Annotated in this window: 55 protein-coding genes and 1 pseudogene (1 of these 56 running past the window's edge); 28 read left to right on the top strand and 28 right to left on the bottom strand. The window is 65.5% G+C overall.

Features of this window, described 5'->3' with window-relative positions:
• Positions 1-1,295 carry the 5' portion of an NAD(P)/FAD-dependent oxidoreductase gene (locus tag PYV55_RS01160; RefSeq protein ID WP_275848493.1) on the bottom strand. The gene continues 43 nt to the left of window position 1, outside the view, so the window shows 1,295 of its 1,338 coding nt (coding positions 1-1,295); the start codon lies at positions 1,293-1,295; its stop codon lies off the left edge, out of view.
• A complete protein-coding gene (speB, locus tag PYV55_RS01155) occupies positions 1,292-2,260 on the bottom strand; it encodes an agmatinase (RefSeq protein WP_275848491.1) in 969 nt (322 codons plus the stop codon). The genes PYV55_RS01160 and speB overlap by 4 nt, the downstream gene beginning before the upstream one ends.
• A gap of 184 nt (positions 2,261-2,444) precedes the next feature.
• Here speB and PYV55_RS01150 point away from each other — a divergent pair, with 184 nt between their 5' ends.
• The gene (locus PYV55_RS01150; protein ID WP_275848489.1) at positions 2,445-3,995 is read left to right on the top strand and encodes an aspartate aminotransferase family protein; all 1,551 of its coding nucleotides are present in this window, start codon (positions 2,445-2,447) and stop codon (positions 3,993-3,995) included.
• Between the two features lie 116 nt (positions 3,996-4,111).
• On the opposite strand, the gene PYV55_RS01145 is transcribed toward PYV55_RS01150, so the two are convergent.
• From PYV55_RS01145 to PYV55_RS01110, 8 genes are all read right to left on the bottom strand, one after another.
• Positions 4,112-4,543, bottom strand: coding sequence for a hypothetical protein (locus PYV55_RS01145; protein ID WP_275848487.1), 432 nt, complete (start codon positions 4,541-4,543; stop codon positions 4,112-4,114).
• Between the two features lie 68 nt (positions 4,544-4,611).
• On the bottom strand, positions 4,612-5,373 hold the full coding sequence (locus PYV55_RS01140; RefSeq protein ID WP_275848485.1) for a toll/interleukin-1 receptor domain-containing protein: 762 nt from the start codon (positions 5,371-5,373) through the stop codon (positions 4,612-4,614).
• Between the two features lie 72 nt (positions 5,374-5,445).
• Positions 5,446-5,874, bottom strand: coding sequence for a hypothetical protein (locus tag PYV55_RS01135; RefSeq protein WP_275848483.1), 429 nt, complete (start codon positions 5,872-5,874; stop codon positions 5,446-5,448).
• A 603-nt stretch (positions 5,875-6,477) separates the two neighbouring features.
• Positions 6,478-7,101: a nucleotidyltransferase family protein gene (locus PYV55_RS01130; RefSeq protein WP_275848481.1), complete on the bottom strand. Its 624-nt coding sequence runs from the start codon at positions 7,099-7,101 to the stop codon at positions 6,478-6,480.
• Positions 7,102-7,169: 68 nt separating this feature from the next.
• Complete coding sequence (locus PYV55_RS01125; RefSeq protein WP_275848479.1) at positions 7,170-9,386, bottom strand: xanthine dehydrogenase family protein molybdopterin-binding subunit; 2,217 nt, start codon at positions 9,384-9,386, stop codon at positions 7,170-7,172.
• A gap of 17 nt (positions 9,387-9,403) precedes the next feature.
• The gene (locus tag PYV55_RS01120; RefSeq protein ID WP_114483454.1) at positions 9,404-9,862 is read right to left on the bottom strand and encodes a (2Fe-2S)-binding protein; all 459 of its coding nucleotides are present in this window, start codon (positions 9,860-9,862) and stop codon (positions 9,404-9,406) included.
• A gap of 179 nt (positions 9,863-10,041) precedes the next feature.
• Positions 10,042-10,338, bottom strand: coding sequence for a hypothetical protein (locus PYV55_RS01115; RefSeq protein ID WP_275848474.1), 297 nt, complete (start codon positions 10,336-10,338; stop codon positions 10,042-10,044).
• Positions 10,339-10,367: 29 nt separating this feature from the next.
• Positions 10,368-10,592 carry a hypothetical protein gene (locus tag PYV55_RS01110; RefSeq protein WP_275848472.1) on the bottom strand — a complete coding sequence of 75 codons (225 nt, stop codon included), beginning with the start codon at positions 10,590-10,592 and terminating at the stop codon, positions 10,368-10,370.
• 176 nt (positions 10,593-10,768) lie between these two features.
• On the opposite strand from PYV55_RS01110, the gene PYV55_RS01105 reads away from it, so the two are divergent.
• Entirely contained in the window at positions 10,769-11,530 is a 762-nt protein-coding gene (locus tag PYV55_RS01105; RefSeq protein WP_275848471.1) for a cupin domain-containing protein, read from the top strand.
• Positions 11,527-12,663 carry a flavin monoamine oxidase family protein gene (locus PYV55_RS01100; protein ID WP_275848470.1) on the top strand — a complete coding sequence of 379 codons (1,137 nt, stop codon included), beginning with the start codon at positions 11,527-11,529 and terminating at the stop codon, positions 12,661-12,663. Before PYV55_RS01105 ends, PYV55_RS01100 begins: the two co-directional genes overlap by 4 nt.
• Before the next feature lie 254 nt (positions 12,664-12,917).
• Here PYV55_RS01100 and arsH read toward each other — a convergent pair whose 3' ends face one another.
• From arsH to dnaA, 8 genes are all read right to left on the bottom strand, one after another.
• Entirely contained in the window at positions 12,918-13,655 is a 738-nt protein-coding gene (gene arsH / locus PYV55_RS01095) for an arsenical resistance protein ArsH (RefSeq protein ID WP_275848469.1), read from the bottom strand.
• Complete coding sequence (gene arsC / locus PYV55_RS01090) at positions 13,648-14,070, bottom strand: arsenate reductase (glutaredoxin) (protein ID WP_275848468.1); 423 nt, start codon at positions 14,068-14,070, stop codon at positions 13,648-13,650. Before arsC ends, arsH begins: the two co-directional genes overlap by 8 nt.
• A gap of 19 nt (positions 14,071-14,089) precedes the next feature.
• On the bottom strand, positions 14,090-15,118 hold the full coding sequence (arsB, locus tag PYV55_RS01085) for an ACR3 family arsenite efflux transporter (protein WP_275848467.1): 1,029 nt from the start codon (positions 15,116-15,118) through the stop codon (positions 14,090-14,092).
• A gap of 79 nt (positions 15,119-15,197) precedes the next feature.
• Positions 15,198-15,539, bottom strand: a complete 342-nt coding sequence (locus PYV55_RS01080) for an ArsR/SmtB family transcription factor (RefSeq protein WP_275848465.1) — start codon at positions 15,537-15,539, stop codon at positions 15,198-15,200.
• Positions 15,540-15,821: 282 nt separating this feature from the next.
• Entirely contained in the window at positions 15,822-17,228 is a 1,407-nt protein-coding gene (locus PYV55_RS01075) for an SLC13 family permease (RefSeq protein WP_275848463.1), read from the bottom strand.
• 206 nt (positions 17,229-17,434) lie between these two features.
• Entirely contained in the window at positions 17,435-20,047 is a 2,613-nt protein-coding gene (gene gyrB / locus PYV55_RS01070; RefSeq protein WP_275848461.1) for a DNA topoisomerase (ATP-hydrolyzing) subunit B, read from the bottom strand.
• 139 nt (positions 20,048-20,186) lie between these two features.
• Positions 20,187-21,305, bottom strand: a complete 1,119-nt coding sequence (gene dnaN / locus PYV55_RS01065) for a DNA polymerase III subunit beta (RefSeq protein ID WP_275848458.1) — start codon at positions 21,303-21,305, stop codon at positions 20,187-20,189.
• 169 nt (positions 21,306-21,474) lie between these two features.
• Positions 21,475-23,007 (bottom strand): chromosomal replication initiator protein DnaA, encoded by a 1,533-nt coding sequence (gene dnaA / locus PYV55_RS01060; RefSeq protein WP_275848456.1) that lies wholly within the window; start codon positions 23,005-23,007, stop codon positions 21,475-21,477.
• 604 nt (positions 23,008-23,611) lie between these two features.
• Here dnaA and PYV55_RS01055 point away from each other — a divergent pair.
• The 8 genes and pseudogenes from PYV55_RS01055 to PYV55_RS01020 all read left to right on the top strand — a co-directional run.
• Positions 23,612-23,875, top strand: a pseudogene (locus tag PYV55_RS01055) (YchJ family protein); the annotation flags it as partial.
• A gap of 167 nt (positions 23,876-24,042) precedes the next feature.
• Positions 24,043-25,203, top strand: coding sequence for an acyl-CoA dehydrogenase family protein (locus tag PYV55_RS01050; protein ID WP_275848454.1), 1,161 nt, complete (start codon positions 24,043-24,045; stop codon positions 25,201-25,203).
• 179 nt (positions 25,204-25,382) lie between these two features.
• Positions 25,383-26,405, top strand: a complete 1,023-nt coding sequence (locus PYV55_RS01045) for an acyl-CoA dehydrogenase family protein (RefSeq protein WP_275848452.1) — start codon at positions 25,383-25,385, stop codon at positions 26,403-26,405.
• A gap of 231 nt (positions 26,406-26,636) precedes the next feature.
• Positions 26,637-27,434, top strand: a complete 798-nt coding sequence (locus PYV55_RS01040; protein ID WP_275848450.1) for a crotonase/enoyl-CoA hydratase family protein — start codon at positions 26,637-26,639, stop codon at positions 27,432-27,434.
• 200 nt (positions 27,435-27,634) lie between these two features.
• A complete protein-coding gene (locus tag PYV55_RS01035; RefSeq protein WP_275848448.1) occupies positions 27,635-28,039 on the top strand; it encodes a hypothetical protein in 405 nt (134 codons plus the stop codon).
• Positions 28,039-29,637 carry a phosphatase domain-containing putative toxin gene (locus tag PYV55_RS01030; RefSeq protein WP_275848446.1) on the top strand — a complete coding sequence of 533 codons (1,599 nt, stop codon included), beginning with the start codon at positions 28,039-28,041 and terminating at the stop codon, positions 29,635-29,637. Before PYV55_RS01035 ends, PYV55_RS01030 begins: the two co-directional genes overlap by 1 nt.
• Positions 29,638-29,854: 217 nt before the next feature.
• Entirely contained in the window at positions 29,855-31,483 is a 1,629-nt protein-coding gene (locus PYV55_RS01025; RefSeq protein WP_275848444.1) for a peptide chain release factor 3, read from the top strand.
• 57 nt (positions 31,484-31,540) lie between these two features.
• Positions 31,541-31,720, top strand: a complete 180-nt coding sequence (locus PYV55_RS01020) for a hypothetical protein (protein WP_275848443.1) — start codon at positions 31,541-31,543, stop codon at positions 31,718-31,720.
• A 10-nt stretch (positions 31,721-31,730) separates the two neighbouring features.
• Here the strand turns inward: PYV55_RS01020 and rsmI are convergent, their stop codons facing one another.
• A complete protein-coding gene (gene rsmI / locus PYV55_RS01015) occupies positions 31,731-32,657 on the bottom strand; it encodes a 16S rRNA (cytidine(1402)-2'-O)-methyltransferase (RefSeq protein ID WP_275848441.1) in 927 nt (308 codons plus the stop codon).
• Between rsmI and PYV55_RS01010 the strand changes: the two genes are divergently transcribed.
• Genes PYV55_RS01010 through PYV55_RS00990 form a run of 5 tightly spaced genes read left to right on the top strand, consistent with a single transcriptional unit; the run spans position 32,657 to position 35,584 of the window.
• Positions 32,657-33,073: a YraN family protein gene (locus PYV55_RS01010; RefSeq protein WP_275848439.1), complete on the top strand. Its 417-nt coding sequence runs from the start codon at positions 32,657-32,659 to the stop codon at positions 33,071-33,073. The genes rsmI and PYV55_RS01010 overlap by 1 nt on opposite strands.
• A gap of 6 nt (positions 33,074-33,079) precedes the next feature.
• Entirely contained in the window at positions 33,080-33,325 is a 246-nt protein-coding gene (locus PYV55_RS01005; protein WP_275848437.1) for a hypothetical protein, read from the top strand.
• 45 nt (positions 33,326-33,370) lie between these two features.
• Positions 33,371-34,294: a polyphosphate kinase 2 gene (ppk2, locus tag PYV55_RS01000; protein ID WP_275848435.1), complete on the top strand. Its 924-nt coding sequence runs from the start codon at positions 33,371-33,373 to the stop codon at positions 34,292-34,294.
• Between the two features lie 25 nt (positions 34,295-34,319).
• Positions 34,320-34,919: an SIS domain-containing protein gene (locus tag PYV55_RS00995; RefSeq protein ID WP_275848433.1), complete on the top strand. Its 600-nt coding sequence runs from the start codon at positions 34,320-34,322 to the stop codon at positions 34,917-34,919.
• Positions 34,916-35,584: a BON domain-containing protein gene (locus tag PYV55_RS00990; protein ID WP_407066746.1), complete on the top strand. Its 669-nt coding sequence runs from the start codon at positions 34,916-34,918 to the stop codon at positions 35,582-35,584. Before PYV55_RS00995 ends, PYV55_RS00990 begins: the two co-directional genes overlap by 4 nt.
• A gap of 33 nt (positions 35,585-35,617) precedes the next feature.
• On the opposite strand, the gene PYV55_RS00985 is transcribed toward PYV55_RS00990, so the two are convergent.
• From PYV55_RS00985 to PYV55_RS00970, 4 genes are all read right to left on the bottom strand, one after another.
• Positions 35,618-36,538, bottom strand: a complete 921-nt coding sequence (locus tag PYV55_RS00985; RefSeq protein WP_275848431.1) for an NAD(P)-dependent oxidoreductase — start codon at positions 36,536-36,538, stop codon at positions 35,618-35,620.
• A 61-nt stretch (positions 36,539-36,599) separates the two neighbouring features.
• The gene (locus tag PYV55_RS00980; RefSeq protein WP_275848429.1) at positions 36,600-37,736 is read right to left on the bottom strand and encodes a PilT/PilU family type 4a pilus ATPase; all 1,137 of its coding nucleotides are present in this window, start codon (positions 37,734-37,736) and stop codon (positions 36,600-36,602) included.
• Positions 37,737-37,769: 33 nt separating this feature from the next.
• The gene (locus tag PYV55_RS00975) at positions 37,770-38,405 is read right to left on the bottom strand and encodes a cyclic nucleotide-binding domain-containing protein (RefSeq protein WP_144730171.1); all 636 of its coding nucleotides are present in this window, start codon (positions 38,403-38,405) and stop codon (positions 37,770-37,772) included.
• A gap of 44 nt (positions 38,406-38,449) precedes the next feature.
• On the bottom strand, positions 38,450-39,493 hold the full coding sequence (locus tag PYV55_RS00970; RefSeq protein WP_275848425.1) for a type IV pilus twitching motility protein PilT: 1,044 nt from the start codon (positions 39,491-39,493) through the stop codon (positions 38,450-38,452).
• A gap of 48 nt (positions 39,494-39,541) precedes the next feature.
• On the opposite strand from PYV55_RS00970, the gene PYV55_RS00965 reads away from it, so the two are divergent.
• The 4 genes from PYV55_RS00965 to PYV55_RS00950 all read left to right on the top strand — a co-directional run bounded on the left by PYV55_RS00965 (position 39,542) and on the right by PYV55_RS00950 (position 43,315).
• Positions 39,542-40,258: a YggS family pyridoxal phosphate-dependent enzyme gene (locus PYV55_RS00965; RefSeq protein WP_275848423.1), complete on the top strand. Its 717-nt coding sequence runs from the start codon at positions 39,542-39,544 to the stop codon at positions 40,256-40,258.
• 71 nt (positions 40,259-40,329) lie between these two features.
• The gene (locus PYV55_RS00960) at positions 40,330-40,818 is read left to right on the top strand and encodes a tripartite tricarboxylate transporter TctB family protein (protein WP_275848421.1); all 489 of its coding nucleotides are present in this window, start codon (positions 40,330-40,332) and stop codon (positions 40,816-40,818) included.
• Positions 40,819-40,832: 14 nt separating this feature from the next.
• Positions 40,833-42,344, top strand: a complete 1,512-nt coding sequence (locus PYV55_RS00955) for a tripartite tricarboxylate transporter permease (protein ID WP_275848419.1) — start codon at positions 40,833-40,835, stop codon at positions 42,342-42,344.
• A 20-nt stretch (positions 42,345-42,364) separates the two neighbouring features.
• Positions 42,365-43,315, top strand: a complete 951-nt coding sequence (locus PYV55_RS00950; protein WP_275848417.1) for a DMT family transporter — start codon at positions 42,365-42,367, stop codon at positions 43,313-43,315.
• A gap of 10 nt (positions 43,316-43,325) precedes the next feature.
• On the opposite strand, the gene PYV55_RS00945 is transcribed toward PYV55_RS00950, so the two are convergent.
• The 3 genes from PYV55_RS00945 to PYV55_RS00935 all read right to left on the bottom strand — a co-directional run bounded on the left by PYV55_RS00945 (position 43,326) and on the right by PYV55_RS00935 (position 46,505).
• Positions 43,326-44,408: a TRAP transporter substrate-binding protein gene (locus PYV55_RS00945; RefSeq protein ID WP_275848415.1), complete on the bottom strand. Its 1,083-nt coding sequence runs from the start codon at positions 44,406-44,408 to the stop codon at positions 43,326-43,328.
• Between the two features lie 121 nt (positions 44,409-44,529).
• A complete protein-coding gene (locus PYV55_RS00940; RefSeq protein WP_275848413.1) occupies positions 44,530-45,756 on the bottom strand; it encodes an NAD(P)/FAD-dependent oxidoreductase in 1,227 nt (408 codons plus the stop codon).
• Positions 45,757-45,797: 41 nt separating this feature from the next.
• Entirely contained in the window at positions 45,798-46,505 is a 708-nt protein-coding gene (locus PYV55_RS00935; protein ID WP_275848410.1) for a GntR family transcriptional regulator, read from the bottom strand.
• A 217-nt stretch (positions 46,506-46,722) separates the two neighbouring features.
• Here PYV55_RS00935 and PYV55_RS00930 point away from each other — a divergent pair, with 217 nt between their 5' ends.
• The 8 genes from PYV55_RS00930 (at position 46,723) to PYV55_RS00895 (ending at position 53,093) form a co-directional block, all read left to right on the top strand.
• Positions 46,723-47,133, top strand: a complete 411-nt coding sequence (locus PYV55_RS00930; RefSeq protein WP_275848408.1) for a BphX family protein — start codon at positions 46,723-46,725, stop codon at positions 47,131-47,133.
• Positions 47,134-47,197: 64 nt separating this feature from the next.
• The gene (locus PYV55_RS00925; protein ID WP_275848406.1) at positions 47,198-48,574 is read left to right on the top strand and encodes an aromatic ring-hydroxylating dioxygenase subunit alpha; all 1,377 of its coding nucleotides are present in this window, start codon (positions 47,198-47,200) and stop codon (positions 48,572-48,574) included.
• 163 nt (positions 48,575-48,737) lie between these two features.
• Positions 48,738-49,319 carry an aromatic-ring-hydroxylating dioxygenase subunit beta gene (locus PYV55_RS00920; RefSeq protein ID WP_275848404.1) on the top strand — a complete coding sequence of 194 codons (582 nt, stop codon included), beginning with the start codon at positions 48,738-48,740 and terminating at the stop codon, positions 49,317-49,319.
• 17 nt (positions 49,320-49,336) lie between these two features.
• Positions 49,337-49,666, top strand: coding sequence for a non-heme iron oxygenase ferredoxin subunit (locus PYV55_RS00915; protein ID WP_114482035.1), 330 nt, complete (start codon positions 49,337-49,339; stop codon positions 49,664-49,666).
• Between the two features lie 18 nt (positions 49,667-49,684).
• The gene (gene bphB / locus PYV55_RS00910; protein WP_275848401.1) at positions 49,685-50,515 is read left to right on the top strand and encodes a cis-2,3-dihydrobiphenyl-2,3-diol dehydrogenase; all 831 of its coding nucleotides are present in this window, start codon (positions 49,685-49,687) and stop codon (positions 50,513-50,515) included.
• 13 nt (positions 50,516-50,528) lie between these two features.
• A complete protein-coding gene (gene bphC / locus PYV55_RS00905) occupies positions 50,529-51,410 on the top strand; it encodes a biphenyl-2,3-diol 1,2-dioxygenase (RefSeq protein ID WP_275848400.1) in 882 nt (293 codons plus the stop codon).
• A gap of 31 nt (positions 51,411-51,441) precedes the next feature.
• Positions 51,442-52,302, top strand: a complete 861-nt coding sequence (gene bphD, locus PYV55_RS00900) for a 2-hydroxy-6-oxo-6-phenylhexa-2,4-dienoate hydrolase (protein ID WP_275848398.1) — start codon at positions 51,442-51,444, stop codon at positions 52,300-52,302.
• 128 nt (positions 52,303-52,430) lie between these two features.
• Entirely contained in the window at positions 52,431-53,093 is a 663-nt protein-coding gene (locus PYV55_RS00895; RefSeq protein WP_275848396.1) for an OmpW/AlkL family protein, read from the top strand.
• An 83-nt stretch (positions 53,094-53,176) separates the two neighbouring features.
• Here PYV55_RS00895 and PYV55_RS00890 read toward each other — a convergent pair whose 3' ends face one another.
• Together PYV55_RS00890 and PYV55_RS00885 are read right to left on the bottom strand one after the other, a co-directional pair.
• Entirely contained in the window at positions 53,177-54,289 is a 1,113-nt protein-coding gene (locus PYV55_RS00890; protein ID WP_275848394.1) for a 3-deoxy-7-phosphoheptulonate synthase, read from the bottom strand.
• A gap of 85 nt (positions 54,290-54,374) precedes the next feature.
• Complete coding sequence (locus PYV55_RS00885) at positions 54,375-55,055, bottom strand: 3'-5' exonuclease (RefSeq protein WP_275848392.1); 681 nt, start codon at positions 55,053-55,055, stop codon at positions 54,375-54,377.
• Positions 55,056-55,598: the final 543 nt, after the last annotated feature.

Raw genomic sequence — 55,598 nt, 5'->3', positions numbered from 1 at the left:
AGCAAGGGTGTGCGCAGCCGGTCGCCGCCCGGAAACGGCCGGTGCCGCAGGCGCGCAAAGAGGTCGAAGCGCTGCGCCTGCCCGCGGATCGCCTCGGCCGCGAGCTGGCCCGCAAGCCCCGTGAGCGCCAGGCCGTGCCCCGAAAAGCCTTGCAGATAAAGCACGTCGGGCGCGAGCCGGCCGAAGTCGGGCGCGCGGTTCATGGTGATGTCCACGAAGCCGCCCCAGGCGTGCGTGACGCGCACGTCGTGCAGCTGCGGAAACACGCGCAGCATGCTGCGGCGCATGGTCGCGGGCAGGTCGGGCGGCGACACCGTGGAGTAGCTCACGCGCCCGCCGAACAGCAGCCGCTCGTCGGCGGACAGGCGGTAGTAGTCGAGCACGAACTGGCTGTCGCTCACACAGGCGCGGCTCGGGATCAGCGCGGCCGCGCGCTCGGCGCCCAAGGGCTCGGTGGCGATGATGTAGGTGCCCACGGGCATGATGCGGCGCGCGAGCGCGGGCGCCACGCGCCCCAGGTGCACGTTGCCTGCGAGCAGCACGAAGTGCGCGCGCACCTCGCCCTCTGCCGCACCCTGCACTTCCCTTTGCACGGTGCGCACCCGCGCCTTGCCCCCGCCCGCCGCCGCGGCCGTCTGCACCTGCACGGCCTCGGTGCCTTCGAAAATCTGCACCCCCGCCGCACGCGCAGCGCGCGCGATGCCCAAGGTGTAGTTGAGCGGATGCACGTGCCCGCCCAAAGGGTCGAACACGCCCGCCACGTAGCGCTCGCTCTGCACTTGCGCGCGCGTCTGAGCTTCGTCCAGCCAGCGCAGGTGCGCGGCGTCGTAGTGCGTCTGCATGTGCTCGTGCCACGCACGCAGGGCGCGCGCCTTGGCCGGGCGCACGGCCAGCGTCATTGCGCCGTCCGTCCAGTCGCAGGCGATGCGGTGTTCGCGGATGCGCGTGCGCATCAAGTCCAGCGCTTCGAGCGACATCGCCCAGGCCTGGCGCGCGGCCTCGTGCCCGAGCTGGCGCTCGAAAGGCTCCATCTCACTCGCATAACCCGCGAGCGCCTGCCCGCCGTTGCGCCCCGACGCGCCCCAGCCCACCTGCTGCGCCTCAAGCAGCACCGTCTTCATGCCGGCGCGGGCAAGCTCGAGCGCCGCCGACAGCCCCGCGAGCCCGCCGCCCACGATGCACACGTCGGCCCGCACCGTACTCGCGAGCGCCGGGCCGCGCTCCCAAGGCTGCGCGCTGTCCTGGTAGTACGAGCGCGCGAGCAAGGCCTGCGCTTGGCGCTCGAGCCGCATCATGGCCGGCCCCCCTGCGCCCGCTGCGCCCGCTGCGCCTGCATCGCCGCCAGCCGCGCGCACAGATACGTCCACACGAGCGTCGCGGCGGCGCTGGCCGTGAGCTCCGCATGGTCGTAGGCCGGCGCCACCTCCACGCAGTCCATACCCACGAAGGGCAGGTCGAGCGCGCACAAGCCTTCGAGCAGCGTCAGCGCCTGGCTGGTGGCAAGGCCGCCGGGCTCGGGCGTGCCCGTGCCGGGCGCAAAGGCCGGGTCCAGGCAATCGATATCGAAGCTCAGGTACACCGGCGCGCCGCTTGCACGCAGGCGCGCGGCGATTTCGGTAATGAGCGGATCGAGCGCCGCGCCGTCGCGCCCGCGCAGCTCGCGCGCCGTGCAGATGCGCCCGCCGCGCTGCGCGACGTATTCGCGCGCCGCGCGCTGCACCGCCGAGCGGATGCCAATCTGCACGAAGGCGCTGGGCACGACCAGCCCCTCCTCCATGGCCTCATAGACCCAGGTGCCGTGGCCCGAAGGCTCGCCGAAATGGTCGCTCCAGGTGTCGCAATGCGCGTCGAAGTGCAGCACCGCGAGCGGCCCGTGCACGGCGCGCGCGGCGCGCAGCAGCGAGAGCGTGATCGAGTGGTCGCCGCCAAGCCACACCATGTGCTGCGCGCGCAGCAGGGCCTCGGCACGCGGCTCGAGCGCCGCGCGCAGCGCCGCCAGGCTGGTGTTGGGCAGCGCCAGATTGCCGTGATCGACGATCTGCCCGGCCGGCGAAAGGTCGAACAGCGGGTGCGTGGCGTCGCACAACATCAGGCTGGCCTGGCGGATCGCCGCAGGGCCAAAGCGCGCGCCGGGGCGGTAGGTCACCGCGCCGTCCCAGGCGATGCCTGCTATGCCAAAAGGAGCTGCTTGCGCAGGTGGGACGTGCGCTGAGGCCAGAAAAGATGCTTGATCCAAAAAGGCGAAACCGTGCTGGGTCATGGCAAGGAGTGAAGAAAAAACAATGGCAGGCTGCTAGGTGCAGCGCAGCATATAGGCGCTGGCGCGCACGCCATGGTGCCAATTCGCCTGCGCCGTGCAAAACCACTTGCACGCCCGCACCGCACGCGCCCGGCGCGTGGCATGCTTGCTTGCACGACGACCGTGTTCTCGATGCCGTTTTGCCATGCCCACCAGCAGCTCTGACGCCCCTTGCGCCGATTTTTCCAGCGTCCAGATCGCGCGCTTTTTCGCGGCCGAAGCGCAACGCTTTCGCGCCGCGCACCCGCGCTGTGCGGCGCTGCACGCGCAGGCGCAGCGGCATTTTCTGTTCGGCGTGCCCATGCACTGGATGGCCGACACGCCCGCGCCGTTTCCGCTCTTCGTCGATGCCGCGCAGGGCGCGCGCCTGGTCGATGCCGACGGGCACGAAATCATCGACTTCTGCCTGGGCGACACAGGCGCGATGTTCGGCCACAGCCCCGCACCCATCGCGCGCACGCTGGCCGAGTTTGGCGCGCAGGGCGCCACCACCATGCTGCCCTCAGCGGTCGCGCTCGAAGTCGCGGCGCTGCTCGAAGAGCGCTTTGGCCTGCCGATGTGGCAGTTCACGGCCACGGCGAGCGACGCGAACCGCTTTTTGCTGCGCTGGGCGCGCGCCATCACGGGCCGCCCGCGCATCCTCGTGTTCCACGGCTGCTACCACGGCACCGTCGATGACTGCTTCGTCGATCTCGCCGAGGGCGGCGCCACGCGCATGCGCGCCAGCCTGCTGGGCCAGGTGCACGACCTGACGCCCACCACGCGCGTGGTCGAGTTCAACGACAGCGCCGCGCTGGAAGCCGCGCTCGCGCCCGGCGACGTGGCCTGCGTGCTCACCGAGCCCGTGCTCACCAACGTCGGCATGGTGCTGCCCGAGCCCGGCTTCTTGCAGACGCTGCGCACGCTCACGCGCCGGCACGGCACGCTGCTCGCCTTCGACGAGACGCACACCCTCTCCTGCGGGCCCGGCGGCTACGCGCGCGCCTTTGGGCTAGGAGCCTGTCGGACTTTGGGCGTCGATAGCGAGAATGCGCCCCAGCGAGGCCAGTTTTTGCCGGATTCGCCGCCCCATAGCGGGACTATGGGGCAAGAAGACGGTAAAAAATGGGCCGCTGCGGCGCATTCGCAGCCGATGATTCCAAAGTCCGACAGGCTCCTAGAACCCGACATGCTCGTGCTCGGCAAACCCATAGCGGGCGGCACGCCGGGCGCCGCGTATGGCTTCAGCGCCGAAGTCGGCGCGCGCATGCAGGCCGCCAAAGCCGCCGCCGCACCCGGCCACTCGGGCATAGGCACGACGCTGTCCGCGGGCCTGCTCACGCTGCGCCTGATGCGCACCATGCTCGCCGAAGTCATGGACGAGCCCGCCTACGCGCGCATGTTCGCCACCGCCACGCGCGTGGCCGAGGGCCTGCAGGCCCAGATCGCCGCGCGTGCACTGCCCTGGAGCGTCACACGCATAGGCGCACGCTGCGAAGTGCAGTTCCGCCCCACGCCACCATGCAACGCCAGCGAAGCCCGCGCCGCCTTCCGCGACGACCTCGAAGCCGCCTTGCAGCTAGCACTGCTCAACCGCGGCGTGCTGCTCACGCCCTTCCACAACATGGTGCTCGCCTGCCCCGCGCACACCGCGCAGGACGCCGACACGCTGGTGGCGGCGTTTGCGGATGCGCTGGATGGGCTGGCGGGGGCTTGAGATATAACGTTTGACATGAGGGGCGACTCGCAGATGGCGAAGCCAGCCGCAAGACGCCCTCTCGATAGAGAGGTTAAGCCGCATGGCGCACAGCGAATTGCCTTGGCGAAGCATGCTTAGAGGTTGTAGTTGAACAGACGCCAACGACGTTTGAACTTCTGCGTCTGTGTCCAGTAAAAGCGAGAGAGGACGCCGTCCTTCATCTCCGGGCTTTCTAAAACAGTCCCATCTGATCCACGAATTTCGCACTTCCAATTTTTGTCGTCGAATACTTCGCAAGTGGAGTCTGGAAAGTCACCATAAGTTCGTATTTGTCTGCTCGCGACTCCATTGGCATCTTCGGCGTCCTGCATCCAGGTTACGACCTTGTTCTTGACGTCGAGGCGGATTCGCACAGTGAAAGTTATCGGGGCCTTCATCGCAAGACCATCTTCCTGCTGAATATGCGTGTAGACCGTCTCCCCGCTGCACCCGCTGAGCGCGCTAGCCGAAACCAATACGAATGCGGAAGCGCGCAACAGGCTTTCAAACGTTGCTACGGGTTGCATGTGCCGCCTAACGTGGAGGTCACCGGCGCTGCGCGGCTTTATCGCGCAGCGTCCGGTGGACCGCATGGTTATGCTTGTTTAAGGCGCGGGAGAATTTCATTTAGGTACTTGTCAGTCAGCGTAATGTTTCCGCGCCTGAATAGGCCGTCAGCATTCATTGTCGTGCCATTGAACGAATAGCTCACCAAGCCAAAACCCTTGAGTTCATCAAGAGCCGGGGCCAGATGTACGAACAGGTAATCTTGAATTGCGACCGGGATGCTTTGGATCTTTCCCGAGAAGAAAAAATCTTTGAGTTGTTGATCAGCGTTGCACGCCTTGTATACGGCCTCGCGAACCTTGTTGAAATAGGTGTAGGTTTCGATGAACGCTTTGCATTTGGCTATGAGATTGCCGTAGTTAATTTCAGGTGTCTTTGCGGCGCCCAAGACCTTCGTGAGTTCTGCAAAGACAACCTTCAGGTCTTCAGCGCTATCTAGGTCGGCACCTTGCAGCATAACCAGCGGGATCGGTAATCCGCTTTTGGATAACCCTGAGTGGCACAAAGGCACGACAGGAATTCTCCTGATCCATGAGGCGCCTGCTTCAAAGTTGATCCATGGGCGTTTTATTGATTGCGGACTGCACAGTGATATCTGAATGGCGGAGTTTGTAAGCGCTGTATCAATTGAATCTAGCCACCTGCCGCCGGCAGGAAGACTTTCACCGTCGGACGAAACGAACGTATCGAGTAGGCCGAGAAATGAAGATTTGATTTCCTCGGACAAAATCTTGGCGAGTTCACTTTCCTCGGTTATATGGCTGATAAACACCAGTTTCTTATTTGGCATGCGGATATTCCTTTTTATAGGCATAACGTTTGAATTAAGGGGCGCCGCTAGGCGTCCCGCTTGAATGAAAGGTTAGAGACCATCAGCCGAGTCGATGGTCGGACCTGTACACAAACTCATGACGCCACCGCCAATCCAGAAGAGGGTGTTAAACCAACCATCGGTATCCCCGTACAGGTCGATTGCAAGGCCAGCAAGGCCAAACAGAAAGATTGTGCCGACCGTGACGATTGATAGCCAACGAAGAAGTCCATTTGGTTCGATGAAGCGCTCAGCTTTGCCATTCCAAAGGTGCACAAAGACCCAGCCAGCAAAGGCAGTTCCGAAACCCATGATGTAACCAGATAACACATTAGCCAGCATGAGATGACTTTCGGAGTGTGCCCACGTGGCAGCTTGGAAGGCACCGATCCAGAATATGAGGCCAAGGCCGCCGATCGGAGCTTGGAAGCCAGATAAGCGTTTAGATAAAGGTATGTTCGGAATCTTCTTGCGTGACATCTAGGTATCCATAAAAAATGGTCGGCTCTAACGTAATGTATCCCGCAGATACTGCCGGATAAGCTGGGCAGTGCGGGATATTCTTGGCACAGAATCTTTCTGAAAGTTGTTCTACATCAACGAGTTACGCACTTGATACTGTACGCATTTACAGGCATAAATCAGGCATGAAACCCGGCACACTCGCTTCTCGCCCATCCGCTTGCTCGACCAACTCCGTGAGCGCATCCGGCTGGGGTCAAACTTCAATTCTCTGCCAAGGCCAAACCCCAAAGGCCGAGCGCAGCGAAGGCCCGTATGGTGTCCCCCGCCCTTCTGCCTGCGCCGAGGAGCGCAGCGCCCGGCGGGAAAAGGGCGCGCGATTGTTTGAGCGCAGCGAGTTTCGCGCGACCCCGCCGGGCGTGAGCACCGCAGGTTGCCCTGACCGCCCCGAGGCGGGCAGGGACGCAGGCAGCAGGGTCGCCTTCTTTTGCCTTCTTTTCTTGGCGAGACAAGAAAAGAAGGTGCGCCGCCGGGCGCACATCCCGGCATCCTCCCCGCGCCCCATCACCTGCGCCCGAAATGGGAAGCTGCCCCCCATTTCACAATTTCAGGCGCATCCCACTACCGCCCCAAATCTGCCAAATCCTCAGGACGATCGACATCCTGCAACACCCCCGCGTCGTTCACCGGGCACAGCGTGATCGCGCCGCGCGCAGCAGCGAGCACGGCGCGTGCACCCTCGTCGCCTTGCAGGCGGCTCAGCGCCTCGAACCAATGGCGCCCGAAGCCCACCGGGTGCCCGCGCTGCCCCTGCCAGCTCGGTGCGGCGATGGTGCGTGCGTCGCCTTGCAGCAGCGCGTCGCGCACGGCGGCGTAGCTCGGGGGGGCGATGCGCGGCATGTCGGCGAGCGCGACGAGCCAGCCGCACGCCTGCGGCGTTGCGCGCACGCCGCAGGCCAGGCTGTGGCCCATGCCGTGCGCGGCCTCGGGGCATTCGACGAGGGTGCAGCCCGCTTCGGCCAGCAAATCCGCGAGCGCGCTCTGGCCGGGGCGCACCACGGCGACGCAGCTGCCGCCCACCGGCGCGAGCGCGGCGACCAGCGCGCGCGCCGCGGCCTGCGCGATCGGCTGGCCGTCAAGCAGGGGGTGCAGCAGCTTGTCGCCGCCAAAGCGCCGCCCCATGCCGGCCGCGAGCAGCACGCCGGCGATGGTGCCGCCTGCGGCCTGGGGCGCTGGCTCAGGCATGGTGCGCGCTGGGCGGAGCGACGCCGCCCGAGCCGCCAAGACACCGCATCCGCATCAACCGCGTCACATCAAGCCGCCAGCTCGCCCGTGCGCAGCGGCAGGCGCGTGAGCCACTTGCCTGTGGCTGCGGCGATGGCGTTGGCGAGGGCGGGCGCGAGCGGTGGCACAGGCGGCTCGCCCATGCCGGTGGGTGCTTCGGCCGAGGGCACGATGTAGGTTTCGACCTTGGGCATTTCGTTGATGCGCAAAATCGGGTACTGGTCGAAGTTGCCCTGCTCCACGCGCCCTTCCTTGAGCGTGATCTCGCCGTACAGCGCGGCCGACAAGGCAAAGCCTATGCCGCCCTCGACCTGCGAACGCACGTTGTCGGGGTTGATCGCCACGCCGCAATCGACCGCGCAGACCACGCGGTCGACCTTCACGCTGCCGTCCTTGGCCACCGTGACTTCGACCACCTGCGCCACGTAAGAGCGGAAGGACTCGTGCACGGCCACGCCACGTCCGCGGCGCGCGCCGTCCTTGCCCGGGGCAAGCGGCTGGCCCCAGCCGGCTTTGTCGGCGGCGAGCTTGAGCACGCCCGCGTGGCGCGGATGCGCGGAGAGCAGCTCCAGGCGCAGCGCCACCGGGTCTTTGCCCGCGGCCTTGGCCACCTGGTCGAGGAAGACCTCGGTCGAATACGCCGTGTGCGTGGAGCCCACCGAGCGCCACCACAGCACCGGCACGGGAATGTCCTCGGGCGTGTGCAGCTCTACCTGCAGGTTCGGGATCGCGTAGGGCAGGCTGGAGGCGCCCTCGACCGAGGTCGCGTCGATGCCGTTCTTGACCATCATGGGCTCCATGGCCGAGCCCTTCATGATGGACTGGCCCACGAGCCGGTGCCGCCAGCCCACGAGGCGCCCCTGCGCGTCGAGCGCCGCTTCGAGGCGGTGGTGGTTCAGCGGCCGGTAGTAGGCGGCGCGCATGTCGTCCTCACGCAGCCAGACCATTTTGACGGGCGCGCGCCCGCCCGTGGCCTTGACGATCTGCGCGGCCTCAAGCACGTAGTCGGCGCTCTTGCTCGCGCGCCGGCCAAAGCTGCCGCCCGCGTAGAGCATGTGGATGACGACCTTTTCGGGCGGGATGCCGAACAGCGCCGCGAGCGCGTACTGGTCGCCCGTGTGCATCTGCTCGCCGTTCCACACCTCGCATTGCTGGCCGTCGAACTGCACCACGCAGTTCATGGGCTCCATGGCCGCGTGCGCGAGGTAGGGAAAATCGAACTCGGCCGTCAGCACCTTGGCGGCCTGGGCGAGCGCGGGCTCGACCTGGCCTTCGCTGCGCGCCACGGCGCCGGGCTGCTTGGCGAGCTCGCGGTAGCGCGCCAGAATCTCCTCGCTGCCGAGCTTGAAGGCCGCGCTTTCGTCCCAGGTGACCGAGAGCGCGTCGCGCCCTTTCTTGGCGCTCCAGGTGTCGCGCGCGAGCACCGCCACGCCCTGCGGAATCTGCACCACATCGACCACGCCCTTGACGGCCTTGGCGCGGCTCGCGTCCAACGACTTCACGGTGGCGCCAAAGCGCGGCGGGTGCGCGACCACGGCCACGAGCATGCCGGGCAGGTGCACGTCCTGCGTGAAGCGCGCCTTGCCGTTGACTTTTTCGGCCGTGTCCTTGCGCGGCGCGACCTTGCCGATGAGCGTGAAATCTTTGGGGTCTTTGAGGCGCACATTGGCCGGCACGGCCTCGGCCGCTGCCGCCTGCGCGAGCTGGCCAAAGCGCGCCTTGCGGCCGCTCGCGGGGTGGCTCACCACGCCCTGGCGCACTTGAATCTGCTCGGCCGGCACTTGCCACTGGCGCGCGGCGGCGGCCACGAGCATGGCGCGCGCCGTGGCGCCGGCCTTGCGCATCTGCTCCCACGAGTTGGCCATGGCCGTGCTGCCGCCCGTGCCCTGCGCCGGGCCCCACAGCAGGTTGTTGTAGCGCTTGGCGTCGGCGGGCGCGCCCTCGACGCGCACCGTGGCCCAGTCGGCGTCGAGCTCGTCGGCCAGGATGGTCGCGAGCCCCGTGTAGGTGCCCTGGCCCATCTCCAGGTGTTTGGAGATCACGGTGACCGTGTCGTCGCTGCCAATGCGCACGAAGGCATTAGGCTCAAAAGTGGCTCCAGCGCTTGCTGCACCTGCGCTGGCAGCTATTGCCTTGGGAGCGCCTGCGGCGAGCGCGGCCGGCAGGCTGAAGCCCAGCGTGAGGCCCGCGGCGGCGCCCTGCACGAAGCGGCGGCGGCTCAGGTTGTGGATGGTGGTGTCGGGCATGGTGTCCTCCTGCTGCATTACGCGAGGCTTTTCGCGGCTTCGTGGATCGCGGCGCGGATGCGCTGGTAGGTCGCGCAGCGGCACAGGTTGCCGGCCATGGCGCTGTCGATGTCGGCATCGGTGGGCTTGCGGTTGGTGGCCAGCAGCGCCACGGCGCTCATCACCTGGCCCGACTGGCAGTAGCCGCACTGCACCACGTCGAGCTTGCGCCAGGCCGCCTGCACGGCGCGGCCGATGCGATCTTGCTCCATCGCCTCGATGGTGCTGACCTTGTGCCCCGCGGCGGCGGACACGGGCGTCATGCAGGCGCGCGAGGGCACGCCGTCGATGTGCACCGTGCAGGCACCACACAGCGCCTGGCCGCAGCCGTATTTGGTGCCGGTGAGCTGCAAGGTGTCGCGCAGCACCCACAGCAGCGGGGTATCGGGCGCGACATCGACCTGTTGCCGCTGACCGTTGACGGTGAGTTGGATCATGGTGAGGGACTCCGAGAGGGGGTAATCAAAGCAAAGACCAAAGCACAGCGCGGCACAGCCCGCGCAGCCGCACCGCATGGCGGGCGGCCTGCAAGGCCTGCCTGCCTGCCTGCCTGAGGGCGCCGCAGAATAGCGCAAGGCGCGCAGAATTTCAGCGCGGGGGCTGCATGCCCCTGCAGTCACGCGTCATCGTCCGTGCGGTAGATGCTCCAATCGCCGCCCACCTGCTCGCGCCAGGCGCTCCAGCCGGGGGGCAGGTCGGCGATGTCGTACAGCGTCGGGTCGAGCTCCACCATGCAGCCCATGCCGACCACCAAGCCATCGGCCGGATCGTCCGTCGTGCCGCAGGTGAACGCCCAGGAATGGTCGTCGTCGTAGTGCACCACCCTCAGTACCGGCAAGCCCTCACGCAGCACCTGGCGCGTGGTGATGGCTGCGGTGTCTTGGTTTTGGTCGAAAGGCCAGGGACTATTCATGGCAAAACCCTCCCATCCCGCCGTTGCGGTCAGTTTTCCAAAAACACAAACTTGCCGGCGGCTGCGGCAAATGCCAAGCATGCGCCCAGCACACACAGACAGCCCACGGCAACTGCGCGCCAACCGTACACCCAGTGGTTGGGCTCGTCGTGGTGATCCCAGTCGATAGAGATTTTTTGGCTGAAGATCGCCCTGAGCCCCACCAGCAGGGCCGCCAGACCTGCGAGCAGGGCGCTGACTTGGCTTGCGCTCATGTGCACGTCCTTTGTTGTGGGTTGCGGGGACCACCCCGGTGCAAAACCCGCCCCATGTTCGCACAGGGCCCGTGACGGCAATTTTTCAGCTTTCAGCCCGCGTTCGGGCGGTGGGCGTGGTCGGGTGCGCAGCGCCGCCGCATGGACAATCCGGGTTCACCCCGTTTGAGCAGAATATGTACGTCAACGCCGATTTTTCCCTTCCGGCCATCGTCACGCCCGCCACCTACCAGTGGCATCCTTCCCCCCAGGCCGGGGTCGAGCGCGTGATGCTCGACCGTGTGGGCGCAGAAGTGGCGCGGGCCACGAGCATCGTGCGATACGCGCCGCAGTCGAGCTTTCCTCGCCACCAGCACCCTGGCGGCGAGGAGATTCTGGTTCTGTCCGGCACGTTCTCGGACGAGACGCAGGACTACCCCGCAGGGTGGTACCTGCGCAATCCACCAGGTTCAGCGCATCGGCCTTCGAGCGCCGAAGGCGCGGTCATTTTCGTGAAGCTCTGCCAGATGCAGCCGTCCGAGACGACAGCGCTGCGCGTCGATACCAACGATCCAGCCCGCTGGTCGCAGGTACAGGGCGGCGCGATCTGCAGCTTATACAGCGACGAGTTCGAATCCGTCTGGCTCCAGCGGCTCCAGCACCGTCAACCGATGCCTGCCGCGAGGACGGCGAGCATGGAGCTGCTGGTGCTGCAGGGGGCGCTGCTCAACGCAGGCCAGCGCTACGACAGTGGCTCCTGGCTTCGGTTTCCGGCGGGGCTCTGCCCGTCGCTGCAAGCCGGTGACGAGGGCGCCACGGTGTACGTGAAGACCGTCCCAGCAGCCTGTCGGACTTTGGGCGTCGATAGCGAGAATGGGCCCCAGCGAGGCCCGTTTTTGCCGGATTCGCCGCCGATTCCAAAGTCCGACAGGCTGCCAGTGCAGGGGGCAGCGACATGACGGTTTGCAGCACGCGCGTCGCCATCGTCGGCGGCGGCCTGGCGGGCGTGTACGCGGCGTACCTCCTTGAGCAGCGCGGCATCACGGACTACGTGCTGCTCGAGGCAAGGCCTGCGCTGGGTGGGCGGATTCAATCGCTGAGCCCCAAAGGTCGAGACTTCGCCCTGGCCGCCCCGAGGATGGACCGCTTCGACCTGGGGCCGACGTGGTATTGGCCGGCGTTCCAGCCTGAGCTTGACCAGCTCGTGCGCGCGCTGGGGCTCGAGCGGTTCGAGCAGCACGAGAGCGGCGACATGGTGCTTGAGCGCTCGCCCAACGAGAAGCCGATACGGACTTTCGGGTACGGCTCCTCACCGCCCTCCATGCGGCTGCGCGGCGGGATGGCTACGCTCGTAGAGGCTCTGCATGGCAGCCTGAATGCTGGACGAACCGCCGTTGGCCAGAAAGTGCAGGCGGTGCGGCTGGCAGGTCGGCACGTCGATGTCGTGAGCCGTGATGCTGCAGGGGCGCTGTCCACGCTTCGCGCCGAGCAGGTGCTGCTGGCAGTGCCGCCCCGGCTCGCGCACGAGAGCATCGCCTTCTCGCCCCCGCTGCCCGCGCCCATAGCCCGCACATGGCAGCACACCGCGACGTGGATGGCGCCGCATGCGAAGTACGTGGCGGTCTATGACACGCCGTTCTGGCGCGAGGCGGGGCTTTCCGGCGAGGCCCGCAGTGCTCGCGGCCCTCTGGGGGAGATTCACGATGCCTCGATGCCTGGCGGCAGTGCGGCGCTGTTCGGCTTCTTCGCGGTGCCGGCGGTTGTCAGACGAGGCGTTGCGCAGGAGGCCCTCATCGGCCACTGCCGCGCGCAGTTCGCACGGCTGTTTGGGCCCCAAGCGGCTGCGCCCAGGGCGGAGTTCATCAAGGACTGGGCGCTCGACGAGCTGACCGCTACGGCGAGCGACCAAGAGGCTGTCGATGGCCACGCATCGCCACCGCCCGCCACCATTGCCGACGGCGACTGGCGCGCACGCCTTGTGGGCGTGGGCAGCGAGTGGTCTCCCCAATTCCCCGGCTATGTCGCCGGCGCCATCGAGGCCGCGCGGCTCGGTGTGCAGGCGATCCTGGCGGAGCAACCGGCGGCCCTCTGAACGACGCCATGAGGACGCGGGCTGATCGTTTCCCGTCATTGCGAGGGCCGAAGGCCTGTGGCAATCCATGGGGCCTGCGCAACAGCGCCTGCGCACGCCGCCATGGACAGGACTGGATTGCCGCGCCCCTGCGAGGCTCGCAATGACGGGTTGCTTTGCCGCGGCCCAAATGACCGGCAGACGGCCGCCGGCGCCCGCGTAGGCGCGCAGCGCCGCCTAATGGACAATCTGGGTTCAACCTACTCCCAAGTGCGTCATGTGGCCTTGGTCAAATTGACCCGTTTGGACAGCTCCTCGGCCGTTTCCTTGCGCTCACTGTAGCGGTCCACCAGGTACGGGGAGACATCGCGCGTCAGCCATGTGAATTTCACAAGCTCTTCCATCACGTCGACCACGCGGTCGTAGTAACTCGACGGCTTCATCCTGTCATCGGCACCAAATTCCTGAAAGGCTTTGGCGACCGAGGATTGGTTGGGGATGGTCAGCATCCGCATCCACCGCCCCAGCACCCGCATCTGGTTCACCGCGTTAAAAGATTGGCTGCCGCCACACACCTGCATCACCGCCAAGGTCTTGCCCTGCGTGGGGCGTACAGCGCCTGCTGAGAGCGGAATCCAGTCAATCTGCGCCTTCATGATGCCCGTCATCGCGCCGTGACGCTCTGGCGAACACCACACCATGCCTTCGGACCATTGCGCCAGGTTTCGCAGCTCTTGCACCTTGGGGTGGCTGTCAGGGGCATCGTCCGGCAGAGGCAAGCCGCTGGGGTTGAAGATTTTGGTCTCTGCACCCATGGCCTGGAGCAGGCGGGCTGCCTCTTCGACCAACAATCGGCTGAACGACCGCTCCCGCAGCGAACCGTACAGCAGGAGGATGCGTGGCGGATGGTTGGAGCGTACCGGGTTGGCAAACCGCTCTGGGTCTGGCACTCGAAAATGCTCAGGCGCAGCTGCGGGCAAATCCGGCAGGGGTTTTGTTGATGTCTTAGTCACGTTGACCGCCCTGCCCCACAACGACTTCCCCATCCTCCTTCGTGAATGGCCCCTGTTGGGGATTGGGCAGGATGTCCAGCACCCGCTCCGAAGGCCGGCACAGGCGCACGCCCATGGGCGTTTTGACGATGGGCCGTTGTATCAGGACAGGGTGCTGTGCAATGGCGTCGAGCAACTGCGCCTCGGTCAGTGCCGGGTTGCCCAGGCCCAACGCATCGTAAGGCGTGCCCTTTTGGCGCAGCACATCGCGCAGACTAAGACCCATGGCCGCCACCAAAGCCAACAGTTCTTCGCGGCTGGGCGGCGTCTTGAGGTACTCGATGACCTGTGGTTCCACCCCGCTGTTGCGAATCATGGCCAGGGTGTTGCGCGAGGTGCCGCAATTGGGGTTGTGATAAATCGTGATGTCGGTCATAGCTGCTTCAGGCGATGGATTAAATTTTGAGGTTGTGAGGGTCTGTGGGCCTCCAGGCATTGACGATGGCTACCAGCGACAACATCACTGGAACCTCCACCAATACCCCTACGACGGTGGCGAGCGCAGCGCCGGAGTTCAGACCGAACAGTGAAATGGCCACCGCCACGGCCAGTTCAAAGAAGTTGGACGTGCCAATCAGACACGCCGGTCCGGCCACGTCATGCGGCAGCTTCAGCAGCTTGGCACCCCACCAGGCAATGAAGAAGATGCCGTAGGACTGCAGGATGAGTGGCACCGCAATCAGTGCAATCACACCCGGCTGCTCCACGATGGTCTGTGCCTGGAAACCAAACAGCAGCACCACGGTGGCAATCAGCCCCACCATCGACCAGGGCTTGAGCGCGGTCACGTAGTTGGTGAGCGCATGTGCCGAACGCTTGAGCAACAGATGGCGCGTCAACATGCCGGCGCCCAAGGGGAGCACCACGTAGAGCACGGTGGACAGCACCAGGGTTTCCCACGGCACGGTCACATCGGTCACGCCCAACAGAAACGCGGCAATCGGCGCAAAGGCAACCACCATGATGAGGTCGTTCACCGACACCTGAACCAGCGTGTAGTTGGCATCGCCCTTGACCAGTTGGCTCCACACAAACACCATGGCGGTGCACGGTGCCACGCCCAGCAAAATCATGCCGGCGATGTATTCGCTAGCCGACTGCGGGTCTACCCACGGCGCGAAGAGGTGCTGGAAAAACAGTACGCCCAAGGCCGCCATGGTGAAGGGCTTGATGAGCCAGTTGACCACCAGCGTGAGCAGCAGGCCTTGCGGGCGCTTGCCCACGTCCTTGACCGCGTGCCAGTCAATCTGAATCATCATCGGGTAAATCATCACCCAGATAAACACGGCCACCACCAAATTGACCTGGGCGTACTCCAGAGCCGCAACCGCCTCAAACAAGCCAGGCAACCATAGGCCGAGTCCGACGCCAGCCCCGATTCCCAGCGCCACCCACACGGTCAAAAAACGCTCAAACAAACCCATGATTCAACTTTCGAGAAACGCGATGTGAAACAGACAAGGCCGCCGCCGTAAAACACGCAACGGCCTTGCAAGGAAACTTTCAGCAAAGCCTTTTCAGCACATTAGTGCAGGCCGTGGTGGGCGCATTTAGGCAAGGCTGCCCCTGACAACATTCGGCCGTCAGAAATGCCAGCAGGGCATCCATGGCTGCGAACTCCGCCCGGTAAATGATGCGTCGCCCCTCCCGCTCGGACGTCACCAGACCGGCATGGCTGAGCTCCTTCAGGTGAAAGGACAGCGCGGCTGGCGCGACCTCGAGTCTTTCGGCCATGTGACTCGGCGTCAGGCCGTCCTTGCCAGCCACCACCAGCAGGCGAAACAGCTTGAGCCGGGTCTCCTGCGCCAGCGCGCCCAGCGCCTTGACCACATCAGGTTCGTTCATCAAAGTGCTCCCAGGAGACGTGGTTGGTGCGGTCTGGCATCACAGTGGGCGGCAACGCATCAAGCCCGACAGAGAATGTCACTCCCACGGCTGCGGCAGTAGCTACCAATTTCCATCTCGACACTTTAGCATTTATTGAAATATTGAATATCGATAACCTTTGCCCAGGCCCGCGCCCAGGGCATCTCCCCTTGAGCGCCCTTCCATACCGAGAACGCTATTCCATTGGTGTCGGCCCCACCACGGTTGGCCACTCTGGGAAAGCCACATCCAGCCGCAGATTCAGCCCAACTTGAGTATTCCCCACGCCGTGAGGACGAGGATGCACACCACGTCCAGGGCCATGCCGGCGCGCAGCATCCTGCGCTGGGTCACCATCCCGGTACCGAACACCATGGCATTCGGCGGTGTGGCCACTGGCAAAGCAAAACCGAACGAGGCTGCCAGGCCCACCACCACCACAAGGAGCTCCGCAGACAGTCCCATCTGCCTGGCCATCGCGCCGAAGATGGGCACCATCAAGGCCGCCGCAGCGGTGTTGCTGGCGAACTCCGACAAGAGCACCATGAAAGTGGCTACCGCCAACACCACCAGGATTGGGTGGGTGCCCTGCAGGGCATTGGACGTGGCGTGCCCCATCGCCAGAGAAGCGCCAGACAGGTCCAGCACCTTGCCCAACGCGAGCCCCCCACCAAACAGCAGGAGCACACTCCAATCGGTGTGCTGGACCACGTCTTTCCAAGCCGCCAGACGCAAGGCCACCAAGGCCACGGCCGCAGCCATGGCGACGAAGGTGTCTGGACTCTGGATACCCGCGGCCTTGAGCGGGCTGGTGCCAAAGGTCCACCCCAAGACCGTCAGGCCAAACACCACAAGCGTCAGCACCATGTTCGGCGTCCAAGGTACTGGCACGACATCGGGCACAAACCGCCGGTTCAGCGTCGGCCGCAACACCCACCACAGGGTCACGAACATCAGCGGCAGCAGGACGGCCACCATCGGCAAGCCAATGCGCAGCCATTCGGCATAGTCGATGCCCGCCGCCCGCGCAGCGATGGCGTTGGGGGGCGAGCCCACCAAGGTGCCGATGCCCCCGATGCTGGCGGCATAGGCAACACCCAGGAGCACAAAGGCATGCGTTCGGCGGTCGGACGCATCATCCAGCGCACCGAGAATGCCCAAGCTCAGCGGCAGCATCATCGCGGCAGTGGCCGTGTTGCTGATGCCCATGGACAAGACCGCCGTCGCCAGAAACAGCAGCACCACCGCCCAGCCAAAGTGGCCACGTGACAGCAAGAGCAACAGGGCGGCCATCTTGCGGTCGAGCTTCTGCACCTGCAATGCCGTGGCCAGAGCGAAGCCGCCCAGAAAGAGAAACACAATCGGGTCGGCAAAGGGCGCCAGCGCCGAGGTGGTGGTCAGACCGGGGATACCCAGAACCAGCGCGCCCAGCGGAACGAGCAGCGCAGTCACCGCCAGGTCCAGCGCTTCGGTGAGCCAGAGCACGCCGATGAAAGCCAGCAGTGCCAGACCTTTGCGGGCGGCTTCGTCGAACGGGGGCAGGGTGTAGACCAGGCTAGCCAATACGACCGCACCAGCGATGCCCACACTGCGGCGAATGACACCGGGTGACCAGCTCTCACTCCCTTCATCCAATTCAGCCGTTTCTCGGGGTGTCTGCAAAGTCATACCTCAGTCATTCAAGGGTGCATTTCGTCATGCGCTCGGGCGCTGCACGAAGCTGGCAAATTCGCCTTCGCCAAATGCCCCCCGACGGGGGCAGACCAGGGCTTCTGGACATGGCGCGCACATGTGCCTGTCCCTCTCGGCTTTGGAGGTTCGCTTTCTCACCTGTAGAGAGACGCATCTGCGTCTCTCTACAAAGCAAAGGGGGCTCACACGTCGATATTCGCCGCCCGCAGCGCGTTCGTTTCGATGAAGTCGCGCCGCGGCTCGACCTCGTCGCCCATGAGCATGGTGAACACGCGGTCGGCTTCGATGGCATCGTCGATCTGCACGCGCAGCAGGCGGCGCACGGCCGGGTCCATGGTGGTTTCCCACAGTTGCTCGGGGTTCATCTCGCCCAGGCCCTTGTAGCGTTGGCGGCTGGTGGTGCGCTCGGCTTCGGCCAGCAGCCACTTCATGGCCTGGCGGAAGTCGCTGACTTTTTCTTCCTTCTGGCGCTCGCCCTCGCCGCGCAGGACCTTGGCGCCCTCGCCGAGCAGGTCGCGGAAGGTGTGCGCGGCTTCGGCCAGCGCAGCGTAGTCGGCGCCGTGCACGAAGTCCTGCGTGATCACGCTGCTCTTGACGTTGCCGTGGTGGCGGCGGCTGATGCGCAGCAGCGGTTTGTCGGTGCGCGGGTCGAACTCGGCCGTGACCTCTGCAGGCACGCCCGTGGGGTTGAGCGCGCGCAGCGCGGCCTGCAGCGTGGCGGCACTGTGCGCAGCGGCGTCCAGGTCGTCGAGGTTCAGCGCGACGCCGTCGGCCACGGCGCGCAGCGCTTCGGCGTCCATGAAGGCGCCCAGGCGCGCGATCACGCCCTCGGCGGCCTGGTGCTTGCGCGCGAGCGCGGCGAGCTCGTCACCCGCGAGCGTGCGCGCGCCGGCGCTGCCCGTGAACACGCTGGCCTGGTGCAGCGCGATGCGCAGCAAGAAGCCATCGAGCGCGGCGCCGTCCTTGAGGTAGAGCTCTTCCTTGCCGGCCTTGACTTTGTACAGCGGCGGCTGCGCGATGTAGATGTGGCCACGCTCGACCAGCTCGGGCATCTGGCGGTAGAAAAAGGTGAGCAGCAGCGTGCGGATGTGCGCGCCATCGACGTCGGCATCGGTCATGATGATGATGCGGTGGTAGCGCAGCTTGGCGACGTCGAAGTCGTCACTGCCGCCGCTGCCGCCGGCCTTGCCTATGCCCGTGCCCAGCGCGGTGATGAGGGTGAGGATTTCGTTGCTCGTGAGAAGCTTTTCGTAGCGCGCCTTTTCCACGTTCAGGATCTTGCCGCGCAGCGGCAAAATGGCCTGGAACTTGCGGTCGCGCCCCTGCTTGGCCGAGCCGCCGGCCGAGTCGCCCTCGACGATGTAGATCTCGCACAGCGCCGGGTCTTTTTCCTGGCAGTCGGCGAGCTTGCCGGGCAGGCCCATGCCGTCGAGCACGCCTTTGCGCCGCGTCATCTCGCGCGCCTTGCGCGCGGCCTCGCGCGCGCGTGCGGCTTCGACGATCTTGCCGCAGATCAGCTTGGCATCGGCCGGGTGCTCTTGCAGGTAGTCGCTGAGCAGCTTGCCGACGATGTCTTCGACGGGCGCGCGCACTTCGCTGGACACGAGTTTGTCTTTGGTCTGGCTGCTGAATTTGGGTTCGGGCACCTTGACCGAGAGCACGCAGCACAGGCCCTCGCGCATGTCGTCGCCCGTGACCTCGACCTTGGCTTTTTTGGCGAGTTCGGTTTCTTCGATGTATTTGTTGATGACGCGCGTCATCGCGGCGCGCAGGCCGGTCAGGTGCGTGCCGCCGTCGCGCTGCGGGATGTTGTTGGTAAAGCACAGCACCTGCTCGCTGTAGCTGTTGTTCCACTGCATCGCAACCTCGACGCCGATGTGCGTGCCGGGGATGCCGCCGTAGGCCTCGGCCGGGCGCTCGCCCGTGGCGTAGAACGGTGTGGGGTGCAAAGGGGTTTTGCCCTTGTTGATGAATTCGACGAAGCCGCGCACGCCGCCCACGCCGGAAAAGTCGTCCTCTTTGCCGGTGCGTTCGTCGCACAGGCGGATGCGCACGCCGTTGTTCAGAAAACTCAGCTCGCGCAGGCGCCGCGCAAGAATCTCATAGTGGAAGTCGAAGTTTTCCTTGAAGATTTCGGGGTCGGGCAGAAAGTGCACCTCGGTGCCGCGCTTGTCGGTGGGGCCCAGCTCGCGCATCTTGCGCACGGCCACGCCGTCGATGAGCTCTTCGACGGCATCGACGGGCACGCCGCGGCGGAACTCAATGAAGTGCTTTTTGCCGTCGCGGCGCACCGTGAGGCGCAGCCATTGGCTCAGCGCGTTGACGCAGCTCACGCCCACGCCGTGCAGCCCGCCCGAGACCTTGTAGCTGTTCTGGTTGAACTTGCCGCCCGCATGCAGCTCGGTCAGCGCGATCTCGGCGGCGCTGCGCTTGGGCTCGTGCTTGTCGTCCCACTTGACGCCGGTGGGGATGCCGCGCCCGTTGTCGATCACCGACACCGAGTTGTCGGTGTGGATGGTGACGACGATGTCGTCGCAGAAGCCGGCCAGGGCTTCGTCGATGGAGTTATCGACCACTTCAAACACCAGGTGGTGCAGGCCTGTGCCGTCCGAGGTGTCGCCGATGTACATGCCGGGGCGCTTGCGCACGGCTTCGAGACCCTCGAGGATGGTGATGGCGCCTTCGCCGTAGCTGTCGCCGGCATTGGCTCCGGCATCGGCGGGGGTGTCGCCCTGCGGCGCAGGCACGCCGGCACCCTGCGCGGCGGGATCGGGTTGCGTGGATTCAGCGGTCATGGGGGCCTTGGGTCCGAAGGAAGGCGCTGCTTCCAGGGGTTTCATCATCAAATATGCCTTTTGCGCAGGCTCATCAAGCGCAAAAAGCTATGCAATTGGTAGCAATCGTGAGCCGAAAAATCGTGGGTTTGGGCGGGCTTCAAATGCGCATGGGCATGAGCACGTACTTGAAGTCGTCGTGCCCGGGCCGCGTGATGAGCACCGAACTGTTGCCATCGAGCAGCGCGAGCTGCAGCAGCTCGTCGTCGAGCGTGGAGAGCGCGTCGATAAGGTAGGTGACGTTGAAGCCTATCTCTATGCATTCGCCGCCGTAGTCGATGTCGAGCTCATCGACGGCCTCTTCCTGCTCGTTGTTGTTGCTGTCCACGCGCAAGGTGCCGGGCTCGATGTTCAGGCGCACGCCCTTGAACTTGTCGGTGGTCATGATGGCCACGCGCTGCAGGCTGGCCAGCAGGGGCGCGCGGCCGAGCACGACGATGTTGGGGTGGTTGCGCGGCACCACACGCTGGTAGTCGGGGAATTTGCCCTCGACGAGCTTGGTCACGAACTCCATGCCGCCGAAGGTGAAGCGCGCCTGGTTGCCGGCGAACTGCAGCTCGATTTGCGGCTGCTGCTCGCCACCCGCGTCGGAGAGCAGGCGCTGCAGCTCGAGCACGGTCTTGCGCGGCAGGATCACCTCCTGCTTGGGCACCTCGACTTCGAGCATGGCGCTGGCCATGGCCATGCGGTGGCCGTCGGTGGCCACGAGGCTGAGCTGCCGCCCCTCGGCCACGAACAAGATGCCGTTGAGGTAGTAGCGAATGTCCTGCACCGCCATGGCGAACGAGACCTGGCGCAGCAAGTCCTTGAGCACTTTTTGCGGCACGCTGAACGCGGGGCCGAACGCGGCCTCCTGCACGAGCGGGAAGTCCTCGGCTGGCAGGGTGGCGAGCGTGAAGCGGCTCTTGCCGCCCTTGAGGATCAGCTTGCCGTCGCCCGAGGACTCCAGGCTCACCGTCTGGTCGGCCGGCATGGTGCGCAAAATGTCGATGAGTTTGCGCGCCCCCACCGTGGTGGTGAAGTCGCCCGCGTCGCCGCCGAGCTCGGCCGTGGTGCGAATCTGCACCTCGAGGTCGCTGGTCGTGAGCTGCAGCGCGCCGCCCGTCTTGCGGATCAGCACATTGGCCAGGATGGGCACGGTGTGGCGGCGCTCGACGATGCCGCTGACGGCTTGCAATACCGCGAGCACTTTGTCTTGTGTGGCCTTCAGGACGATCATGTCTACCTCTGCATCAATGGTGGAAACGCTGCGCGCAAGGGTGCCGGCGGGCGCTGGTGGCCGCGCCACGGCGGCCCCAGGCCTGCGCTGTCGCAGCCTGCACGGCAAAGCCCCGCATTTTGCCCGCTTTGCCGGCGGTGGCCGCAGCCCAATGGTCAATCTTTGCCCATCAGCCCTTGAGGGTTTGCTCCAGCACGTGCAGCTGCTGGTTGAGCTCGGTAAGCTGCTGGCGCTCGCCAGCGATCTTGCGCACGGCGTGCAGCACGGTGGTGTGGTCGCGCCCGCCGAAGAGTTCACCGATTTCGGGCAGGCTCTTTTGCGTGAGCTCCTTGGCCAGGTACATGGCGATCTGGCGCGGCCGCGCGATGCTCGCGGGCCGCTTTTTGGAATACATGTCGGCCACCTTGATCTTGTAGTAGTCGGCCACGGTCTTCTGGATGTTTTCGACGGAAATCTGCCGGTTCTGGATCGACAGCAGGTCGCGCAGCGCCTCGCGCGCGAGCTGGATGGAGACCTCTTTCTGGTTGAAACGCGAATACGCCAGGATTTTGCGCAGCGCGCCTTCGAGCTCGCGCACGTTGGAGCGCACGTTCTTGGCCACGAAAAACGCCACCTCCTCGGGCATCTCGGCCCCTTCGGCGCGCGCCTTGTTGATCAGGATGGCCACGCGCATTTCGAGCTCGGGCGGCTCTATGGCCACCGTGAGCCCGGCATCGAAGCGCGACACCAGGCGCTCGTGGATGTTGGCCAGCCCCTTGGGGTAGGTGTCGCTGGTCATCACGATGTGGCTTTTTTTGGCCAGCAGCGCCTCGAAGGCGTTGAAGAATTCTTCCTGCGTGCGGTCCTTGTTGGCAAAGAACTGCACATCGTCGATCAGCAGCAAATCGAGCCCGTGGTAGCGCGCCTTGAAGTCGTCGAAAGTGCGCCGCTGGTACGACTTGACCACATCCGAGACAAACTGCTCGGCATGGATGTAGAGAACTTTGGCCTCGGGGCGCTCCTGCAGCAGCTGGTTGCCCACCGCGTGCACGAGGTGCGTCTTGCCGAGGCCGACGCCACCGTAGATGAACAAGGGGTTGTAGAGGTGCCCCGGCCGGGTCGCCACGTGCAGGGCCGCCGAGCGCGCCATGCGATTGGCCGAGCCCTCCACCAGGGTGTCGAAGGTCAGTGCCGGGTTGAGCCGCGTGCGCTGGGCGCCGCCGGGACTTTCGAGGTTTTCGCCAGCGTCCGCCGGCGCCGCTTCGGCCGGGCCGGACCGGGCCCCCTGCGGCGCGGGCGCCACGGCAGCTGCACTGCGCATGACCGGGCGCGCTGCCGCCTCACGCGGCGCGAGCGCGAGCTCCAGCGCCATGGCCTGGCCCGACAAGGCCTCGAGCAGCGCGGTGATGCGGCCCGCATACTGGGCACGCACCCAGTCGAGCTTGAAGCGGTTGCCCACGAACAGCGTGAGCCGGGAAAAATCCTCGGCCACCTGCGCCGTCAAGGGCTTGATCCAGGTGTTGAACTGCTGCTCGGGCAGGTCTTGCGCAAGCTGCTCCAGGCACGCCTGCCACAAACCCTGGCCCGCAGCCGCCGCGTCCGTCAGGGGCTCGGCGTGGGGCGTTTCAGAGGGTTTGGCATGGCGCCGGTCCTGGCGATCTGCAGGGGGCTCGGTCAGATCGAAACGGTCTTGGACGGCGCTGGAAAGAGGTTCCTCGGACATTGCAGGCTGGGCTCGAAACTGTGGATAGGAGGAACGGCGTGGGGCTGCGGATTGTAGCTTGCCCCAAAGTTATCCACAATTTTTTGCCGACCTCCTGTGCGTGCTGGCTCCTGGCTTGGGTCGGGCGCACGAGGCGAAAATCGGCCGCTGCGGCGCAGCCTTCGTCCCCAAGCCGCTCTCTGATACCCATGCCCACAACACACGATGCCTCCCCTTGCCCTTGCGGCCGCCGCGATAACAGGCAGCGCCCCCTGGCCTATTCCGCCTGTTGCGGGCGCTACCTCGAGCACGAGGACTGCCCCGCGCCGGACCCCGAAAGCCTGATGCGCTCGCGTTAGAACCTGTTCATGATCTTTTCATGGGGTACGTTGCCCCGCAAAGGCAGTGGCTGCAAGGCGCCCACCGCAAGTCGCACTGATGTGCGGCGAGGATGGGCAACGCCGCAGACGCTGCCTTTGCGGGGCAACCCGAAGGGCATGGCAGCAAACGGCCACGCTCGTCGTTGCCCGCCTTGCCCAGGCCGCCAGCATGGGCGGCGCCGGGCGCCTAGATCGTGGCCGTTTGCTGCCATGCGTACCCCACGAAAAGGTCATGAACAGGTTCTTACACCGCCTTCGTGCGCCTGCGGGCCGACTACCTGCTGGCCACCTGGCACACCAGCACCCGCCCCGCGCAGCTCCAGCTCGACCCCGCCACCCGCTGGCTGGGCCTCACGGTGCGCAGCCAGCGTCTCACGGCCGCAGACCGGGCCGAAGTCGAATTTGTGGCTCGCTGCCGCGAGTCCGGGCACGGCGTGCGCCTGCATGAGCGCAGCCGTTTCACGTGCGAAAACGGTCGCTGGTTTTACGTGGACGGCGATCTTTTGTAACCGGGCCCAGGCCCATGGTGGGCCGCGCAGGGTATCGCCCCATGCTGCCCAAACAGGCACAATCTCCCCAAGGTATCTAACAAACCTTTGGTAGATTCGACGCTGTTGCCTTTTGGAGCCGCCATGCTTTCGCTCTTGCTTTTTTCTTTCCACCCCGAGGTGCCGGCATGAACCAGCTTTCCTCTTTGGACCTCACCGCCATTCCGCCCGAAGACGAGGCGCTGCGCACGCAGGTGCGCGCTTTTCTGGCCGAAGCGCTCAAGGACGTCCCTGCGCACATCCGCGCCAAGTCCTGGACGGGCTGCGACCCGGCGTTCAGCCGTGCGCTTGCGCACCAGGGCTGGCTGGGCATCACGTTTGCGCCCGCTTACGGCGGCGCCGGGCGCAGCGCGTTTGCGCGCTACGTGCTGGTGGAAGAGTTTCTCAACGCCGGCGCGCCCGTGGGTTCGCACTGGATCGCCGACCGCCAAAGCGGCCCGCTGCTGCTCAAGTACGGCAGCGAAGCGCAAAAGCAGTTTTACCTGCCCAAAATCTGCCGCGGCGAGGCCTTTTTTTGCATTGGCATGAGCGAGCCGGGCTCGGGCTCGGACCTGGCCAGCGTGCGCACGCGCGCCGAGCGCAACGCGCAGGGCTGGCTGCTCAACGGGCAAAAAATCTGGACCACGAACGCGCACAACTGCCACTACATGATCGCGCTCGTGCGCACCAGCGGCACGCCGCAGGACCGGCACCAGGGGCTGTCGCAGCTCATCGTCGACTTGTCGCTGCCGGGCGTCACGGTGCGCCCGATCACCGACCTGGCCGGTGACCAGCATTTTTGCGAGGTGTTTTTCGACAATGTGCAACTCGCGCCCGACGCGCTCGTGGGCGAGGAGGGCAAGGGCTGGGAGCAGGTCACGGCCGAGCTCGCGTTCGAGCGCAGCGGGCCCGAGCGCCTGTATTCGAGCATCGTGCTCTTCGACACCTGGCTCGCCTACATCCGCACGCCCGCGGGCCACACGCCCGCGGCGCAGCGCCTGGCAGGCAAGATCATGAGCCAGCTCGCGCCGCTGCGCGCGCTCTCGATCGCCGTGACGGAAAAGCTCACGCGCGGCGAGAGCCCCATCGTCGAGGCCGCGCTGGTCAAAGACCTGGGCACGGGCGTGGAACAGCTCATCCCCGCCGCCATCGCCGACGACCTGTTTGCGCGCAGCGACAGCGACGCGGTGCCGCTCGAGCTGCTGCAGACGCTCAACTACGTGACGCTGGTGGCGCCCTGCTACTCGCTGCGCGGCGGCACGCGCGACATCCTGCGCGGCATGATCGCGCGCGGCCTGGGGCTGCGCTGAAGCGCCCTGGCGCGCACCCCTGCAGCCCGCAGTTTTTTGGAAATTTTCATATCGAATCGATAGCTGCTTGCGCTGAACCTATAAGCGCTATATGCCTATTTCGCCTCAAGGTTTTTGCAATGTTTTCAATAGCATTTTGACACCTTTCCCGAGGCGCCATGCACGAGAGGAGCGAGACCATGGATGATCTTTTTTCCGACGCCGTACAGCAGTTGCTGAGTGCGCAATGCACCCCGCAGGTGGTGCGCGCGATCGAAGCCGGGGGCGCGCACGCGGCGCTGTGGCAGCAGCTCGAAGACGCCGGCTTTGCCGACGCGCTCGTGCCCGAGGCCGCCGGCGGCGCGGGCCTGTGCCTGGCCGACGTGCAAGGCGTGCTCATGCAGTGCGGCGCGCACGCGCTGCCGCTGCCACTCGGCGAAACCCTGCTCGCGCGCGGCCTGCTCGCGGCGGCCGGTGTGGCGCGGCCCGCGGGCGCCATCACGCTCGCCGAAGCCAGCGCCGTCGGCAGCGCTGCGGGCGGTGCGCTGCGCTGCGCCAACGTGCGCCTGGGCGCGGTCGCCGACTGGGTGCTGGTGGCGCGCCTGGACAATCTGGGCAAGGGCGCATGCCGGCTGCTGCCCACGGCCGGCGCCGAGCGCCTGCCCGCGGGCTTTTGCCTGGACGCCACGCTGCAGTGGCCCGCCAGCGCGTGGGACGCCGCCACGCCCGTGCCCGGCACGCACGACCTGCGCACGCTGCAGGCCGCGCTCTACGCCGCGCAGATCGCCGGCGCACTCATGGCCGTGTTCACGCGCACGCTGCAGTACGCGAACGAGCGCCAGCAGTTCGGCAAGCCGATCGGCAAGTTCCAGGCCATACAGCACCAGCTTGCCGTGATCTCCGAGCACAGCTTCGCCGCGCGCATGGCCGCGCAACTGGGTTTGCGTGCGCCGGGCGTGCAGCCCGAGCGCCTGCGCGCCGCCGTGGCCAAGGCGCGCACCAGCGAGGCCGCGCTCGAAGTCGCAGCGCTCGCCCACTCGATCCACGGCGCCATCGGCTTCACGGCCGAATTCGACCTGCAGCTTTACACGCGCCGTCTGCACAACTGGCGCCAGGCGGCGGGCTCGGAGTCGTACTGGCACGACGTCGTCGGCCAGGCGCTGCTCGAACGGCGCGACGCGCTGAGCCTGGACCTGCTGCGCGCCGTGACCGACGTGGCTTGAACCCAGATGGTTCATTGGGCGGTGCTTCGCACCTACGCGGGCGCTGGCGGACGTCTATCGGTCATTTTGGCCGCGGCTTCGTCGTCCATGGCAACGGCCATGCACTCCTCAGCCGCGACCAAACTGCCGCGCCAGCCGCCTCGCCATCATCCAGCGTCCCAATGAACCATCTGGGTTGAGGCCTTTTTGCCATCCAGCCCTTTATTCACCTTCCCTTCCAGCTATCACACCATGAGCAATCCATTCCTCAAGATCACCCGCGACGGCGCCATCGTCACGCTGACCATGAACCAGCCCGAGACGCGCAACGCGCTCACGGGCAACACCGCAGTGGCCGAATTCGTGCAGGCCTGCGCCGACATCGCACTCGACCGCAGCGTGCGCGCGGTCATCGTCACGGGCGCCGACCCGGCGTTCTGCTCGGGCGGCAACGTCAAGGACATGCTGCGCTTTCAAAGCCCCGACCTGCAGCCCGAAGCCGTCCGCGAGGAATACCGCAACGGCATCCAGCGCCTGCCCAAGGCGCTCTACAACCTCGACGTGCCCGTGATCGCCGCCGTCAACGGCCCCGCGATCGGCGCCGGGCTGGACCTGAGCTGCATGTGCGACATCCGCATCGCCTCGGAAAAGGCCACTTTTGCCGAGAGCTTCGTCAAGGTCGGCATCGTCCCCGGCGACGGCGGCGCCTGGCTGCTGCCGCGCGCCGTGGGCATGTCCAAGGCGGCCGAAATGGCCTTCACGGGCGAGGCGCTCGACGCGCAGCAGGCGCTGGCCTGCGGCCTGGTGTCGCGCGTGGTGCCGCACGAGCGCCTGCTGGACGAGGCGCTCACGCTCGCGCGCAAGATCGCCGCCAACCCCGGCGGCGTGCTGCGCATGACCAAGCGCCTGCTGCGCGAGGGCGAACGCAGCTCGCTCGAATCGCTGCTTGAACTCTCGGCCGGCTACCAGGCGCTCGCGCACACCACCGCCGACAACCACGAGGCCGTGCGCGCCTTCATCGAAAAACGCGCGCCGCGCTTTGCGGGCTGAGGTCGCGCCCGGTTTGCGCATAATTCAGTACATCGCCATTGTCGAGCCCTGCAATCGGGATTTATGATGGCGCTTCAGAGGGCGTTCAGCCAAGGGCCTGCGCAAAGGGTCGAGAACGACAAGCAGCGCAAAAGCCATGGCAGCCTCCTGAAGCCTGAAGCCATCCGCTACTTTCATCTACCGCAACCAAGGAAACACTCATGTCACTCGACGCCAAACTCGCAGCCCTGATCTCGACCATTCCAGAATGCGTCGCCGGTGGCTATGTGGATATAGGCTCTGGCATGTTGCTGGCCGTCAAAACCGTGGATTCGCACCCGCAGGAGGTCATCGAACTGGTCGCAGCCGCCACGGCAGACCTGTTTGCCGGGCAAAACATCACCATGATCGAAAAGTTGTTCAAGAAGGCGCGCGGCGTGCCCGATGATGGGCACCACTATTTTCAGGAGATCGTGGTGAACAGCGACAACCTGCTCCACGTCTTTCTGCGCGGCAAGCGCTACCAGGATTACGTGGCCGTGTTCGTCTGCCGCCGCACGGCCAACCTTGGCATGGCACTGACCAAGGCGCGCATGGCGATGCCCGAACTCGAATCGGCCGTCTGATGCAAGCGCCCACGCCGGCCGATGTGCTGGCGCTGCGCGGCTGGGGCGCCTCCTTCGGCACACGCGTCGTGCTCGCCAGCGTCGATCTGGACTTGCCCGCCCAGGGCATAGACGTGCTCATGGGGCCGGTAAAGGGCGGCAAGTCCACCCTGCTGCGCTCGCTCGCGGGACTCACGCAAAGCAATGCTCTTTTTCGCACTTGGGGCCAAGCGCTCGTGCTCGGCGAGCCGATCGCACAACATCGTCCCGCACTCGTGCAGCAGCATGCCGCCGTACTCAAGGCAACACTGCGCGATGCGCTGATCTTTCACGCCCGCCAGCAGGAGGAGCGCGCCCCCGCGGCGTGGAACGCATTCGCGCAACAATTGCTCGAATTACACGGTCTTAGCAATCTGGCGCCCCGCCTCGATGAGGCGATGCTGTCCCTGCCGCTGGAGCAGCAACGCGCCGCCAACATCCTCTCGCACGCAGCCACAGCGCCGCCCTTGCTCTGCATCGATGAGCCGACCTACGGACTGCCAGAAGGCGCGGCGCGCTGGTTGATGGATTGGCTTCGCGTGCTCGGACAAAGGACGCGGCTGTTCGTCGTGCTGCACCACCAGGGTCAGACGCGGCAACTTGCGAACCGCATCGTGTTGCTCGGCGGCGGGCGGGTGCTGGCGCACCAGGACTGTGCGCGGTTCTTCAGCCCCTACAACGACAACCCTTGGGTGCAGCAATTCGTGCGCAGTGGCAGCCTTGCCATCGCCTCGCCCGATGCGCGCCCTGAAGACCTCGACCCCAGCGTCGAGGCACCCCCGCCCCTGCCGGCCGCAGCATTGGAGGCAATCGCGCCGTTTTTACGCCAGGCAGAGGAAGCTGCAGTCGCGCCGCCCACTCTCATCCCCGGCCTCGTGCCCGAGCCCGTACCAGCGCCATCGTCTGCCGGCACACCCGTCACACGGCAAGCCGAACCCACGGCGAAGCCCCAAGCGGTTTCCCGGCCTGCCTCGGCAGACGCCGCCGCTGACGACCCCTCTGCACCTGGCATGGCGGTTGCCGCGCGCCGCTACGCCCCGCTGCCGCCTACGTCTCCCCACGGGGTCGCCATTGCTGCCAGCGTCGGAGCGGATGTCGTCCCCGCCTCGCGCGGCCCTGCGGGCTTTCACTGGATCGTGGCGGGACGCCTTGCGGGCTGTGCCGAGCCGGGCATCAGCAGCCCCATGGACTACGACCTCGACTTGCTGCGCCGCGTGGGCATCACGCACCTCGTCACGCTCACCGAGCGCGACCTCGATCAGCAGGCGCTCGCAAGCCATGGTCTGACGAACATCCATCTGCCGATCTTCGACCGCGAGACCCCCTCTATCCCCCAGACCTACATGCTGCTGCGGCGCATGCAACTGCTCTTGGATGCAGGGAATGTCGTCGCCGTACACTGCAAAGCCGGGCTGGGCCGCACCGGCACCGTGCTTGCCGCCTGGCTGATCCGCGAGGGCGGCCTCAGCGCCGCAAGCGCTCTCGAACGCCTGCGCCAGATCAACCGCTCCTACGTGCAGACCTCTATGCAGGAGCAGTTTCTGCACGACTTCGAGACCGACTTGCTAATGCGCACCTGAGAGGCGGGGAGCCCTTCAACCCAGATTGTCCATGAGGCGCGCAGCGCCGCCTGATGGACAATCTGGGTTCAATCACGGCCGCGCTGCATCCCTGAACGCGCGCAAACGCCCGCAAACGCCCCCTTTCCTCGATAAAATCGCGCCCCCTGCGGCCAGCGCGCCGCCCTGCCCCGCCTGCCTCTGCTGCGCCGCGCGGGGCTCCACACCCGAGAACCCCGTGTCCTACGCCTCAGAAACGCGGCGCCGCCGCACTTTTGCCATCATCTCCCACCCCGACGCAGGCAAGACCACGCTGACGGAAAAGCTGCTGCTGTTTTCGGGCGCGATCCAGATCGCCGGCGCCGTCAAGGGCCGCAAAGCCAGCCGCCACGCCACCAGCGACTGGATGGAGATCGAAAAGCAGCGCGGCATTTCGGTGGCCTCGAGCGTGATGCAGATGAGCTACCGCGAGCACGTCATCAACCTGCTCGACACGCCCGGCCACAAGGATTTTTCTGAAGACACCTACCGCGTGCTCACGGCCGTGGATTCGGCGCTCATGGTGATCGACGCGGCCAACGGCGTGGAGGCGCAGACGCGCCGCCTGATCGAGGTCTGCCGCCAGCGCGACACGCCCATCATCACCTTCGTGAACAAGATGGACCGCGAAGTGCGCGCGCCGCTCGACATCCTCGACGAGGTCGAGCGCGAGCTCGGCATGTCCTGCGTGCCCATGACCTGGCCCGTGGGCCAGGGCAAGCGCTTTGGCGGCATCATCAACCTGCGCACGCAGAGCATGACGGTGTTCGAGGCCGGCTCCGAGCGGCGCCCGCAGGACTTCGAAGCCATCCCTTTGAGTGAAACCGAGCGCCTGCGCGCGCGCTTCGGCAGCGAATTCGACGAGGCCATGGAGAGCATGGAGCTCGCCGTGGGCGCCTCGCCCGCCTGGGATCATGCGGCCTTTCTGGCCGGCAAGCAGACGCCGGTGTTCTTCGGCTCGGGCGTGAACAATTTTGGCGTGATGGAGGTGCTCGACGCGCTGGTCGATCTGGCGCCGCCGCCCGGCCCGCGCCTGAGCAGCTTGCTCGTGAACAAACAGCCCGTGGAAAAAACCGTGCAGCCCGACGACGAGGGCTTTTCGGGCGTGGTGTTCAAGGTGCAGGCGAACATGGACGCCAACCACCGCGACCGCATCGCCTTCGTGCGCGTGGCCTCGGGCCGCTACACGCCAGGCATGAAGCTCAAGGTGCAACGCACGGGCAAGGAGCTGCGCCCGACCAGCGTGGTCACCTTCATGAGCCAGCGCCGCGAGGCCGTGGAAGAAGCCTACGCGGGCGACATCATCGGCTTTACCACGCACGGCGGCGTGCAGCTGGGCGACACCATCACCGACGGCGCGAACCTGCAGTTCACCGGCCTGCCCTTCTTCGCGCCCGAGATGTTCATGACCGTGGTGCTCAAGAACCCGCTGCGCACCAAGCAGCTGCAGCAGGGCCTTTTGCAACTTGGCGAGGAAGGCGCGATCCAGGTCTTCAAGCCCGACATGGGCGGCAACATGCTGCTGGGCGCCGTGGGCCAGCTGCAGTTCGAGGTGGTGCAGCACCGCCTGGCCGCCGAATACGACTGCGAAGTGCGGCTCGAAGGCTGCCCCTACACGAGCGCGCGCTGGATCAGCGCCGACAGCCCGCAAGAGCTGCGCGAATTCGAAGCCGCCTACCCCACGCGCATGGCACACGACGCCGCGGGCGCGCTGGCCTACCTGTGCACCAGCCCCTACGACGTGCGCCTGGCGCAGGAGCGCTTTCCCAAAATCCACTTCCACCCGCTGCGCGAGCACGCGGGGCTTTCGCTGGGCAGCGCCGGGTAGATATTTAATTGATAGCTGCTCGCGCTTGATGGATAAGGGCTAGCAGCCTGTCGGACTTTGGACGTCGAAAGCGAGAATGGGCCCCAGCGAGGCCAGTTTTTGCCGGATTCGCCGCCCCATAGCGGGACTATGGGGCAAGAAGACGGTAAAAAATGGGCCGCTGCGGCACATTCGCAGCCGACGATTCCAAAGTCCGACAGGCTGCTAGAAGCCGTTTTGATACAAATCTTCGCGTAGCGCAGACGGATCAATCCTCCGTCCCCTTCCACTCGAGCGCCTGCGCATAGAGCGCATTGCGCGGCGCGCCGCTGAGCTGCGCGGCCAGGCGCACGGCGGTCTTGAGCGGCAGCTCGGGCAGCAACAGGCGCAGCGCGCGCTGGCCCGCTTCCATGCTGGCGTCGTGCGCGGCAAGGGCGGCGGGGTGCAGCAGCACGACGAATTCGCCGCGCGCACGCTCGGGCGCGGCGGCAAACCAGACCGGCAGGCCCTGCGCGGGGACGGTGGCGATCTCCTCGAACTGCTTGGTCAGCTCGCGCGCCAGGGTCACAGGGCGCTCGCCCAGCGGCGCGAGCGCCTGCGCCAGCTCGAGGATGCGGTGCGGCGCTTCGAGCAGCACCACGCAGCGCGCCTCGTGTGCGAGCTGCTGCACGGCGGCGGCGCGCTCGCTCGTCTTGGTCGGCAAAAAACCTGCGAACACGAAGCCCTCCTGCGCCGCGCTCGGCGCCACGGCACCGGCCGCGCTCAGCGCCGTGGTCACGCTGCTCGCGCCCGGCAGCGGCAGCACGCGCAGGCCCGCGGCGCGCACTGCGGCGGCCAGGCGCGCACCGGGGTCGCTCACGCCGGGCGTGCCCGCGTCACTCACGTAGGCCACGCGCTCGCCTTGGCGCAGATGCGCCAATACCGCCTGCGCGGCTTCGGCCTCGTTGTGCTCGTGCACCGCGAGCAGCTGGCTCGGCCTCTTGTCGATGCCGTAGGCGCGCAGCAGCGCCTGCGTGTGGCGCGTATCTTCGCAGGCGATGCGCTCGGCGAGCTGCAGCACGTGCAGCGCGCGCAGCGTGACGTCGGCCAGATTGCCTATGGGCGTGGCGACCACGTACAGCGCCCCCTGCGGATAATGCTGCGCAGCCGCTGCCGCGTGCGCCGCGCCCAGCGCCAATGCGAAAGTTGCACTCAATGCCATTCCCCTCCAAAAAACCCGCCGCGCCCAGCAAGGCCGCCGCAAGCACGCGGCAGCCCACGACGCGGCACCAGGGCAACATGGCCGAAGACCGCGCCCTGGCCCATCTGCAGGCCGCGGGCCTGCGGCTCGTAACGCGCAATTATCGAACGCCGGGGCGCGGCGGCGGCGAGATCGACCTCGTGATGCGCGCGCCCGACGGCACGCTGGTGTTCGTCGAGGTGCGCAGCCGCGCGAGCACCAGCCATGGCGGCGCTGCGGCCAGCATAGGCAGCACTAAACAGCGGCGCATCGTGTTCGCGGCGCGCCACTACCTGCTGCGCCTGCCCGCACCACCGCCCTGCCGCTTCGACGTGGTGCTGCTGGAGCCGCAGGGCCTGCAATGGCTGCAGGGGGCGTTCGATGCACACTGAGCAAGTGTGAACCCCAACCCAGCAGCCTGTCGGACTTTGGGCGTCGATAGCGAGAATGGGCCCCAGCGAGGCCAGTTTTTGCCGGATTCGCCGCCTCATAGCGGGACTATGGGGCAAGAAGACGGTAAAAAATGGGCCGCTGCGGCACATTCGCAGCCGACGATTCCAAAGTCCGACAGGCTGCCAGCCAGGGGCATTTTCATGCCACTGTCACCGAACGTGCTTAGGCTGCGCCCCCAGCCGCGCAGCTGAGAACCTGTTCCGAGGAAAAGCGCGCACAGCCACACGAGGACCCCCATGGACAAAACCGCCACCCAGCAGGAATACGAACGGCGCCTGCACGCCGACATGATCGACAGCATCGACGAAGAGCTCGAGATGGAGATCGACGACGAACGCATGGACAGCTTGATCCGCGAGGCCACCGACGCCGCCACCACGGAGTTCGACGAAGACCGCCGCGCCTACTTCCACGAGTTGCTGCGCCTGCAGGGCGAACTCGTCAAGCTGCAGGACTGGGTGGTCGCCAAGAAGCTCAAGGTGGTGGTGCTGTTCGAAGGACGCGACGCCGCGGGCAAGGGCGGCGTGATCAAGCGCATCACCCAGCGCCTGAACCCGCGCGTGTGCCGCGTTGCCGCGCTGCCGGCGCCGAGCGAGCGCGAGCGCAGCCAGTGGTACTTTCAGCGCTACGTGCAGCACCTGCCGGCGGGCGGCGAGATCGTGCTGTTCGACCGCAGCTGGTACAACCGCGCCGGCGTGGAGCGCGTCATGGGTTTTTGCTCGCCCGAAGAGCTCGAAGAGTTTTTCCGCAGCGTGCCCGAATTCGAAAAAATGCTGCTCCGCTCGGGCACGATTCTGGTCAAGTACTGGTTTTCGATCACCGACGACGAGCAGCACCGCCGCTTTCTGATGCGTATCCACGACCCGCTCAAGCAGTGGAAGCTCTCGCCCATGGACATGGAGTCGCGCCGGCGCTGGGAAGACTACACCAAGGCCAAGGAAGAAATGCTCGAGCGCACGCACATCCCCGAGGCGCCGTGGTGGGTGGTCGAGGCCGTGGACAAGAAAAAGGCGCGCCTCAACTGCATCCAGCACCTGCTGACCCAGGTGCCCTACGGCGAGATCGAGCACGAAACCGTCGCCTTGCCCGCACGCATCCACAACCCCGACTACATCCGCCACCCGACCCCGTCCGAGATGATCGTGCCGCAGGTGTATTGACAGCCTCGGGCGCTATCATCGGCGCATGCTCGAACAGCGCATCCAGCAGCACTTCATTGACGCGGCAGACTTGCAATTCCAGGCGGCGCAGGCGCTGGCTGTGCCCATCGCTGCGGCCGTGCAGGCGGTCGTCGCGTGCATCACGGGCGGGGGCAAGGTGCTGGCCTGCGGCCTGGGCGCCTCGGCGGCGGCGGCGCAGCAGTTTGCCGCGCTGTGCGTGGCCGGCTTCGAGCGCGAGCGCCCCGAGCTCGCCGCGCTCGCGCTCGGGGCCGACGCCAGCTTGCTGGGCACTGAAAGCGCCTTGGCGGCACAGCCGCAGGCCGCTTTTGCCCGCCAGGTGCGCGCGCTCGGCCAGCTGGGTGACGTATTGCTGATGCTGTCCGTGACGGGCGACGAGCCTGCCTTGCGCGCCGCGCTCGAAGCCGCGCACGAGCGCGAGCTGATGGTGCTGCTGCTCACGGGGCGCAGCGGCGGCGCACTCGCACAGCGGCTGCGCGAAACCGACGTTCTGATCGCCGTGCCGCACGACCGCCCCGCGCGCGTGCGCGAGGTGCACACCCTGGTGCTGCACTGCCTCTGCGACGGCATAGACGCCCAATTGCTGGGCGAGGAAGAATCATTTTGATAGCAAACAACGATGCGTGGACGCACACGAAGCGGCCGCTACAGGTTTTAGCCCTGGTTGTCGCACTCGGCCTGGGCGCTTGCGCCCCCGTGGTGCTGGGCGGCGCAGCCATGGGCGGCATGGTGGCGGCCGACCGGCGCACTTCGGGCGCGCAACTCGAGGACGAAGGCATAGAGCTGCGCGCCGTGAACCGCCTGAACGAGCTGCTGGGCGAACGCGGCCACGTGAACGTCACGAGCTTCAACCGGCGCGTGCTCATCACCGGCGAGGTGCCTACGGAGCAAGACCGCCAGCGCGTGGAGCAGGCCGTGGCGCAGGTCGAGAACGTGCGCGCCGTGGTCAATGATCTGGCGGTGATGCCCAACTCTTCCCTGGGCCAGCGCTCGAGCGACGCCTGGATCACCGGCCAGGTGCGCGCCGGCATCGTCGATGCGCGCGACCTGTCGTCGAGCGCGTTCAAGGTCGTGACCGAACGCGGCGTGGTCTATCTGATGGGGCTGGTGACGCAGCGCGAAGCAGCGCGCGTGACCGACATTGCACGCGGTGTGTCCGGCGTGACCAAGGTGGTGCGCGTGTTCGAGCTCATCTCGGAAGAAGAACTGCGCCGCCTCGTGCCACCGCCGCAGCCCAATCCCGCCGCGGCGGCGCCAGCCTCGGGCGGCTGAGCAGGCGCCGACACGCAAGCGCCAAGCGAAAAATCAGCGCAACCGCTGGATCAGGCTCGAGGTGTCCCAGCGCTGGCCGCCCATTTTTTGCACATCGCCGTAGAACTGATCGACCAGCGCCGTGAGCGGCAGGCGCGAGCCGTTGCGCCGCGCCTCCTGCAGCACCAGCCCCAGGTCCTTGCGCATCCAGTCAACGGCAAAGCCGAAATCGAACTTGCCATCGACCATGGTCTTGCCGCGGTTTTCGAGCTGCCAGCTCTGCGCCGCGCCCTTGCTGATCACGTCGAGCACCTGCTTTACATCGAGCTGCGCGTTCTGCCCAAACGCAATGGCCTCGGCCAGGCCCTGCAGGATGCCCGCGATGCAGATCTGGTTGACCATCTTTGCGAGCTGCCCCGAGCCCACGGGCCCGAGCAGGGTGCAGGCGCGCGCATACGCCATCACGACGGGCAAAGCCGCGTCGAACGCCGCCTGGTCGCCGCCGCACATCACCGTGAGCTGGCCGTTTTGCGCCCCCGCCTGACCGCCTGACACGGGCGCATCGACGAACTGCAGCCCCTGCGCGCACGCCTGCGCACAGAGCTCGCGCGCGACCTCGGCCGAGGCCGTGGTGTGATCGACAAAGATCGCGCCCGGCGCCATGCCGGCAAAGGCGCCCTGCTCGCCGAGCACCACCGAGCGCAAGTCGTCATCGTTGCCCACGCAGCAGAACACGAGGCCGGCCCCGGCAACGGCCTCGCAGGGTGTGGCCGCATGCCGGGGCTTGCTGGGCGCGTCGGCAAACTCTTCGCACCATGCCTGGGCCTTGGCCGCGGTGCGGTTGTAAACGGTCACGGCATGACCGGCGCGCGCAAGATGACCCGCCATGGGGTAGCCCATGACGCCCAGGCCAAGAAAGGCGAGCTTGTGCGGGGCGATGCTGTCATAACTGCGCGGATGGATGCTGCTGGGCATGAAACACTTTCACGATGAAAAAGTCGCCTGTGCCAACCCGGCGCAGGCGAAAAAAGCGCTCTCAAACGATGGCGAAATGCTCGGTGCCCGCAGCAAGATCGGGCGACTTGGCGCGCTGGCTGTTGAGCTTGATCTGCAGGCGCAGGTCGTTGAGCGAGTCGGCATTGCGCAGCGCGTCCTCGTAGCTGATGACATGCGCCTCGTAGGCGTCGAAGAGCGCCTGGTCGAAGGTCTGCATGCCCAGGTTGCGGCTTTTTTTCATGATCTCCTTGACCTCGGCCACCTCGCCGCGGAAGATCAGATCGGCGATCAAGGGCGTGTTGAGCAGCACTTCCACCACTGCCGCGCGCCCCTTGCCATCCTCGCGGGGGATCAGGCGCTGAGAAATCATGGCGCGCAGATTCAGCGACAAGTCCATCAGCAACTGCGCGCGCCGCTCCTCGGGAAAGAAGTTGATGATGCGATCGAGCGCCTGGTTCGCGCTGTTGGCGTGCAGCGTGGCCAGGCACAGGTGGCCCGTCTCCGCGAATGCCACGGCGTGCTCCATGGTTTCGCGGTCGCGGATCTCGCCCATCAGGATCACGTCGGGCGCCTGGCGCAGCGTGTTCTTGAGTGCGGCCTCCCAGGAGTCGGTGTCCAGTCCGACTTCGCGCTGCGTCACGACACAGTTCTTGTGCGCGTGCACGAACTCAACCGGGTCCTCGACCGTGATGATGTGGCCGAAGGAGTTTTCATTGCGCCAATCGACCATGGCCGCGAGTGTGGTCGACTTGCCCGAGCCCGTGGCCCCCACGACGATGCACAGGCCGCGCTTGGCCATCGCCACTTCCTTGAGCACCTGCGGCACGCCGAGGCCGTCTATGGTCGGCAGCGTGAGCGGAATCGTGCGCAGCACCATGCCCACCTTGCCCTGCTGCACGAAGGCGTTGACGCGAAAGCGCCCTATACCCGCGGGCGAAATGGCGAAGTTGCACTCCTTGCTGCGCTCGAACTCGGCGACCTGCTTGTCGCTCATGATGGAGCGCGTGAGCGTGAGGGTGTGCATCGCGCTCAAAGGCTGCGCGGACACCTTGGTGACCTTGCCATCGACCTTGATCGCCGGCGGGAAATCGGCCGTGATGAACAAGTCGCTGCCGTTGCGGCTGACCATCAGCTTGAGCAGGTCATTGATGAATTTACCGGCCTGATCACGTTCCATGCATCGCTCCCCCCAAGTCCCACCACAGATACATCACCGCTGGACCTCGCTCAAACGGGCGCTGACCACGCGCATGCGCTGCGAGAGCCTGCGCGCCAGCAGCGCTACCAGACTCGCAGCCAGCTGCGGATCGCTGGACATCATCGCGTCCATGCCTTCGGCGTCGAGCACGGCGATCTCGCAATCGGTAAGCGTCGTGCAGCTGGAAAACCGGATGCCACCGTCGAGCAGCGACATTTCGCCCAGGATTTCCCCGGGCCGGCTCTCGGCGAGACGCAGCCGCTCGCCCCAGGGCTGCACGCGATCGATGGCCATGGTGCCGGTCAGCACCACCAGCATGAAGTTGCCATATTCATCCTGGCGGATCACATCGCGGTTGGGCGGCACCACGGCAAACGTGAAAAAGCGCTCCATGCGCTCCACGGCTTCCTGACCCAGCAAACCCATGTATTTGTCGCGCGCCCACAGGGACTGCAGCAAGGTGCCGCCGCGGCGCGCCGGCAGGCGCTGCGCCCCCACCTCCACGGCCCGGGCCTCCCAAGGCACCAGTTGCGCCCCGGTCGCGCCCTGGCTCGCAAAGGCGGTGGAAAACAAGGTCGAGTCCGCCGCATCGCTCTGTGGCTGGCCGGCGCGAACCTTCGAGCGCAGCAGACCGAGAATGCCTTTCATGAGTGCTCCTTTGTTCTTTTTTCTTGGTAGGTGTCCGCGTCTCGTCAGCCCGGAAAGTTTTCCGGGGTCTTGGCCTTGCTGCGGGCCTCGGCGGGGCTGATGAGGTTGCGCCGCACGAGGTCGGCCAGGTTCTGGTCCAGCGTCTGCATGCCCACGCTGTTGCCGGTCTGGATGGTGGAATACATCTGCGCGACCTTGGCTTCGCGGATCAGGTTGCGGATGGCGCTCGTGCCGAGCATGATCTCGTGTGCAGCGATGCGGCCCGAGCCGTCCTTGAGCTTGCACAGCGTCTGCGAGATCACCGCCTGCAGCGACTCGGACAGCATGGCGCGCACCATTTCCTTTTCCTCGGCCGGGAACACGTCGATGATCCGGTCTATGGTCTTGGCGGCGCTCGAGGTGTGCAGCGTGGCAAACACCAGGTGCCCGGTTTCGGCGGCGGTCATGGCCAGGCGTATGGTTTCGAGGTCGCGCATTTCGCCCACCAGGATCGAGTCCGGGTCTTCACGCAGCGCCGAACGCAGGGCAGCCGCGAACGAGAGCGTCATCGGCCCGACTTCGCGCTGGTTGATCAGGCATTTTTTCGACTCGTGCACGAATTCGATCGGATCCTCGATCGTCAGGATGTGGCCGTATTCGGCCTCGTTGAGGTGGTTCACCATGGCCGCGAGCGTGGTCGACTTGCCGGAACCCGTGGGGCCGGTGACGAGCACCAGGCCGCGCGGCTTGAGCGCCAGGTCGCCAAAAATCTTCGGCGCATTGAGCTGCTCGAGCGTGAGGATCTTGCTTGGAATGGTACGAAAGGCCGCGGCCGCGCCACGGTACTGGTTGAAGGCGTTCACGCGAAAGCGCGCCAGGCCCTCGACTTCGAAGGAAAAATCGACCTCCAGAAACTCCTCGTAGGTCTTGCGCTGCGCATCGTTCATGATGTCGTAGACCATGGCGTGCACCGCCTTGTGGTCCAGCGGATCGACGTTGAGGCGCCGCACGTCGCCATTGACGCGAATCATGGGCGGCAAGCCTGCCGACAGGTGCAGGTCGGAGGCTTTGTTCTTGACGGTGAATGCAAGCAGCTGGGTGATGTCCACGGTTCCCTCAGTCTCGTTGGTTAGGCTTTGGTAGGCTTGGCGATCATTATGACCACGATTGCAGACAATCTCCAACGGGTGCACGCGCGCATGGCCAAGGCCTGCGCCGCTGCGGGGCGCGATCCGGCAACGGTTTCGCTGCTCGCCGTCTCCAAAACCTTTGGCGCACAAGCCGTGGCCGAGGCCGCCGCCGCAGGCCAACGGGCGTTCGGCGAAAACTACATTCAAGAGGGGGTGAGCAAGGTGCTGGCACTGCGCGCCGCGGGCCTGGACGCACTGCAATGGCACTGCATTGGCCCGGTGCAAAGCAACAAGACGCGCCTCGTGGCCGAGCACTTCGACTGGGTGCAGACGGTGGATCGCCTCAAGACCGCCGAGCGCCTGGCGGCGCAGCGGCCCGCGCACCTGCCAGCGTTGCAAATATGCCTACAAGTCAACGTCGACGGCGGTCCGAGCAAGTCCGGCGTGCCGCCAGAAGACGCCCTGGCGCTCGCGCAGGCCGTTGCGCAGTTGCCACGGCTGCGCGTGCGCGGGCTCATGAGCATCCCCGATGTAGCTCCTGATTTCGAAGCGCAACTCGCTCTTCATTTAAGCGCAAGAAAGCTTTTCGACCATATCCGCGCGCAGGGTGTGGCAGGGCTGGAGGAATTCGACACCTTGTCGCTGGGCATGACCGCCGACCTCGAAGCCGCGATCCACGCGGGCAGCACCATGGTGCGCGTGGGCACGGGTATTTTTGGCAGCCGCGCACGGGTCGGCGCCTGAAATCGCGCGCGGATATGCTCCCGAGAACGTCACAATCGGGCGCTTGTTCAAAAGACAAAAGGAGACGGTCCATGGGAATCAAAAGCCAGAAGGATTTTTTTGCCGGACTCATGTTCATGGCGGTCGGCGTGGCATTCGCCTGGGGAGCGAGCAGCTACCAGATCGGCACGGGCGCGCGCATGGGGCCGGGCTACTTTCCGCTGCTGCTGGGCGTGCTGCTCGCGCTCATAGGCGCGGTCGTGACTTTCAAGGCCACCGTGGTCGAAACCGAGGACGGCGACCCCATAGGCCGCTGGGCCTGGAAGCCGCTCGTCTTCATCCTTGCGGCCAATTTTGCGTTTGGCATTTTGCTCGGCGGCCTGCCCAGCCTGGGCATCCCGCCCATGGGGCTGATCGTCGCGATCTACGCGCTGACCTTCATCGCGAGCCTCGCGGGTGACCAGTTCAAGCCGCTCGAAGTGGCGATCCTCGCAACGATTCTGGCCGTGGGCAGTTACGCGGCCTTCGTCTGGGCGCTGAAGCTGCAATTTCAGGTCTGGCCCAGCTTCATCGCTGGCTGAGCAGAGGAATCATCATGGAACTCTTTCACAACCTCGCGCTCGGCTTCGGCGTCGCGTTCACAGCGCAAAATCTGATTTACTGCTTCGTCGGCTGCCTGCTGGGCACGCTGATCGGCGTGCTGCCCGGCATAGGGCCGGTGGCGACCATCGCCATGCTGCTGCCCGCGACCTACGCACTGCCGCCGGTGTCGGCGCTGATCATGCTTGCGGGCATTTACTACGGCGCGCAATACGGCGGCTCGACCACGGCGATCCTCGTGAACCTGCCCGGCGAGTCCTCGTCCGTGGTCACGGTGATCGACGGCTACCAGATGGCGCGCAAGGGCCGCGCCGGGCCGGCGCTGGCCGCGGCGGGGCTGGGCTCGTTCTTTGCGGGCTGCGTGGGCACGGTGATCCTCGCGGCCTTCGCGCCGCCGCTGACCGAAGTCGCCTTCAAGTTCGGCCCGGCCGAATACTTCTCGCTCATGGTGCTGGGCCTGCTCGGCGCCGTGGTGCTGGCTTCGGGCTCGCTGCTCAAGGCCGTGGGCATGATCGTGCTCGGGCTGCTCTTGGGTCTGGTGGGCACCGACGTGAATTCGGGCGTGGCACGCTTCAGCTTCGACATCCCCGAACTCACCGACGGCATTGGCTTCGTGGCGATTTCCATGGGCGTGTTCGGCTACGGCGAGATCATCGCCAACCTTGCGCACCCCGAGGGCAGCCGCGAAATCTTCGCCGCCAAGGTGCATGGCCTGTTTCCGACCAAGGAGGACTTCAAACGCATGATTCCCGCCGTGCTGCGCGGCACCGGCCTGGGCGCGGCGCTGGGCATATTGCCCGGCGGTGGTGCTTTGCTGGCCGCATTTGCCGCCTACACGGTCGAGAAAAAAACCCGCGTGCGCCCTGGCGAGGTGCCCTTCGGCCAGGGCAACATCCGCGGCGTCGCGGCGCCCGAGTCGGCCAACAACGCGGGCGCGCAGACCTCGTTCATTCCCTTGCTCACGCTGGGCATCCCGCCGAACGCCGTGATGGCGCTGATGGTGGGCGCGATGACCATCCACAACATCCAGCCCGGCCCGCAGGTGATGAGCAGCAACCCCGAGCTCTTCTGGGGGCTGATCGCCTCGATGTGGCTGGGCAACGCGATGCTGGTGATCCTGAACCTGCCGCTGATCGGCATGTGGATCAAGCTGCTCACCGTGCCCTACCGCTGGTTGTTCCCGGCGATCGTGCTGTTTTGCGCGATCGGCGTGTATTCGACCAACAACACCACCTGGGACGTATGGATGGTGGGCGCGTTCGGGCTCATTGGCTACCTTTTCCACAAGCTCGGCACCGAGCCTGCGCCGCTGCTGCTGGGCTTCATCCTCGGCCCCATGATGGAAGAGAACCTGCGCCGTGCGCTGCTGCTCTCGCGCGGCGACTGGGGCGTGTTCGTCACGCGGCCCATCTCGGCGGGCCTGCTCGCCGTGGCCGCGCTGCTGCTGGTGATCGTGCTGCTGCCGGCCGTGAAGCACAAGCGCGAAGAAGCCTTCGTCGAGGACTGATTTCGATTTTGAAGCCCAAAGTGCCCTCAGCCAAGATACAGCAAGCACAAGCAGCTAGCGAAAGAATAGCATCCGGACTCGTCCTCGCGCTGCTCGGCGCGGTCGGTTTCAGCGCCAAGGCGATCATCGTCAAACTCGCGTACCGCCACGGTGCCGACGCCGTCGCGCTGCTGATGTACCGCATGCTGTTCGCGCTGCCCATGTTCGTGCTGATGGCCTGGTGGGCGGGCCGGGGCCGCCCGCGGCTGACGGCGCGCGAGCGCCTGAGCGTGCTCGCACTCGGCGTGACGGGCTACTACCTCGCGAGCCTGCTCGATTTCGAGGGCCTGCGCTACATCAGCGCCAGCCTGGAGCGACTCATCCTCTACCTGAACCCCACGCTCGTGATGCTGCTCGCACGCATCGTCTATGGCCGCGGCATACGCTGGGGGCAACTGCTGGGCATGGCGATCAGCTACTGCGGCGTGGTGCTGGTGTTCGGCCTCGAAGTCCACGTACAAGGCGCACACGTGGCCTGGGGCACGCTGCTCGTGCTGCTGAGCGCGCTCAGCTACGCCGTGTACCTGGTGCACAGCGACGCCCTGGTGCGCCGGCTGGGCTCACTGCGGCTCGTGGGCCTGGCGAGCACCGTGGCCTGCCTGTGCTGCCTGCTGCACTTTGCGCTGACGCGGCCACTCGCGGCCGCCGTCGTCGCGCCGCCCGTGCTGTGGCTGTCGCTGCTCAACGCCACGCTGTGCACCGCCGCGCCCATCCTGCTGATGATGATGGCGATAGAGCGCATAGGCGCAAGTGCAGCAACACAGATCGGCATGGTGGGGCCGCTGTCCACCATCTTCATGGGCGTGTGGTTTCTGGAGGAGCCCTTCACGCCGTGGATGGCCGCGGGCACGGCGCTCGTCGTGGGCGGCATCTTCGTGTGCACGCGCGCGGCGCGGCGCGCCGCGGGTACGGCCATCGTGGCGAGCCGCTGATCCGCAGCTTTCAGAGCTTTTGCCGGAACATGAAGCCGTCGAACGAGGCCTCGGCAAAGCGGAACCACAGCACCTCGTCGCGCTGGAAGGCGCGCATGTCGGCGTAGATTTTGCGCCACTCGGGGCTCTTGGCGTCGTTTTCGGCAAACACCTCCATCGAAGCCTTGTACGAGGCTTCCATGATGGCTTGCGAAAACGGCAGCACCTTGGTCTTGGCCGCAACGAGCTGCTTGAGCGCCCCCGGATTCAGGGCGTCATACTTGGCCTGCACGTTGGTGTGCAGGTACAGCGATGCCGCCTCGAGGATGGTCTTGTATTCGTCGGGCAGCGCGGCAAGGGCCTTCTGGTTGACGAACAAGTCCACGTTCGGCCCGCCCTCCCACCAGCCGGGGTAATAGTAATACGGCGCCACCCGGTTGAAGCCGAGCTTCTGGTCGTCGTAGGGGCCCACCCACTCGGCGGCGTCTATGGTGCCTTTTTCGAGCGCGGTATAGACCTCGCCGCCCGGGATGTTCTGCGGCACGGCGCCGAGTTTTTGCACCACCTCGCCAATCAGTCCGCCGCCCATGCGCATCTTCAAACCCTTGAAGTCGGTCGGCGTCTTGATCTCCTTGCGAAACCAGCCGCCCATCTGCGTACCCGTATTGCCGCCGAAAAAGCTCGTGACGCCGTATTGCGCGTAAAACTCGTTCACGAGCTTGCGCCCGTTGCCGTGCATGAGCCAGGCCGTCATCTGCCGAGAATTGAGGCCAAAAGGCACGCAAGAGCTCAGCGCAAACGCCGGGTTCTTGCCATAAAAATAGTAGCCCATGGTGTGGCAAATCTCGACCGAGCCACTTTGTACGCCGTCGAACACGCCAAAGGCCGGCATCAGCTCGCCGGGGCTGTGGATGCTGATCTCGAACTTGCCGCCCGACATGCTCTTGACCATTTTGGCAAAGAGCTCCGAGCAGCCATACACGATGTCCAGCGAGCGCGGAAAACTCGACGCGAGCCGCCAGCGTATGGCCTGCTGCGCATGCACCGCAGGTGCCGCCCCCGCGGCGAGCACTCCGGCGATGCCGGCATTTTTGATGAGCGAACGACGATCCATGAATGTGTCTCCTCAATAGAGCATGGCCCCGCGAGAAACGGGGCCTTGCTCATTCTAGAAACGCCGTACCGCGCCGGTGCGCGGGTTTTCCCTGAGCTACGTGCCGGTCACGTGCAAGCACTCAAGCGCCCACGGCGGCCGCGAGCTTGCGCAAATCGGTGGCCGGGTCGGCGAGCGCGGCGCGGTCGGGCTGCGCGCCGGCTGCGAGCAATCGGCGCAGCGGCGCGAAGTCGCGCGCGTTGTTCACGCAGGTGGCGCCCACGATGCGGCCCTTTTGCAGCTCGATCAGCGTGAACTTGGGCGCGTCGATGGAGAGCTCGCCGCGCACGATTTCCTCGTCGCCGCTCGCCAGCCCCGCCACCTGGATACGCAGCGCGCCCTGGTCGGACCAATACCATGGCAACTCCGCATACGCGGGCGCGGTCGGATCGACGAGGTGGCGCGCCACCGCGATGGCCTGGTTTTGCGCGTTCGACCAGGTTTCGATGCGCTCGAAGCGCCCGCTCAAGGGGTTGCGCTGGCGCGTCACGTCGCCTATGGCATAGACATCGGGGCAGGTGGTGCGCCCGAAGGCATCGACGAAGATACCATCGTCGCAGGCCAGCCCGGCCGCACGCGCAAGCGCGTCGTTGGTCACCACGCCTATGCCCACGACCACCATGTCGGCCGCGATGCGCGTGCCGTCGTCGAGCAGCACGGCGCCGTCAGCAAAGCCCGCGACGCTGCGGCCAAAGCGCAAGTCCACCCCCTGCGCCGCGTGGTAGCGCGCAACGAAGTCCGAGAGCGTGGGAGAAGCCGCGCGGCCCATGAGGCGCGGCTGGGTTTCGACCAGCGTCACGCTGGCGCCTGCAGCGAGCGCCGTGGCCGCAAGCTCGAGCCCGATCACGCCGCCGCCCACGATCAACAGCCGCGCCTGCGGGTGCAGCCCGGCCTGGATGCGCCGTGCGTCTTCGAGCGTGCGCAGGGTGTACACGGGCATGGGCGCGCCCTGCAAAGCGGGCAGCGTGCGCGGCGTCGCACCCGTGGCCAGCACCAGCGTGCCGTAGGGCAGCGTGCGCCCGTCCGACAGCGCCACCGTGTGCGCCTGTGGGTCGAACGACTGCGCAGATACGCCCAGCAGCCATTCGACCTCGGGCGCGCGCTTGCAGTCGAGGCGGATTTTTTCGGCGTCGCCATGGCCCATGAAGTCCTTGGACAAGGGCGGGCGGTCGTAGGGCGGCTCGGCTTCGTCGCCGACCACGGTGAGCGGGCCTGCATAGCCGGCCTGGCGCAGTTCGCTGGCAAAAGAGACAGCGGCCAAACCAGCGCCGAGGACGACGACGGGGGACTTCAATGCTTCTTGAGACATGGGGGAGGATTCAATGAAAGGAACAACAAAAAAACAACCGTCTATTTCAACACATTGCTTGCGCGTATCACGGTGAATGCGTGGTGGATGTGCCGATCCAGCAGTTCTGTCGTGCGCGCTACATCGCGCGCCATCACTGCGGCGTAAATTTCAGCATGTTCGTCATGCAACTCCTGCGGCGGCGCACCTTCGAAAGCCGAGAGGCGCCGGTAACGCTCGGCCAGTTGATACAGCACGGCGCGCATGCGGCGCAGCCACCCTGAAGAGCAGGCGCACACCAAGGCTTCGTGGAACTCGCGGTTGCGCACTTCCCATTCGTCAAATCCGCCAATGGCATCTACCAACACCCGCTCCTCCGCGCGCGAGAGCTTGTGGTAAGCGGCCACCACCTCGGCCTCCCAATCGTCCTTGCCCTGCTGCAGGCTTTCGCGCACAGCTTCGCACTCGATCAAGGTGCGCACGCGGCACAAGTCGGCCAGGTCCTGCAGCGACATCGGCGCCACTTTGAAGCCGCGGTAGCCCTGCGTGACCACCAGCGCATCCGACACCAGCAGCGCCAAGGCCTCGCGCAAGGTGCCGGCACTGACTTGATAGGTCTTTTTCAGGTGTTCGACGCGCAGCGGCTCATTGGGCGCATGTTTGCCGTCGATGATGGCGCGGCGCAGGCCGCGGTAGGCCGTCTCTATCAGCGTACGCGGCGTGTCCTCTGCTCCAGAAGACGCAACGGAAAAGGCTATGTCGTGGAGCATGGGTTTAGGAGATCACAGCGTGGAAAAACACCCGCCCCTGCAACCGGGGAAGAGAGCGAGCACCAAGAAAAATGTTTTTTGATGGTAACAATAAAAATATCGAGATTTGCTTAGGGTTTCCACCAATTCCAAGACAAACATTTTTCATCATAATTACCAACCATCGAACAGATGTTCAGAAGACTCCCCGCCATCGATCATCATCACTGGAGCACGCATGAAGCAAGGACGTATCTTTCTGTGGGCACTGGGCCTTTTTTACCTGGCCAACCTGCTGGGCACGCTGCCGTTTGCCTCGGCCTCGCTGTTCGCCCAGATGTACCCGGGCTTTGCGCCCGATGCCGCCACGCCAGCGTTCCGGCTGCTCAGTGACGCCTGGGCCGTCGTGGGTCTGCAGCTCGGCGCCATCGGCATCGTGGCCTTGTGGGGTGCGCGCGACCCGCTGCGCTACCTGGCCGTGTTCGACATCGTCATAGCCACCGAGCTGGTCGATGGTTTGTGGGATTTTTACAGCATCACCTGGAGCCACCTGGCCACGGCTTTCGGGTTGACGACTTTGGTGATCCACCCCTTGTGGATCGTTTGGGCGCTGTACGCCAGGCGTGCAGTGGTGAAGGCGGCCCGGTGAGCGCGCGCATGCGCCGGGTTTTTTAACGTTGGGTGTTTTGGGTATTTTTAAGGAGATCTGCATCATGGGAATACATTCGGAACGCGAAGTGCAAGCCGTGCCGATGACGTTCAAGCGTCGCTGGACGGACGAAGCCATCCGCGCCTTGGTTGATCAAGACAAGGGCTTGCTCGACCCGCGCATCTACGCAGACCAGGAGCTCTACGAGATTGAACTCGAGCGCATCTTTGCGCGCTCCTGGCTGCTGCTCGGGCATGAAGCCCACATCCCCAAGACTGGGGACTACCTGACCACCTACATGGGCGAAGACCCGGTGATCATGGTGCGGCAAAAGGACGGCAGCATCAAAGTCTTCCTGAACCAATGCCGCCACCGTGGCATGCGCATTTGCCGCTCCGATGCAGGCAATGCCAAGGCCTTCACCTGCACCTACCACGGCTGGGCGTATGACATCGCCGGTAATCTGGTCAACGTGCCCTACGAAAAAGAGGCTTTCTGCGACCAGAAAGAAGGCGATTGCGGCTTCGACAAGGCCGACTGGGGCCCGCTGCAAGCGCGCGTGGAAACCTACAAGGGCCTGATCTTCGCGAACTGGGACGCGCAAGCCCCCGACCTCAAGACCTACCTGAGCGACGCCATGCCCTACATGGACGTGATGCTCGACCGCACCGAAGCCGGCACCACCGTCGTCGGCGGCATGCAGAAGTGGGTCATCCCCTGCAACTGGAAGTTCGCCGCCGAGCAATTCTGCAGCGACATGTACCACGCCGGCACCATGTCACACCTGTCGGGCGTTTTGGCCAGCCTGCCCCCCGAGATGGACCTGACGCAAGTGCAAATGTCCTCCAATGGTTCGCAGTTCCGTGCAGCCTGGGGTGGCCACGGCGCGGGCTGGTTCATCAACGACCCCGCCATTCTGATGGCCGTGATGGGCCCCAAGATCACGCAATACTGGACCCAGGGCCCAGCCGCAGAAAAGGCCGCCAAGCGCCTGAACAAAATGCCGACGCAAACCATGTTCGGCCAACACATGACGGTGTTCCCAACCTGCTCGTTCTTGCCGGGCATCAACACCATCCGCAGCTGGCACCCGCGCGGCCCCAACGAGGTAGAGGTGTGGGCCTTCGTAGTCGTCGATGCCGACGCGCCCGAGGACATCAAGGAAGAGTTCCGGCGCCAGAACATCCGCACCTTCAACGCTGGCGGCACCTTCGAGCAGGACGACGGCGAGAACTGGGTCGAAATCCAGCGCGTGCTGCGCGGCCACAAGGCCAAGAGCGCGCCCCTGTGCGCGCAAATGGGCCTGAACGTGCCCAACAAGAGCAACCCCGACTTCCCCGGCAAGACCGCCTATGTCTATGCCGAAGAAGCCGCACGCGGCATGTACCACCACTGGGCGCGCATGATGTCCGAGCCGGGCTGGGAGACGCTCAAGCCCTGAGCCACCCAAGTCTCGGCATTTCGATACCGCCTCCCAGTCTTTTCGCGCTGTTTGCCCCAGGGCAAACAGCATTCATCGATCCCCCGCAGGCCCGTCCAGCGCAGCATCGCATGGCTGCCGCTACGGGATCATCTGCACCCTCGTTCATTGAAGGAGATATGGCATGACTGCTGTCGCCATGGCCCAGAAAACGGCCGAATTGATCCAGGAATTTGCCTGGCCCGCCCAGCCCGTGAGCCCGCAACTGCAACACGAAGTCGAGCAGTTTTATTACCGCGAAGCCCAGTTGCTGGACCACCACAACTACAACGCCTGGTTCGACCTGCTCGAACAGGACATCCACTACTGGATGCCCATCCGCACCACGCGCACCAAGCGTGAAAACGACAAGGAATACATCCCGATGGGCGCCAACGCCCACTTCGACGAAAACCATGAAACCATGCGTGGCCGCATCCGCCAGCGCACTTCCGAACTGAACTGGGCCGAAGACCCGCTGTCGCGCACGCGGCACGTCATCTCGAACGTGATCGTGCGCGAGACCGACACACCCGGCACACTCGAAGTGGCCTCGGCCTTTTTGCTCTACCGCAACCGGAACGAGCGGCAAGTGGATATTTTTGCGGGTGAGCGTCGCGACGTGCTGCGCCGCGCCAACAATGGCCTGGGCTTCAAGATTGCCCGCCGCACCATCCTGATCGACCAGAGCACGATTCTGGCCAACAACCTCAGCGTGTTTTTCTGAGCGAAGGAACCAGCACGATGGCGTTTACCAAAGCCTGCAGCGTGGACGACGTTCCGCCCGGAGAAGCCTTGCAAGTCAGCCATGACGCGCAAAAGGTGGCGATCTTCAATGTCGATGGGGAGTTTTTTGCCACGCAGGACCAGTGCACCCACGGAGAGTGGTCACTGTCCGAAGGTGGCTACCTCGACGGCGATGTCGTGGAATGCTCACTGCACATGGGAAAGTTTTGTGTGCGCACAGGCAAGGTCAAGTCGCCCCCGCCCTGCGAGCCCTTGAAGGTTTACCCGATTCGCATCGAAGGGCGGGACGTGCTGGTCGATTTTTCTGCAGCCGCGCTGCATGCCTGAAACCCAAGCGAGAACAACATGCAACTCAACAATGAAGTAGCCCTGGTCACCGGCGGTGGCTCGGGCCTGGGCCGGGCCATCGTGGACCGGTTCGTGGCCGAAGGCGCGCGCGTGGCCGTGCTCGACAAGTCGGCCGCCAGGCTCCAGGAACTCCAGGCCGCGCACGGCGCCAAAGTGCTGGGCATCGAAGGTGACGTGCGCGTGCTGGCCGACCACCAGAAGGCCGCGCGCGAATGCGTGGCCGCCTTTGGCAAGATCGACTGCCTGATCCCCAACGCGGGCATCTGGGATTATTCGATGCCACTGGTCGATATCCCTGACGACAGGATCGACGCTGCCTTCGACGAGGTCTTTCACATCAACGTCAAGGGCTATCTGCTTGCCGTCAAGGCCTGCCTGCCCGCGCTGGTGCAAAGCCGCGGCAGCGTGGTCTTCACGATCTCGAACGCGGGCTTTTACCCGAACGGCGGCGGCCCGCTCTACACCGCCACCAAGCATGCCGTGGTGGGCATGGTGCGCCAGCTCGCTTTTGAGCTTGCGCCACACGTGCGCGTCAACGGTGTGGCGCCGGGCGGCATGAATACCGACCTGCGTGGCCCGTCCTCGTTGGGCATGGCCAACCAGGCCATTTCCAGCGTGCCGCTGGGCGACATGCTGGCCTCGGTGCTGCCCGTGGGCCGCATGCCTGTAGCAACGGAATACACCGGAGCCTACGTGTTCTTTGCCACGCGCAGCGACACCTTCCCCACGACGGGCGCGCTGCTCAACCATGACGGCGGCATGGGCGTGCGCGGCTTTTTCGAGGCTGCCGGGGGCAAAGACCTGCCGCAGAAACTGCAGCTTTCATAACCAAGGAGAAGACATGAGCATCGAACGTTTGGGTTACCTCGGCTTCGCCGTCAAGGACGTACCCGCCTGGGACTACTTTTTGACGCAAAACGTGGGTTTGATGGCGGCGGGTGCTGCCGGCGACGCTGCGCTGTACCGTGCCGATCAGCGTGCCTGGCGCATCGCCGTGCAGCCGGGCGAACTCGACGACCTAGCCTACGCAGGCTTGGAAGTGGATGACGCCGCTGCGCTCGAGCGCATGGCCGACAAGCTGCGCCAGGCAGGGGTAGCCTTCACCCGCGGTGACGAAGCGCTCATGCAGCAGCGCAAAGTCATGGGCCTGTTGTGCCTGCAAGACCCCTTCGGCCTGCCGCTCGAGATTTACTACGGCCCGGCAGAAACCTTCGACCAGCCCTTCCTGCCCAGCGCTCCCGTGTCGGGCTTCGTCACAGGCGACCAGGGTATCGGGCATTTCGTGCGCTGCGTCCCCGACACCGCCAAGGCGATGGCGTTCTACACCGAAGTGCTGGGCTTTGTGCTGTCCGACATCATCGACATCCAGATGGGGCCGGAAATGAGCGTGCCCGCGCACTTCCTGCACTGCAATGGGCGCCACCACACGATCGCCCTGGCTGCCTTCCCAATCCCCAAGCGCATCCACCATTTCATGCTGCAAGCCAACACCATAGACGACGTGGGCTATGCCTTCGATCGGCTGGACGCGGCCGGGCGCATCACTTCCCTGCTCGGGCGCCACACCAACGACCATACGATCTCCTTCTATGCCGAAACGCCGTCGCCCATGATCGAAGTCGAGTTCGGCTGGGGACCGCGCACGGTGGATTCCTCCTGGACGGTGGTGCGCCACAACCGCACCGCCATGTGGGGTCACAAGTCGGTACGCGGCCAGCGCTGAACCGCGTCATTCAATTTTTTAGGAAATACCCATGACAGAACTGAGCGAAAGCACGACGAGCAAATTCGTCACCATCAACGAAAAAGGCCTCTCCAACTTCCGCATTCACCTCAACGATGCAGGCCAGGGCGAAGCGGTAATCATGCTGCACGGAGGCGGACCGGGAGCGGGGGGGTGGAGCAACTACTACCGCAACATCGGCCCCTTCGTCGCGGCCGGCTACCGCGTGATCCTGCCGGACGCGCCGGGCTTCAACAAGTCCGATGCTGTCGTGATGGACGAGCAGCGCGGCCTGGTCAACGCGCGCGCGGTCAAGGGCATGATGGACGCGCTGGGTATTGATAAAGCGCACCTCGTGGGCAACTCCATGGGCGGCGCGGGCGCACTGAACTTTGCGCTCGAATACCCCGAGCGCACCGGCAAAGTGATCCTCATGGGGCCGGCCGGCCTGGGCGCCAGCCTGTTCAACCCCATGCCTATGGAGGGCATCAAGCTGCTGTTCAAGCTCTACGCCGAGCCCTCGCTCGAAACGCTCAAGCAGATGCTCAACGTGTTCGTGTTCGACCAGAGCCTGATCACCGACGAACTGCTGCAAGGGCGCTGGGCCAACATCCAGCGCAACCCCGAGCACCTGAAGAACTTCATCCTGAGCGCGCAAAAAGTGCCGCTTTCGGCCTGGGACGTGTCGCCGCGCCTGGGCGAGATCAAGGCCAAGACCCTGGTCACCTGGGGGCGCGATGACCGCTTCGTGCCGCTGGACCACGGCCTCAAGCTGGTCGCGAACATGCAGGACGCGCAGCTGCACGTCTTCCCGCGCTGCGGCCACTGGGCGCAGTGGGAGCATGCGGACGCCTTCAACCGGCTGACGCTGGACTTCCTGGCCAACGGCTGAGCGCCGTTTCCCCTTTTCCCCCAGAGCGAAAGCTGTAGCCCACCTCCCCGCAGGGGGAGGCACGCTGCTGCTTGGCCATAAAAACCGGCCCCTTGGGCCATTTCCCTCAAGAGCGCAAGGAGACTTCGATGAAACCCTTTTCCCGCGCACTGCTTCCATTGGCCTGCGTCGCGCTGCTTGGCAGCGCCCATGCGCAAACCGCACCCGAAGGTGCATCACCCTGGTCGGTGGCAGTGGGGCCTGTGCACCTCGCCTTCAGCACCAAGGCCGACCTCTACGCGGGCGGTCCCGTGCCCGGCGCCGGGGTGCACGCCAGCAGCGACAACGTATTGGGCGTGGAAATCGGCTACCACTTCACGCCCCACTGGATGGCTCGTCTGGATCTTGCCAACCCCGTCAGATCCAACCTCACCGGCACGGGCAACCTCGCCCCGCTGGGGCAACTCACCCAGGCCAAGGTCGGGCCTGCAATCCTCACCATGAATTACACGCCCGGCATGTGGGGCCCCATCCGCCCCTACATCGGCGGCGGCATGGTCTACATGAAGGTGTTCAGCGCCAGTTCCAACGCGCTGCAAAACGTCAAGGTGGACAACGCCTTTGGCGGCGCCTTCCTCGTCGGTGCCGACTGGCCCTTGCGTGACGGCTACAGTCTGGCTTTGTCCGTGCAAAAGCTCTACCTCAAGACCAACGCCACGGGCACCGTGCCTGCCATGGGCGGCGCACCCGTCACGGCCTCGGTACGCCTGGACCCGCTGGTGAGCTTCCTCTCACTGCGCAAGCAGTTTTGACGCGGATTCTGCAGAAGGGCGCATGTGAGCGCCCAGGGTGCGGTGCAGCGCCGCTGCATGCAGCTTTGGGCTGCGCCCCGTCTTCACCCCTTGTTTTTGTGCGCACGTCGCGCGCGCACGGCGTCGGCGAGGCCGCGCAGCACGGGCACGGTCTGCGCCCAGCCTATGCAGGCGTCGGTCACCGACACGCCGTGGCGCAGCGGCTCGCCGGGCACGATGTCCTGGCGGCCTTCGTGCAGGTGGCTTTCGATCATCACGCCCATGATGCGCGCGTCGCCCGCAGCGATTTGCTGCGCGACCTCGGCCGCGACCGCGATCTGGCGCTGGTGCTGCTTGAGGCTGTTGGCGTGTGAAACGTCGATCATCACCTGCGCGTGCAACCCCGCGGCCTGCAGCAGCTGGCACGCGGCGTCCACATCGGCAGGGCTGTAGTTAGGCTGCTTGCCGCCGCGCAGGATCACGTGGCAGTCCGCGTTGCCGCGCGTCTCGAAGATCGCGGCCTGCCCCATCTTGGTCATGCCCATGAAGGCGTGCGGCGCCTGCGCGGCCACAATGGCATCGACGGCCACCTTCACGCCGCCGTCGGTGCCGTTCTTGAAGCCCACGGGGCACGAGAGGCCGCTCGCGAGCTGGCGGTGGCTCTGGCTTTCGGTCGTGCGCGCACCGATCGCGCCCCAGCTCACCAGGTCGCTGATGAACTGCGGGCTCAGCAAGTCGAGAAACTCCGTGCCCACGGGCAGGCCCAGCGCAAGCACGTCGAGCAGCAGCCGGCGCGCCATCTCCAGCCCCTCGTTGATGGCAAAGCTGCCGTCGAGGTGCGGGTCGTTGATGTAGCCCTTCCAGCCCACCGTGGTGCGCGGCTTTTCGAAATACACGCGCATCACGACGAGCAACGCATCCTGCAGCGCCTGGGCCTCGCCCTGCAGGGCGCGCGCGTATTCGAGCGCCTGGTCGTGGTCATGGATAGAGCAGGGCCCGACGACGACCACGAGCCGGTCGTCCTGCCCGTGCAGCACGCGCGCGATCGCGGCGCGGCTTTGCTCCACGAGCTGCTGCGCGGCCTCGGGCGCGGGCAGCCATTCCTGCAGCAGCGCCGGCGTGATCAAAGGGCGCACGGCCTTGATGCGCGTGTCGTCGGTGCGCGTGTGGTCGTGCGTGGCAAGCGGCGTGGCGGCGGGGAGGACATGCTGGGTCATGGTGGTTTGCTATGAATTCAGGATCGATTTTTACAAAAGAAAACGGCCTCTTGCGCTGATTGATCAAGCGCAAGCAGCTATCGAATCAAGTGCGGATTTTGCCTATTTTTGCAGCCGTATCCGCGGCCTCGTCGGCCCCTGCGCCGGCACCGCCTCCAGCTGCCTGACGCGCGAGCCAGCGCGGCACGGCGGGCCGCGCGAGGCGCTGCAGCTGCTGCAACATGCCGAAGTCCGGCTGCGCCACGCCCCAGCGCGCGCGCAAATCGTGCTGCATGCGCGTGAGCAGCGCGGCGGCCATTTCGGCGTCGGCAAGCGCACGGTGCGCGCGGCCCGTGGCCGGCAGCTGCAGGTGCGTTGCCAAGTGGCCCAGGCTGTGGCTGGCCGCCTGCGGATACAGGCGCCGTGCGAGCAGCACCGTGCAAACGAAGGGCTGCGGCGCCGCGAGCCCGGCCAGCGCGAGCTCGTGCTGCCAGAACTTGCGGTCGAACGCGGCATTGTGCGCGACCATGGGCACGCCTTGCACCAGCCGCGCCGCCTCGCGCATCACCTCGGCCGCGGGCGGCGCCGCATCGACCATGGTCTGCGTGATGCCCGTGAGCCGCGTGATGAACGGCGACACCCAGGCCCCGGTGCGCATCAGGCTCTGAAAGCGCTCCACCACGCGCCCGCCTTCGAGCAGCACCAGCCCCAGCTCGGTCGCCCGTGCCCCATCGCCGGGCGCCATGCCCGTGGTTTCGAAGTCGATGACGGCGATGCGGTTTGACATGGTGCTGCGGTGAAATTGGGGTCTAAATTGGGGTCAGAGGAAATCGGGGTCAGATTCCAATTATTGGCGAAGGTGACGGGGCAGATGGAGGGTGCCGGGAGGTGCGCCCGGCGGCGCACCTACTTTTCTTGTCTCGCCAAGAAAAGTAGGCAAAAGAAGGCGACCCTGCTGTCTGCGTCCCTGTGCGCCTGACCGGCGCCCAGGGCAACCTGCGGTGCTCGCGCCCGGCGGGGTCGCGCGAAACTCGCTGCGCTGCGCTTCGCTCAGACAATCGCGCGCCCTTTTCCCGCCGGGCGCTGCGCTCCTCGGCGCAGCCAGAAGGGCGGGGGTACCCCACGGGCCGTCGCTGCGCTCGGCCTTTCTTGTTGGGGCCAGATTCCAATTTCCTGAGGGGCTTTCTTCGGGAGAAGATGAAGCAGGCTTCGACTGGAAAATCATAGCCCGCGCTCAAAGTCCAAGTGCAACACTCTCTTTCGGAGAAACTGCTGCATGCCCAAAACCTACTCACACCTCAGCCTCGAAGAGCGTGCCTTGATGCAAGTC

It is taken from the genome of Extensimonas soli (assembly GCF_029211265.1).
Taxonomy (GTDB): Bacteria; Pseudomonadota; Gammaproteobacteria; order Burkholderiales; family Burkholderiaceae_C; genus Extensimonas; species Extensimonas soli.
The sequence above is the reverse complement of the archived record's forward strand: the minus strand, read 5'-3'. Positions and strand labels throughout refer to the sequence as shown.

Bases quoted from the DNA above. Each gene is read 5' to 3' on its own strand.
- gyrB (WP_275848461.1), bottom strand. From the start codon at position 20,047: ATGACCGCTGAATCCACGCAACCCGATCCCGCCGCGCAGGGTGCCGGC.
- PYV55_RS00955 (WP_275848419.1), top strand. From the start codon at position 40,833: ATGGAACTCTTTCACAACCTCGCGCTCGGCTTCGGCGTCGCGTTCACA.
- PYV55_RS00985 (WP_275848431.1), bottom strand. From the start codon at position 36,538: ATGCCCAGCAGCATCCATCCGCGCAGTTATGACAGCATCGCCCCGCAC.
- PYV55_RS00920 (WP_275848404.1), top strand. From the start codon at position 48,738: ATGACTGCTGTCGCCATGGCCCAGAAAACGGCCGAATTGATCCAGGAA.
- PYV55_RS00915 (WP_114482035.1), top strand. From the start codon at position 49,337: ATGGCGTTTACCAAAGCCTGCAGCGTGGACGACGTTCCGCCCGGAGAA.
- PYV55_RS00965 (WP_275848423.1), top strand. From the start codon at position 39,542: ATGACCACGATTGCAGACAATCTCCAACGGGTGCACGCGCGCATGGCC.
- dnaA (WP_275848456.1), bottom strand. From the start codon at position 23,007: ATGTCCGAGGAACCTCTTTCCAGCGCCGTCCAAGACCGTTTCGATCTG.
- dnaN (WP_275848458.1), bottom strand. From the start codon at position 21,305: ATGATCGTCCTGAAGGCCACACAAGACAAAGTGCTCGCGGTATTGCAA.
- PYV55_RS01110 (WP_275848472.1), bottom strand. From the start codon at position 10,592: ATGAGCGCAAGCCAAGTCAGCGCCCTGCTCGCAGGTCTGGCGGCCCTG.
- bphB (WP_275848401.1), top strand. From the start codon at position 49,685: ATGCAACTCAACAATGAAGTAGCCCTGGTCACCGGCGGTGGCTCGGGC.
- PYV55_RS01150 (WP_275848489.1), top strand. From the start codon at position 2,445: ATGCCCACCAGCAGCTCTGACGCCCCTTGCGCCGATTTTTCCAGCGTC.
- bphC (WP_275848400.1), top strand. From the start codon at position 50,529: ATGAGCATCGAACGTTTGGGTTACCTCGGCTTCGCCGTCAAGGACGTA.
- PYV55_RS00885 (WP_275848392.1), bottom strand. From the start codon at position 55,055: ATGTCAAACCGCATCGCCGTCATCGACTTCGAAACCACGGGCATGGCG.
- PYV55_RS01080 (WP_275848465.1), bottom strand. From the start codon at position 15,539: ATGAACGAACCTGATGTGGTCAAGGCGCTGGGCGCGCTGGCGCAGGAG.
- PYV55_RS01135 (WP_275848483.1), bottom strand. From the start codon at position 5,874: ATGTCACGCAAGAAGATTCCGAACATACCTTTATCTAAACGCTTATCT.
- PYV55_RS00890 (WP_275848394.1), bottom strand. From the start codon at position 54,289: ATGACCCAGCATGTCCTCCCCGCCGCCACGCCGCTTGCCACGCACGAC.
- PYV55_RS01045 (WP_275848452.1), top strand. From the start codon at position 25,383: ATGGATGATCTTTTTTCCGACGCCGTACAGCAGTTGCTGAGTGCGCAA.
- PYV55_RS01105 (WP_275848471.1), top strand. From the start codon at position 10,769: ATGTACGTCAACGCCGATTTTTCCCTTCCGGCCATCGTCACGCCCGCC.
- PYV55_RS01075 (WP_275848463.1), bottom strand. From the start codon at position 17,228: ATGACTTTGCAGACACCCCGAGAAACGGCTGAATTGGATGAAGGGAGT.
- PYV55_RS01050 (WP_275848454.1), top strand. From the start codon at position 24,043: ATGAACCAGCTTTCCTCTTTGGACCTCACCGCCATTCCGCCCGAAGAC.
- PYV55_RS00980 (WP_275848429.1), bottom strand. From the start codon at position 37,736: ATGGAACGTGATCAGGCCGGTAAATTCATCAATGACCTGCTCAAGCTG.
- PYV55_RS01120 (WP_114483454.1), bottom strand. From the start codon at position 9,862: ATGATCCAACTCACCGTCAACGGTCAGCGGCAACAGGTCGATGTCGCG.
- arsC (WP_275848468.1), bottom strand. From the start codon at position 14,070: ATGACCGACATCACGATTTATCACAACCCCAATTGCGGCACCTCGCGC.
- PYV55_RS00935 (WP_275848410.1), bottom strand. From the start codon at position 46,505: ATGCTCCACGACATAGCCTTTTCCGTTGCGTCTTCTGGAGCAGAGGAC.
- PYV55_RS00995 (WP_275848433.1), top strand. From the start codon at position 34,320: ATGCTCGAACAGCGCATCCAGCAGCACTTCATTGACGCGGCAGACTTG.
- speB (WP_275848491.1), bottom strand. From the start codon at position 2,260: ATGACCCAGCACGGTTTCGCCTTTTTGGATCAAGCATCTTTTCTGGCC.
- PYV55_RS01130 (WP_275848481.1), bottom strand. From the start codon at position 7,101: ATGCCTGAGCCAGCGCCCCAGGCCGCAGGCGGCACCATCGCCGGCGTG.
- PYV55_RS01040 (WP_275848450.1), top strand. From the start codon at position 26,637: ATGAGCAATCCATTCCTCAAGATCACCCGCGACGGCGCCATCGTCACG.
- PYV55_RS01035 (WP_275848448.1), top strand. From the start codon at position 27,635: ATGTCACTCGACGCCAAACTCGCAGCCCTGATCTCGACCATTCCAGAA.
- PYV55_RS00925 (WP_275848406.1), top strand. From the start codon at position 47,198: ATGGGAATACATTCGGAACGCGAAGTGCAAGCCGTGCCGATGACGTTC.
- PYV55_RS01140 (WP_275848485.1), bottom strand. From the start codon at position 5,373: ATGCCAAATAAGAAACTGGTGTTTATCAGCCATATAACCGAGGAAAGT.
- PYV55_RS00975 (WP_144730171.1), bottom strand. From the start codon at position 38,405: ATGAAAGGCATTCTCGGTCTGCTGCGCTCGAAGGTTCGCGCCGGCCAG.
- PYV55_RS01115 (WP_275848474.1), bottom strand. From the start codon at position 10,338: ATGAATAGTCCCTGGCCTTTCGACCAAAACCAAGACACCGCAGCCATC.
- PYV55_RS00960 (WP_275848421.1), top strand. From the start codon at position 40,330: ATGGGAATCAAAAGCCAGAAGGATTTTTTTGCCGGACTCATGTTCATG.
- PYV55_RS01100 (WP_275848470.1), top strand. From the start codon at position 11,527: ATGACGGTTTGCAGCACGCGCGTCGCCATCGTCGGCGGCGGCCTGGCG.
- PYV55_RS00930 (WP_275848408.1), top strand. From the start codon at position 46,723: ATGAAGCAAGGACGTATCTTTCTGTGGGCACTGGGCCTTTTTTACCTG.
- PYV55_RS01145 (WP_275848487.1), bottom strand. From the start codon at position 4,543: ATGCAACCCGTAGCAACGTTTGAAAGCCTGTTGCGCGCTTCCGCATTC.
- bphD (WP_275848398.1), top strand. From the start codon at position 51,442: ATGACAGAACTGAGCGAAAGCACGACGAGCAAATTCGTCACCATCAAC.
- arsB (WP_275848467.1), bottom strand. From the start codon at position 15,118: ATGGGTTTGTTTGAGCGTTTTTTGACCGTGTGGGTGGCGCTGGGAATC.
- ppk2 (WP_275848435.1), top strand. From the start codon at position 33,371: ATGGACAAAACCGCCACCCAGCAGGAATACGAACGGCGCCTGCACGCC.
- PYV55_RS00895 (WP_275848396.1), top strand. From the start codon at position 52,431: ATGAAACCCTTTTCCCGCGCACTGCTTCCATTGGCCTGCGTCGCGCTG.
- PYV55_RS00940 (WP_275848413.1), bottom strand. From the start codon at position 45,756: ATGTCTCAAGAAGCATTGAAGTCCCCCGTCGTCGTCCTCGGCGCTGGT.
- PYV55_RS01010 (WP_275848439.1), top strand. From the start codon at position 32,657: ATGCCATTCCCCTCCAAAAAACCCGCCGCGCCCAGCAAGGCCGCCGCA.
- PYV55_RS00945 (WP_275848415.1), bottom strand. From the start codon at position 44,408: ATGGATCGTCGTTCGCTCATCAAAAATGCCGGCATCGCCGGAGTGCTC.
- PYV55_RS01030 (WP_275848446.1), top strand. From the start codon at position 28,039: ATGCAAGCGCCCACGCCGGCCGATGTGCTGGCGCTGCGCGGCTGGGGC.
- PYV55_RS01125 (WP_275848479.1), bottom strand. From the start codon at position 9,386: ATGCCCGACACCACCATCCACAACCTGAGCCGCCGCCGCTTCGTGCAG.